Origin of the sequence: Ancylobacter polymorphus (assembly GCF_030813495.1) — a bacterium.
Classification (GTDB): Bacteria; Pseudomonadota; Alphaproteobacteria; order Rhizobiales; family Xanthobacteraceae; genus Ancylobacter; species Ancylobacter polymorphus.
Map to the genome: position 1 here is coordinate 719,611 of NZ_JAUSUI010000001.1, position 57,127 is coordinate 776,737.

Below are 57,127 nucleotides of genomic sequence, written 5' to 3' on the forward strand. Positions count from 1 at the left end.
CAGCTTTCCCGCGCAAGCGATTCCGCCGACTCCGTTATTCCGCCTGACCGGCGACCTCACTCCCGCGTCCGCACCGGGACGGCACACGGCGCGGAGCCCGGGGCGGAATCGGAATGTGAACGTTGCCCGGCAAACCGCTTATCCGACTCTGCTTTTAGGCCGGCGGACCGACTCACGCCGCGCTTTTCGGCGCCACCGTGAGCGTGAGCCCGAGCGCACGCACGACACCGAGCAGCGTGGAGAGGCGCGGATCACCGTCCGCGCTCAGCGCCTTGTACAGCGCCTCGCGCGTCACACCGGCATCCCGGGCGATCTTCGTCATGCCCTTGGAGCGAGCGATCGCGCCAAGCATCGTGGCGATCACCGCCGGATCGCCATCCTCGAACGCCGCCTCCAGATAGGCGGCGACATCTTCGGCCGTCTCGATATGGTCAGCTGGATCCCACGTGGTCGTCTCCAACGCCATGTTCACTCCTCCCATTCGGCCGCGAGGCGGGTGGCGAGAGCTATGTCGCGGGTCTGCGTGCGCTTGTCGCCTCCTGCGAGCAGGATCACCAGCTCCGTCCCACGCCAGGTGAAATAGAGCCGGTAGCCCGGCCCGTAGTCGATCCGCAGTTCGCTGATGCTCCCGACACGCTTGGCATCGCCGACATTGCCGCCGGCAAGACGGGCGATGCGCGTATCGATCCGCGCCCGAGCCTGCCTATCCCTGAGGCCACGGAACCAGGCAACAAACTCAGCCGTCTGCCGCACCTCGATCATGAATGTGAACTATAGTTCACAGAACGCGGGCTGTAAACGCGCGTTCACGCCTACTCGCTCAGGAACGCCAGCACCGCTTCCTTGAACACCTTGTCGCCCACCGCGCGCATGTGGTCGCGGTCGGGAATGTCGACCGCGCGCGCGCCTGATATCAGCGCCGCGAGCGGGGCGGCGGCGCCGGAGACCTCGTCGCGGGTACCGACGCAGATCAGCGTCGGCACGGCGATCCGCATCACCTCCTCGCGGCTCAGCGTGCGGCGGGAGCCGACGATGCAGGCGGCCAGCGCCTCCCGGTCGCTCTTGGTCTGGTCGGCGAAGGCGCGGAACATGCGGCCCATCGGGTCGGTCACGTCGTCGAGACTGGGAGCGCGCAGCGCATCGGCGATGGTGATGGGCAGACCAGCGCCGGCAATGAGGTGAATGCCGATTCCGCCCAGCACCAGCGCGCGCACCCGCTCCGGCGCGGTCAGCGCGGCGCAGGCGCTGATCCGCCCGCCCATGGAGTAGCCCATCAGGTCGACACGGCCGAGGCCGAGATGGTCGATCAGTGCCAGCACGTCGCGCGCCATCAGCCAGGGATCGTACAATTCGGGCTGATAGAGCTTGGCGGAAGCGCCATGGCCGCGATTGTCGAGCGCGATCACCCGCCGCCCCGCCCCGGTGAGGGTCGAGACCCAGCCCGGCCCGACCCAGTTGATCTCCTTGGTCGAGCCGAAGCCATGCACCAGCACGATCGGTTCGCCCTCCCCCTCGTCGAGATAGGCGAATTCGATACCGTCATGGGAGAAGGTCGGCATGGCGCGCTCCGTTCAGGGAGCGGGCACGCTAATGAGCCCGCCCCGCCCTGCCAAGCGCTGGCGCGACGGCGTCACGTCTCCAGCGCGGCCAGCAGGTCCTCATAGACCCGGAGGTCGGCGTCGGTGAAGCAGCAGAAGATGACCTCCCCCGGCACGCCCGGCTGGTCGCGGAAGCCCGCCGCCGTCGCCACCGCGATGCCCGCGGCCCGCTCGATGGGATAGCCGTAGCGCCCGGTGCTGATGCCGGGAAAGGCGATGCTGCCGAGGCCATGCGTGCGCGCGAGCTCAATGCTGCCGCCATAGCATTGCGCCAGCAGCGCATCTTCGCCATGCCCGCCCCCACGCCAGACCGGGCCGACCGTGTGCAGGACAAAGCGCGCCGGCAGATTGTAGCCGCGCGTCATCTTGACCTCGCCGGTCCGGCAACCGCCGAGAAGCCGGCATTCGTGCAGCATCGCCGGTCCCGCCGCGCGGTGGATCGCGCCGTCGACTCCGCCACCGCCAAGCAGCGACGAATTGGCCGCATTGACGATGGCATCGACGGCAAGTGTGGTGATGTTGGCCTTGATGGCACGCAGGGCGATCATCGGAAGCTCTAGCCCGGCTTCTTCAGCGCCTTATCGTTGCGGCAGCGCGACAGAGGCAGGATCGTGCCGGAATAGATGCGGGTAATGTTCATCGAAGCCTTGTCGGTGTCGACGCTGAGGCAGGCGCAGCCATAGCCATAGCCGTTCGGCTGCAATTTCACATATTGCTTGGCGTCGAATTCCGGGGCGTTGTCGAAGCCTTCCGCCTCCAGCCCGCCCTGCGAGCGCATCCACCAGTCGCCGTCGCGATCGGTGAGATACCAGTTGCCCGGCGTCGGGTTCACATACCAGCCGCAGCGGTTTTCCGCCGCGCCGGCTCGAAGGGTGACGAGCGCGAGCGCGGCGAGCGCGCACAGCATCGGCAGGAAACGGCGCATCTGAACCTCCTCGGCGAGCCTCACGCCGGCAGGGGCAGCGGCCGGCGTCGCTTTTTCTTCCACATCGGACGCAGCATCGCCACCACCATCGCATTGAACGAGGCGATGAGGCCGAGCACGTTCAGCGCGGCGGCGATGATCCAGTAGGCGAGCTTGGCCATCGCCTCGGTGAGGAACAGCGCCCCGCGCCCCAGCGTCTTCACCACCGCCAGCGTCTTGCCGCCCTTGGCCTGCGCCAGCGCGCTCAGCCGCGCCGCACCGGCGGCATCGTCGACATGGCGCAGCCCGGCGAAGGTGGCGCGCGTGCCGGCTTTCGAGCCCGCCGTGCCGAGATCGCCCACCAAGGCGGCAAGTTGCGCCTTCGAGCCGCCGCGCACCGCCGCCGCGATATTCCCCGCGAAGCGCCCGCCGACGACGCCGGCGCGCCGCGCGCCCTTCAGCACCGAGAGCCCGGCGCGGAAGGTCAGCGGCGCGCCGAAGGCGGCATAGGTCGCCCCGGTCGCCACGATGCCGATGCCGGCGAGATTGACCATGAAATGGTCCACCGGCTCGCCGCGCGCCCAGTTCGCCGCCTCGCGACCGAGATCGCGCACATCGCCCCAGACGGTGAGGTCGCCCGCCGCAGCACCCGCGAGCCCGGCCATATCCTCGCCCTGCCCGGTGAGGAAACCATGGCCGAAGCTCCCCGCCCCGCGGGCGAAGCTCGCGCCCGGCGCGTTGGCGAGGGCGACACGGCTCCGGCGCTCGGCCGTCACCGGCACGCCGCGCTCCTGCGCCAGTTCGACAAAGCTCGCTGCCAGTTCGGCATCGTTCTCCGCCAGCGCCGCGTCGATCTCCTGCGCCACCCGCGCCTCGGTCAGCACGCCGGCGAGCTGCAGATCCGCGAGCCGCGCCGCATCGTCCTGCGCGCTCACCAAAGCAAAAGCCTGCCGTCCCGCCGGCACCACCCAATGGGCGGCACCCGCGAAGGCGAGCAGAAAGCCGAGAGCGGCGAAAAAGCGGTACATGGGCGGGATATGGGGCGTGCGGCGCGCGATTTCATGTGTCTGCCCGGCCATTATGGCGAAGCGATGGGGGCGGCGTGCACAGGCGCGGCATCCGGCCCCTTGGACCCAGGCCCGCCAGCGGCTATGGTCGCGCCGATTTCAACGCGAGCGCGGACAGGCGGACATCATGGCGGGCCACGTCGTTCCCCATTTCCACAATTCGGCCGGCGTGGCGAAGATCGCCATCGGCGCCAAGGAATTCATGTGCGTGGGCGCGCTGCCGCCCTATGACCACCCGCATGTGTTCCTCGACATGGGGTCGGACAGCGAGATCATCTGCCCCTATTGCTCGACCCTCTACACCTTCGATTCCCACCTGCACGGCACCGAATCGAACCCGCCGGGCGCGCTGTTCGAGATTCCGGCCGCTGCCTGAGCGCGGCCCTTGCCCGCCCGCTCCCTCGCCATCGCCGGTGCCGGCATTGGCGGCCTCACCGCCGCCCTTGCGCTGGCGCAGGCCGGCTTTGCCGTCACGCTCGTTGAGCGGGCGGAGGTTCTAGAGGAAGCCGGTGCCGGCGTGCAGCTCGCCGCCAATGCCACGCGCTGCCTGAAGGCGCTCGGAGTCTATGAGCGCGTCGCCGCTGAAGCCGTGCTCCCCACCGCCTTCGCCGTGATGGACGGTCGGTCCGGCACGCGCCTCGCCGGCGGGCCGATGGGCACGCAGGCCGAGGCCCGGTTCGGCGGGCCTTTCCTCGTCATTCACCGCGCCGATTTGCAGGGCGCCCTGCTCGCCGCCGTGCGCGAGGTGCCCGCCATCACGTTGAAGCTCGGCCATGCGCTGGAGAGCTTCGCGCCCGAAGCCTCCGGCGTCAGGTTGAACCTGCGCCATGCCGGCGGCACGGAGACCCTGCGCGCCGACGCGCTGATCGGCGCGGACGGGCTACGCTCAGCCGTCCGGCGTGTACTCCTGCCGCAGGCGGCGCCCTCCTTCCGCCACCGCGCCGCCTGGCGCGCCACCGTGCCGGCGGAAGCACTGCCCGCCGCCCTCACCGATCCCGTGACCCGGCTGTGGATCGGCCCCGGCGCCCATCTCGTCACCTACCCCGTCAAGGCCGGCCGGGCGATCAATCTGGTCGCCGTCATGCCCGACGAGCGCGAGGTGCATGGCTGGAGCGAGGCCGCCGCCCGCGACGAGCTTCTGGCGCATTATCGCGGCTGGTGCGCGCCGGCCCGCGCCTTGCTCGACGCGCCGGAACGCTGGCTGCGCTGGGCGCTGTTCGATCTCGACCCGCTCACCAACTGGGGCGACGGGCCGGTGACGCTGCTGGGCGACGCCGCCCACGCCATGCCGCCCTTCCTCGCCCAGGGCGCGGCGCAGGCGATCGAGGACGCGGTGGTGCTGGCGCGTGAACTGGCCGGCGCGGACGACATCCCCGCCGCGCTGCGCCGCTACGAGGCCGCGCGCCAGCCACGCACCGCCCGCGTGCAGCGCGCCGCGCGCGGCATGGACCGCATCTATCATCTCAAGGGCCCGGCCCGCCTCGCCCGCGACCTCGTCATGCGCGTTCAGCCGGAAAGCGCGGTGCTGGAACGCTACCGCTGGATCTATGACTGGCGGGCGTGACGCCGGGCCCGCGCTCTGATCTTCTTTTCTCATGCCCCCCATGAGAACATCTCGTTTTCCGATCCAAGCCGCGCCGCCTAACGTCTCCGCGATCCATGTGGAGACGACGCATGCCCACCGCATCGAAGGCGAACCCGTCCGGCGCCGTCCCGGCCGCACCGGCGACCTTTCTGCCGCTGCCGCTGCTGGTGGCGCTGTTCTGCGTGCTGTGGTCTTCGGCCTTTGCCGGGGCCAAGCTGTCGCTGGCCGATTGCCCGCCGCTGATCCTGCTCGCGGTGCGGCTGCTGCTGGCGGGCTCGCTGATGCTGGCACTCGCGCCGCTGTGGGACAGCGGGGCGCGCCGAAAGGGCCTGCCGCCGATCCGGCGGCGGGACATCGTCGCCCTCATCGGCATCGGCGTACTCAACAATGCGGTCTATCTCGGCCTCAACTGGACGGCGCTGACCTTCACCTCCTCGGCCTACACCGCCGTGTTGACGAGTTGCCTGCCGCTGCTGGTGGCGCTCGGCGCCGGGCCGCTGCTGGGCGAGAGGATGAGCCCGGCGAAATGGGCGGGCATCGCGCTGGGGCTGATCGGCGTCGTCATCGTGCTGCGCTCGCGCCTTGCCGGCGCGCATGAAACGCTGGCCGGCACGCTGCTCATCGCCGGCGGGGTCAGCGCGCTCGCCGCCGGCACGCTGGCGTTCAAATATCTCGCGCCGCGCGGCGGCATCTGGAGCGGCAATGCCGTGCAATGTCTGGCCGGCGGGCTGGCGCTGATCCCGGTCGCGCTGGCCACCGAGAGCACCGGCGACATCCGCCTCACCGCCAACCTCATCGGCGGCCTCGCCTTTCTGGTGATCGGCGTCTCCATCGGCGGCTATGGGCTGTGGTTCTATCTGCTCACCCGCGCCTCGGCGACGGCGGCCTCCAGTCTGCACTTCCTTATGCCGCCGCTCGGCCTGTTCTTCGGCTGGCTGCTGCTGGGCGAGGCCGTGCCGCCGCTCGATTTCCTCGGAATCGTCCCCATCGCGCTCGGCATCTGGCTGGTGACGCGGCCGGCGCGCGGGCCGGCATAGCCGTTTCGCACGTCATCTCGACCGCAGCGTAGAGCCGCGATCGTCAGCCAGCAGCGGCCCGCCATCCCGGATCGGCCTCAGGTCGTCCGGGATGACGCTGTTTCAGGGGTGCCGCTTCAGGCCACCGCCGATACCGCCTGCAGCGCCTTCACCAGCGTGTAGGAGCGCTTCTTCGCCGCCATGTCCGGAATGGCGGTGGTGATCATCAGTTCGTCCGCCTGCGTGGTGTCGAGGAACCGCTCCAGCCCCTCCGCCACCTTTTCCGGCCCACCGACCAGCACCTTGTCGCGGTTGCGACGGATAAAGACACGATCCGCTTCGCTATAGGGATAGGCGGCCGCCTCCTCGGCGGTGGGAATGGGCCCGTAATGCCCGCGCGCGCGGCGCAGATGGGCGAGATCGACGCTGCCGGCGAGATATTCCGCCTCCTCGTCGGTCGGCGCACACACGACAGCCAGTGCGAGGATGGCATGCGGCGCCGCCAATCGCTCCGAGGGCTGGAAGCCGGCGCGGTAGCTCAGCATCGCGTCCAGCACATCATGCTGGGCGAAATGATGGGCATAGGCATAGCCCACCCCGATCTGCGCCGAGAGCCGGGCGCTGTAGCCCGACGAGCCGAGCAGCCATATCGGCGGCAGCTTCACATCCACCGGCATCACCTGGATGTTGCGATAGGGATGGTCCGCCGGCCACTGTCCGGTGTCCCACAGCATCAGCTCTTTCAGCCGGTCGAGGAAATCGTCGCCGGGATCGACATCTTGCCGGCGCCGCAGCGCGTGCGAGGTGAGATGGTCCGTGCCCGGCGCCCGGCCGAGGCCGAGGTCGACCCGGCCAGGATAAAGCGCTTCCAGCACCTTGAAGCGCTCCGCCACCATCAGCGGGGCGTGATTGGGCAGCATCACCCCGCCGGAACCGACGCGGATGCGCTCGGTCGCCGCCAGGATTTGCCCCGCCATCACATCGGGCGCGCCAGAGGCGACGGAGGCGAGGTTGTGATGCTCGGCGACCCAGAAGCGGGTGAAGCCGAGACCATCGACATGGCGCGCCAGTTCCAGCGTGCCGCGCAGCGCCTCCGGCCCGCTTGAGTCGGAAGCGACGAAGGAGAGGTCGAGGACGGAAAGGGGGGTGTGGGTAAGACGGGTCATGGCGATGAGGTGGGGATCGGTCGCCTGCCTGCCAAGGAGTATCCTCGATGTGACCGGGACGGAACGCCGCGCGGTTCGACATGTTCCGTTCGTGGCAAGGAGCGACGCCTCTGTCGCCCGGCCCGTCAGCTTTTGAGTTGCACCTTTTTGCGCCTTTGGTTACACCTCATCATCTTACCGGATAGATTTGGGGAACCCTCATGTCCACCACAACGATCGGCGTCAAGATCGATGAGGACCTGCGTGCCCGGCTGAGGGCCGCTGCCGAGCGGGAGGGTTGCACCCCGCACGCTCTGGTCAAGGGCGCGCTCACCGCCGCCATCGAGCGCACGGAGCGCGGGCTGGAAGCGGTTCCGCAGGTCGATACCGTGCCGGAGCCCGCCCCGACCCTCAGTGGCGTGTCGGGGGACAGCCCCTTCCTCCCCTTCGCCCGCGGCATCCGGCCCCAGAGCGTGCTGCGCGCCCGCGTCACCTCCGCCTATCGCGTGCCGGAGACCGAGGCGATGCCGGTTCTCATCGGACCGGCCACCCTGCCGGCGCCGAAAGCCGAGGCCGCCCGCGCCCGCGCACGGCAATTGGTCGAAGCGCTGCGGGCCAAGGGTCAGAAGGGTCCGGTCGAAGGGCTGATCCACGAATATTCGCTCTCCAGCCAGGAAGGCGTGGCGCTGATGTGCCTCGCCGAGGCGCTGCTGCGCATTCCCGACCGCGCCACACGCGACGCGCTGATCCGCGACAAGATCGGCCATGGCGACTGGCAGTCGCATCTCGGCCACAGCCCCTCGCTGTTCGTCAACGCCGCGACCTGGGGTCTGGTGCTCACCGGCAAGCTGACCTCCACGACCAGTGAGGCTGGTCTCACTGGCGCTCTCACCAGACTCATCGGTCGCGGCGGCGAGCCGCTGATCCGGCGCGGCGTCGATGTCGCCATGCGCATGATGGGCGAGCAGTTCGTCACCGGCCAGACCATCTCCGAGGCGCTGGCCAATTCCCGCCGCATGGAGGCGAAGGGATTCCGCTATTCCTTTGATATGCTTGGCGAAGCCGCCACCACGGAAGCGGATGCCCAGCGCTATTACACCGATTACGAACAGGCGATCCATGCCATCGGCAAGGCCTCGGCCGGGCGTGGCATCTATGAGGGGCCGGGCATCTCGATCAAGCTGTCCGCGCTGCACCCGCGCTACAGCCGCGCTCAATATTCGCGCGTTATCAATGAGTTACTACCCCGCGTCGCCGCGCTCGCCAAGCTGGCGCGCCATTACGACATCGGGCTCAACATCGACGCCGAGGAAGCCGACCGGCTGGAAATCTCGCTCGACCTGCTTGAATCGCTTTGTTTCGATGAGGCACTAAGCGGCTGGAATGGCATCGGTTTTGTCATTCAGGCCTATCAGAAGCGCTGCCCTTATGTGGTCGATTACCTGATCGACCTCGCCCGCCGCTCCGGCCATCGGCTGATGATCCGGCTGGTGAAGGGGGCCTATTGGGACAGCGAGATCAAGCGCGCCCAGGTGGACGGTCTGGAAGGTTTTCCGGTCTATACGCGCAAGATCCACACCGATGTGGCCTATCTCGCCTGCGCCCGGAAGCTGCTGGCGGCACCCGACGCGGTGTTCCCGCAATTCGCCACCCACAACGCCCAGACGCTCGCCACCGTCATGGAGATGGCGGGGGCTAACTACTATGCCGGGCAATATGAATTTCAGTGCCTGCACGGCATGGGCGAACCGCTCTATGAGGAGGTGGTCGGCCGCGAGAAGCTGGGTCGCCCCTGCCGGATCTACGCACCCGTCGGCACCCATGAGACGCTGCTGGCCTATCTCGTCCGCCGCCTGCTGGAGAACGGGGCCAACACGTCCTTCGTCAACCGCATCGCCGATCCCGATGTGCCGGTCGACGAATTGATCGAAAGCCCGGTCGAAGCCGCCCAGCGCATCGAGCCGATGGGCGCCCCCCATCCCGGCATCGCCGCGCCGGCCGATCTGTTCGGCGCGGAACGGCGCAATTCGGCCGGACTGGACCTTTCCAACGAACAGCGCCTCGCCTCCCTCGCCGCCGCCCTGCTCGCGGGCAGCGCGGCGCCGGTGGCGGCAAAGCCTTTGCTGGCGGGGCCTCTCACCATGGACGGGCCGACCCGCCTGGTGCTGAACCCCGCCGATCATCGCGACACGGTCGGCACGGTGGAGGAGACCGCGCCGGAAATGGTCAGCCGCGCGATGGCCTATGCCAATGCGGCGGCGCCGATCTGGCAGTCCACCCCCCCGGACGAGCGCGCCGCCTGCCTGTTCCGCGCCGCCGAGCTGATGGAGGCGCGCCTGCCCGCCCTCATCGGCCTCATCGTCCGCGAGGCCGGAAAGTCCTACCCGAACGCCGTGGGCGAAGTGCGTGAAGCCGTTGATTTCCTTCGCTATTACGGCACTCAGGTACGTCATGGCTATTCCGGCGACACCCATCGGCCGCTGGGACCGGTAGTGTGCATCAGCCCGTGGAACTTCCCGCTCGCCATCTTCACCGGCCAGATCAGCGCGGCGCTCGCGGCCGGCAATGTGGTGGTGGCCAAGCCGGCCGAGGAGACCCCGCTCATCGCCTTCACGGCGGTCGAGATCCTGCGCGAGGCAGGCGTGCCTGATGGCGCGCTGCAGCTTGTCCCTGGCGATGGCAAGGTCGGCGCGGCGCTGGTCGCCGACAGCCGCACGCGCGGGGTGATGTTCACCGGCTCCACCGAGGTCGCGCGTCTGATCCAGCGCCAGCTCGCCACCCGGCTCAGCCCGGATGGCAGCGTCATTCCGCTGGTCGCCGAAACCGGCGGACAGAACGCGATGATCGTCGATTCCTCGGCGCTGGCGGAGCAGGTGGTGGCCGATGTGCTGTCCTCCGCCTTTGACTCCGCCGGCCAGCGCTGTTCGGCGCTGCGCGTGCTCTGCCTGCAGGAGGATGTCGCCGACCGCATGCTCGCCATGCTGCGCGGCGCGTTGAAGGAGCTCAGCGTCGGCAATCCGGTGAATCTGTCGACCGATATAGGTCCGGTCATCTCGGCCGAAGCCAAGGCCGGGATCGAGGCCCATATCGAACGTCTGCGCAAGGCCGGTTGCCGGGTGGAGCAGTTTCAGCTCGGCGAGGAAGCGGCGCACGGTACCTTCGTCCCGCCGACGCTGATCGAGATCGGCGAGATCGGAGACCTCACCCGGGAAGTGTTCGGCCCGGTCCTGCATGTGGTGCGCTATGCCCGTGACGGCCTGGACCGGCTGATCGACGCCATTAACGCCACCGGCTACGGCCTCACCTTCGGCCTGCACACCCGCATTGATGAGACCATCGCCCATGTCGGCGCGCGGGTCGAAGTCGGCAATGTCTATGTGAACCGCAACATCATCGGCGCCGTCGTCGGCGTGCAGCCCTTTGGCGGGCACGGGCTTTCCGGCACCGGGCCGAAGGCGGGCGGGCCGCTCTATCTCGGGCGCCTGCTCTCGCGCCGCCCGGCCGCTCTGCTGCCGGCACGCGAGGCCCCGTCCCCCGCACGGCTCTGGGTGGATTTCCAGTGGGATACCGGCATTCGCACCATGTGCGGGGCGGTGCTGGACAGCTCGCCCTTCGGCCACATCGCGGAACTGCCCGGCCCGGTGGGCGAACGCAATGTCTATGCGCTCTCGCCACGCGGCACCGTGCTGTGTCTGGCGGCCACCGAACGGGGGCTCGCCGTGCAGATCGCCTCCGCCCTTGCCACGGGCAACCGCGTGTTGCTGGAAGGCTCGCAAATGCCGGCGCTTCCCAGCGGCCTGGAAGATTGGGTGCAGATCACCGACAGCTATGACGGGGCGGTGTTCGATGCCGTCCTGTTCGAGGGCGATGGCGATGCGCTGCGCCGCCTGAACGAAGCCATCGCCGCCCGCGAGGGGCCGATCGTGCTGGTCCATGGCCTGGCGCCGGACGACATCGCACGCGGCGAGGTTTATCCGCTCGACCTGCTGATGCTGGAACGTTCCACCAGCACCAACACGGCCGCCGCCGGCGGCAATGCCAGCCTGATGACGCTGGGCTGACGCGGCACGAGGGCCCGGGCGCCATCGCCCGGGCGCCATGGCGCGCCCGGGCGTTGCGTTCAGTTGTGGTTGAACCCTGCCGCCTCGTCATCGGTCAGCGGGTGCGTGACCGGATGCTTGGCGAAGAAGTCGAGCGTCCGGCGGAAATCGTCGAGCAGTAGGCTGGCGAGATCGCGGCTCACCCCGTGGCGCACCAGAATGCGCTGGATGACGAGGTCCTGCCGGTTCGCCGGCATGGAATAGGCCGGGACCTGCCAACCGCGCGAGCGCAGCCGGTCCGCTAGGTCGTAAAGGGTGTAACCGCCGAAACCCTTGTCGTCCTTCAGCTTCCAGCACAGCGCCGGAATGCCGGTGTGCCGGTTGCCGTCGTAGAGAATCTCGAAGGGCCCGAGCGCAGCGATCTCGCGCGCGAGATATTCGGCGGTGTCGTAGCAGGCGTTCTGGATTTTGGCGTAGCCCTCGCGGCCCAGCCGGACGAAGTTGTAATATTGGGCGACGACCTGTCCGCCGGGACGGGAAAAGTTGAGCGCGAAAGTGGGCATGTCGCCGCCGAGATAGTTCACGTCGAAGACGAGTTCCGGCGGCAGGTCGGTCGCCTCGCGCCAGATCACCCAGCCCACGCCGAGCGGGGCGAGCCCGAATTTATGGCCCGACGTGTTGATCGACTTCACCCGCGGCAGGCGGAAATCCCAGGGGAGCTCCGGTGCGCAGAAGGGCGCCAGGAACCCACCCGAGGCACCGTCGACATGAATCGGGATATCGAGGCCCGTCTCGGCCTGCAACCGGTCCAGCGCGTCGCTCACCGCCTTCACCGGCTCATATTGGCAGGTGAACGTCACGCCCAGCGTCGGCACCACGCCGATCGTGTTCTCGTCGACCCGCGCAATCACCTCCTCCGGCGTCATGATCAGCCGATCGCCTTCGAGCGGAATCTCGCGAAGCTCGACATCGAAATAGCGGGCGAATTTGTGCCAGCAGATTTGCACCGGCCCGCAGATCAGGTTGGGTCGGTCGGTGGACTTTCCCTCCTTGGCGCGGCGCTTGCGCCACTGCCACTTGAGCGCGAGCCCGCCCAGCATCGCCGCTTCCGACGAGCCAACGGTGGAACAGCCAAGCGTGGTGAGAGGATCCGGCGCGTTCCAGAGGTCGGCCAGCATGCGCACGCAGCGCGCCTCGATTTCCGCCGTCTGCGGGTACTCGTCCTTGTCGATCATGTTCTTGTCGATCGACAATTCCATGAGATCGCGGATCTCGTCATCGACCCAGGTCTGGCAGAAGGTGGCGAGGTTCTGGCGCGAATTGCCGTCCAGCATCAGCTCGTCGCGCACCGCCGCGAACACGTGGCGAGGCTCCCTCTGGACGACCGGGAAACCGGATTTCGGCAGCATTCCCAGCAGGTCGGGCGAGGAATAGATGTCGTCGAGGAGATCGTCGCGCAGATCGGTGCTGGGCTTTTCGGGCGTCAAGGCTGGCGTCCTTTCAGGCTGGTGGAGCCGCTGGAGTAAGCGACATGGGGGCGGCGAACGCAAGCAAGCCCTGCCAAGGGCTGTGCCAGCCTCACCGGGCGTCCAGTGCCGCCGGCACGTCGCGCGAGGTCATCGCGCCGAGCACGAAGGCGAGATTAGCGGCCGCGACCAATGAGGCCGCATGGGCGTCGGACTGCGCGATCCGGGCGGTCAGAAGCCCGCTTTCGGCGGTGGTGGCGGCGGTGATATCGCCGACGCCGCTCTCATAGGCGCCGAGCGCCGCATCATACGTTACCGCCGCAGCTTCTGCGAGCGCCGTTGCCGCACGGTAGGAGGCGAGCGCCGAGCGCAGCGTATCGGCGGCGACGACAATCTCGCGGGCGGCCGCGTCGCGGGTCGCCTCGAACGTCGCCTCGCTGGTGGAGGCCAATGACTCCGCCTTCTTCAGTTGCGCTGCCCGCAGCCCGCCATCATAGAGCGGCATCGTCACCCCCAGCAGCACGCCCGTGGTCGAGGCCTGCTGGCCGATGGTCGGCAGGCCGGTGGCGCTGAAGCTCGCCCCTCCCCCTGCAGCGACCGCGCCAAGGAACACTTTGGGCATGAACTCCGCCTCCGCGGCACCGACGGCGGAGCGGGTCGCCTTCATGGCGGAGAAAGACGCCAGCACATCCGGACGGCGGGCGAGCGCGGCCTTGATCATCTCTTCCGTCGGCGTTCCCACCGAGGCTGGCAGCGCCCGCCGGCCGGGTTCGCGGACGCTGATGCGGGTCAGCGGGGACACGCCCATCGCCGCCATCAGCAGCTGGTAGGAATCGCGCTCGGCGCCTTGCGCCTGCACGAGGCCGAACTGCGCCTGCGCCACCAGCTGCCGCCCTTGCGCCACCTCCACCGTCGTGCCGCGCCCCTGATCGTTCCGCGCCTGTGCCGCCGCCGAGATCTTTCGCGCATTGCTGGCATTCTGCTCGGCGATCCGCACCCGGCTGCGCGCCGCGCCATAGAGGAAATAGGCGCGCGTCACATCGTGGATGATCTTCTGATGCGTGCCGTTGAACAGGATATTGGCGGCGGTCGCGTTGTGGCGAGCGGCCTTATGCAACGCGTCGCGCTGGCCGAAATCGAAGACAAGCCATTGCAATGCGACCTGCGGCGACACGCCCTCAACCCGGCTCGACACCTGGTTCACGCTGCCCAAAGTGACCGGCAGCGTCGACGACACGTCCTGCCAGCCGCCGATGACATTGGCGGAGATGAAAGGCAGATAGGTCGCCTCCACCATGCCGGTGGTCAGGGCCGCCTGCCGCGCCTGCTGCCAGGCGATGCGGGTCTGCGGATTCTGCATCTGGGCGATGTCGATGAGTTCCGGCAGCCCATAGGCGCGGCGGGGGTCGATGCCCGGGGTCGGCTGCATCTGGGCAACGTCCGGATCAGCCGGGACGCTGAACAGCTTGGCCGACGCTTCCGCCGCACCGCTCGCGCCAGTGGACGCTGCGGCGCCCTCCGGCGTCCAGGGCTGCGCGGAGTCCTGAGGCGCCGTTTTCAGGGCGCTGGTCGCGCAGCCGGCCAGAAAAAGACCCGCCACAACAACGGCTAAGGGTACAAATGTACAGGGGCGAAGGCGAAACGCGGCCATACTCTACCCCGCCGCCAGTGTGGCGATGCGTTCGGCCCGACGGGCGAGCGCATCCGAAGCATCGGCGGGCTCTGTCACGGGCTCCCCCTGCCCGGTCTCGTTACAGGCAAGCCGCTCCGCCGCCGCGGCAAAGCGCTGCGCGGTGTCGGTCGGCACATCAGGGGCGAAGATCAGCGCCGGCAGCACCGCGCCGGCCTCCTCCACCAGCCGGCGAAGACGCCGCTCGGTGGTCCCGGACGGGCGCAGGCGTGCCGGCTCGAAGGGCAAAAGTGCCAGTACGTCCCGTGACTTGGCGAGTTCGGTCTCCACGGTCGCCGCCTCCGCCATCGCCTGGCGGCGGGCGACGGGATCGAGCGTCGCCAGCCGCGCCAGTGCGGCCAGAGCCCGCGACAGCCTCTCGCGCACATCGACCACCGCGCTTTTCGGCCATATCTGCGTGAAGATGAGATAAACCACGAGATTGCCTAGCAAAATTCCGACGACGCGGTCGCGGGCGGCGTCCATGTCGGTGCTGGGGCCGAATCCGTTGAGGATGGTGAGGAGGAAGGCGAGGCCGATCTGCACGCCGCCATAGGAGATGCGCTCGCTGCCCGACGACACCCAGGCGGCGACCAGAACGCCGGCGAACACCAGCGCCATCAACCCGCCAACCGATTGAAGATGCGGGATAATATACAGGATCGACGCGAGCCCGAGCGCCGCGCCGACGAGGCAGCCGGCGATGCGGAGCGCCAGCTTGTGCACCGTCTCGCCGGTCGTGCCGAGTGCGGCGACGTAGCAGGTGACCATGGCGGTGTGGATGCCCTGCCAGTCGATCAGCGAATAGATGAGATAGCAGGCGATCGCCGCTGCCGTGGTCTTCAGCGCGTAGCGCTGGTGGTCGCTATTGGTGAAGGCATCGGGCGCGAGAAAGGGCGGCTTCGAGGCGATTAACCCATTGCCGTCCTTATATTTTCCAAGATCGTCCAGCGCCTGCGCGATGGCGGCATGGGCGCCCGCGCCCTCGCTGGCGGCGGCTTCCGGGGTGGGCCGGCGACCGGCGCGGAGGGCCTCGGCCGCCGCGCGGCAGCGCTGCGCCAGCCCGCTCTCCACACGGCCGGGAGGCAGCGCCGCCACGGCCAGAAGAAGTCGATAAGTCGTTGCCGCAGAAGAAGAAAGCCGGTCGATGGCGCGCGTCGGCGCGGTGTGGAACAGGCGCGCCAGCATGATCTGCTTGGCGTCGGCCTCCAGCCCCTCGGCCAGCGCCGCGTTGAGCGCCCGCCGCCCGCGGCCGGCGAGCGCCAGCGCCGCGGCATCGAGCCTTTCCACCAGCGTCTGGCGCAGCAGGCGGTGCGGCGACGTACCGAGCACCATGGAGAAAAGCGCCAGCAAAACCATGGGCATAACCGCCATCTGCCAGGCATAGAGCAGGCCGCGGGTGACGATTTCCCCGGCTGGCACCTGGTCGACCAGGGTCAGCACGAAGGCGATGACGAGGGCGATGATGGCGCCGATCTCGCCCAGTTGGGATGCCGAACTGAGGTAGAGAAAGGCGAAGGAGGTGGCGGCGATGACCACGATCCGCAGCAGCGGCAGCTCCGCCGTCCACTGGATGATCGGTGCGATGAGGAGGATGATGAGGCTTACGAGGACGATGAGACCGAGCGCCTGCCCGACATTTTCCGCCCCGTTCGGCCGGGTCAGGAAAATGATGAGGTAGCAGCTGATCGCCGCCTCCGGCACTTTGTAGAGCATCGCCGTGCCGCAGACGAGCGCGCAGAGCAGGGCGATCCGCCAGGTCATGGCGAAGCGGCCGGGTGCCGGCTGGAGGTCGGCCCAGATCTCGCGCAGCAGACCGCCGCCGGGCGTTTCAGCACTCCGTGTCATGGTGCACGGTCGCGGTGGCGGAGGCGCCGATGCGCATCAGCTCGGCGGCAGGGTCGAGCAGACGGATGCGCACGGGGAAACGCTGCGCCACCCGCACCCAGTCGAGGCTCTTGGGCACGATCGGCATTTTGCGCGGCAGGGTGATCTGCTCGGTCGACTGCACACCCCAGCCGATACCCTCCACCCGGCCGCGCATCTTCACCGCGCGGTTGGCGAGGGTGTAGACCGTGGCGCAATTGCCGACGCGGATGCCGGCAAGCTCGGTTTCGACGAAGGCGGCGGAGGCGTACCAGGCGCCGGTGTCGATCAGCACGAAGACCGACTGGCCCGGCAGCACATATTCGCCCGCCGCCGTCTCCAGCCCCACCACCTTGCCGTCGAACGGGGCGACGACCTTCGTGTCGGCTAGCGCGCGTTCGGCGATGGCGAGGGCCGCGCGCCGGGCTTCCACCAGCGCCACCGCCGCCGCCGTGTCGCTGACCAGAGCGAGGGCGGCCGCTTCCTGTTGCAGCGCCTGTTTAAGGCTCACCTCGGCGTCGCGCTTGGCGGTGGCGGCGTCGTCCACCTGCTGGGCGCTGACATAGCCCTTGGGCCGCAACGCCTCCAGCCGGGCGAGGGTCTGGGTGGCGAGGGCCAGATTCTGCCGCGCCCGCGTCACCTGTTCCTGCGCGATCACGGCATTGGCGCGCTCGGCGGTCACCGTGCGCTGCTTGTCGGCCAGCCCCGCCTCGGCGAGGGCGAGGTCGGCCCGCGCCTGCGCCACCTGCAACTCATAAGTGGCAGGGTCGAGCGCGAACAGCAGCTCGCCCTTCGCCACCGCCTGGTTCTCGCGCACCGCGATGGTGGCGATGCGGCCGGGCACGGAGGCGGCGATGGCGGTGACATCCGCCGTCAGCTCCGCGTCCTGGGAGAGCGGGTTCAGTTCGGCATCGCGCAGATAGTGCCAGCCCAGCAGAACCGCCCCGGCAAGGGCGATAAGGCTCACCAGCACGCCGAGGCTGCGGCGGGGCGGGGTGTGCGTGTGCTCCTCCACCTTCTAGCGCCCGAAGCCGAGAAGCGAGACAGCAAAGCCGATGGCGGCGGCGATGCAGATATAGACCGGCAGGCGGATTGGCAGCGCGTCGTCGATACCGGCGCGGATGAAGATCAGTCGCACCACCACAGCGCCGAGAATGCCGATGAAGGCGCAGAGCAGCCAGGAAGGGAAATAGGCGCCGAACAGCGGGATGGCCGGCGCCCCGGCCGAAAGGCAGCCCGCGAGAGGCAGCGCGGCAAAGATCACGGCCCCGGCGCGCAGCAGCGCACCAGCCTGGCGGCGGGGCAAAAATCGGCCCGCAGCCGCTGTGACGGAACACCAAAAGGCCAACGTCGCTCTCCGGCAGAGCCCCCGAGTCGGAGACGTCGGGTAAAGGGGTAGCAAGCCCTTGCCGCCAGGGCAAATTTCGGTTGTCGCGACGCGGCGGGCGCCGCGCGGGCTTTCGCCACCGGCTGAATCATGCCACCAACCGGGGGCGGCTGAATACCCGCCGCGCCGCCACAGACCCGCCGTCCGTCGGCGGCGCGACAGGAGAGACGCGGCGGGGCGCCGGCCCTCGCCCGAACCGGAGGACGCACCTCATGTGCACATCGCTCGGCTATCGCGACGCGGACGGCAGGGCCTATTTCGGCCGCACGCTCGAACTCACGCTCGATCTGCCCTACCAGATGGCGTATTTCCCCGCCGGCTTCGCCACGCGCTCGCAGGTGGACGGTCACGCGCCGGTGGAGTACCGAGCGCGCCACGCCATGCTGGCGGTCACCATGCCCGCCCGCGTTCCCACCGCCGAGGCGCCCGTCGGCCTTGCCGATCTCAAAGTGCTGGAAGGGCTGAACGATCAGGGGCTGACCTTCAGCCTGCTGTCCTACCCCACCGCCGGCGGCAAGCAGCGCGGCGTGGAGATGACGCAGGCCGTGCTCTCCGCTTCCGATCTCGGCAGCTGGTGCCTCGGCCAGTTCGCGACGGTGGCGGAAGTGAAGGAAGCGGTGGCGGCGCAGCCGATCCTGCTGGTGCCGCTGGCGATACTGGGCGGGGTGGAATCGCCCTTCCATTATGTGGTGCACGACGCGACCGGCGCGGCTTTGGTGATCGAGTTCGATCGCGGGGAGATGAAGGTTTACGACAACCCCGTGGGGGTGATGACCAACGGGCCGAGTTTCGACTGGCACCTCACCAATCTCAACAATTACAGCTTCCTCTCCAATGTCGATAAGTCGGCGGGGCGCTTTGGCGCGTATAAGGCGGTCCAGCCGGATTCCGGCATCGCCACGGCGGGCCTTCCCTCCTCCAACACCTCGGTAGGCCGCTTCGTCCGCGCCGCCTATTATGCCGAGTTCACCGAAAAGGCGGCGACGCCGGACCTCGCCGTGCGCGCGCTCGCCCATATCCTCAACACTTTCGACCGGCCGCGCGGGGCGAGCATCGATTATCCCGGCCAGGGCGGCGGGCATATGGAGGTGGCGGGGCTCGACCAGCCGCAGGGCCAGAGCTACGCCACCGAATATACCTGCTGGACCAGCCTGTCCGACCTCGACCGCAAGCTGTTCTTCCTGCGCGACTACCGCAGCCTCAACTTCACCCGTTTCGACCTCGGCGCGCTCACCGACCTCACCGCGCCGCGCGTGCTGCCGCTGGAACGGCTGGCGGAGGCGGCCGACGCCACCGCCGCGCTGAAGGCGGCGCTGGCGGCGTGAGCGGACATCGCCGCGCACAGGAGGAGCCGGGCCGATGAAGGGCGTGCATGTTCACCCCTCCGGCCTGCGCATCCGCGTCGGCGGGCCGTGGCCCTTCATCACACGGCGCAGCTATGCGCTGGCCGGACGGCGCATCGTCTGGCAGGCGCGCCAGCACCGCAAGGGACTGGCGCGGGCGGCGCGGGCGCTGGAGAACGCGCCGGTCCCGTTCTGGCAGACGCAGGGCTACAATTGGTGGACCGGCGCGCTGTTCGCGCTCGGCTCGCTGCTGTTCCTCACCGGCAGCCTGCTCAGCCTGCTCCCCGAGGGCATCGCGCCGGCAGCGACGCCGATCAACATCGTGTTCTTCATGGGCTCGATCCCGTTCACGCTGGCGGGCTATCTCCAGCACTTCCAGGCCGCCAATCAGAGCGCCTTCACGCTCGACCCGAACGACAACGCCGCGCCGCGCCATATCGCGTTGATCGGCTGGCACCCGCACAGCGCGGGATGGCTGAGCACCTTCTGCCAGTTCGTCGGCACGGTGGCGTTCAATTTCAATACTTTCGACCCGCTGGTGGCGGGCGCCGGCTGGGCGACGCAAGACCTCGCCGTGTGGCTGCCGGGCATGATCGGCTCGGTGCTGTTCCTCGTCTCGGGCTATCTCGCCTTTGTCGAAACCGCGCACCGCTACTGGAGCTGGCGCCCACGCCAGCTCGACTGGCAGATCGTGTTCATCAATCTTCTCGGCTGTGTCGCCTTCATGGCCGCCTCGACGCTGGCCTATGTGCCGCGCGGCGGCGAGGCGGCGTGGATAGAAGACCTCGCCAATCTCCTGCTCGGCCTCGGCGCGCTCGGCTTCTTTGTCGGCGCGGCGCTGATGATGCGCGAGAGCGCGGCGGCAGCCAAGGGTTGAACCTCAGGGCTTGCGCCGCATGATGGCGACGAAATGCGCGAAGAGGCCCGCCTGCGAGTTGATGTTGAGCTTGCGGTAGATGTTGCGGCGGTGAACCTTGGCCGTGCCGGCGGAGATCGACAGCAGCCGGGCGATGGAATCGGCCGAATGGCCCTGCAGGATGAGATCGACCACCTCGCCCTCGCGCTCGGTGAGCGACAGGTCCTGCCAGATCTTGCCGCGGTCCAGTTCGCGCGGCGCCCTGCCCTCGCCGCGCCCGCTGCGGCCGCCGGCCTCCTCGCCGATCACCTCCGCGCCCCAGCGCAGCCGGCACAGGCTGAGCACCACCGGCGCCAGTTCGCGCAGCAGCCGCACCTGCGCCGCGCCGAACACGCCGGAAGCGGCCTTGCGCATCAGCGACACCACCACGCTCGCGCCATTGGCCAGCGGCACGAAGAAGCCGACCTCCTCCGCCAGCACGGTCTGGCTGTAATAGGAGCGGTAATATTCACTGGCATAGAAGCGGTCCGGCGCCAGTTCGCGCATGCGGCGGAACCCCTCGATCCGGTCGATGGCGGCGTGGTAAAAGGGATCGAGCAGATAGGGGCCGACCTGGTAGAGCGTCACATAGACATGGCTCTCCTGCCGGTTGAAGGTTTCGAACAGCAGCGGCGGGCGCGTCGTGCCGCGATAGCCGAAGGTCACGCAATGGTCGAAGGGCACATGCGTCCGCAGCCAGGCGATGAGCGCGTGGCCGAACGGGTCGTCGCCCGGCCCGGTGCGGACATTGGCGCTGCGCTCATGCGCGGCCGCGATGGCCTCGGCCAGAAGCCGTGCCGCCAGAGCGCGCTCGCTTTCCTCCTGCCGCCCCTCGCCGCCCTCGGTGGCGGCGGAGGTCACGGCGACCTTGCCCCTGCCCACCATCTATACCCCCTTTGACTGATAATTAGGCCCGTTCTACCACTCCAAAGGTATATCCCCTGAAACGCGCCGGTATTAGCATTTTAGCGAATACGGATCCGGCCGCCACTCTGTAAAGCGACCGGAAGCTGCGGAGAACACCGGTGGCTTCTGAGACCCTCGACATCGAGTTTCGCGGCGTCAGCAAGCGCTATGGCGATGTCACCGCCGTCCACCCGACCGATTTCGCCGTGCCGAAGGGCGCGTTCATCGCCCTGCTCGGCCCTTCCGGCTGCGGCAAGACCACCTGCCTGCGGATGATCGGCGGCTTCGAGCAGCCCACCACCGGCCAGGTGCTGATCGGCGGCGCCGACATGGCGGAAGTGCCGCCCTATCGCCGGCCGGTCAACATGGTGTTCCAGCATTATGCGCTGTTCCCGCATTTCGATGTCAGCGCCAATGTCGCCTATGGGCTGCGGCAGGTGCGCCCGCGCCTGACCTCCTCGGAAATCGCCCGGCGCACCGCCGATGCGCTCGCCATGGTGCAGCTCGCCGGCTTCGGCAAGCGCAAGGTGCACGAGCTCTCCGGCGGCCAGCAGCAGCGCGTGGCGCTGGCGCGGGCGCTGGTGAACCGCCCCTCCGTGCTGCTGCTCGACGAGCCGCTCGCCGCGCTCGACAAGAAGCTGCGCACCGACATGCAGATCGAGTTGCAGAATCTGCAGCGCGAACTCGGCATCACCTTCGTCCTCGTCACCCACGACCAGGAAGAGGCGCTGTCCATGAGCGACGTGGTGTGCGTGATGAATGGCGGGCGCATCGTCCAGCTCGGCGCGCCGGATGAAATCTACGACCGCCCGGCCGACCGCTTCGTCGCCGCCTTTGTCGGCAAGACCAATTTTCTCGACGGCACGGTGGTGGAGAATGGCGGCAACGCCGCCCGCATCCGCCTCGCCAACGGCATGGAGATCGGCGCCCGGCTCACCGGCGGTGGCGCCCCCGGTGCGGCGGTGTCGGTGAGCCTGCGCCCCGAGGCGCTGCGCCTCGGCGCCGCGACGGGCGAGACCGGGCTCGGCGGCATCATCCGCAACCGCATCTTCCTCGGCTCCACCGCCGAATACGCCATCGAGGTGCCGGGCCTCGGCACGCTGCTCGCCACCGCCGACCATGACGCGGCCCGCAGCGACCTGCTGAGGCCGGGCGATGAGGTCGCCATCAGCTTCAACCCCGGCGCGCCACTGGCGTTTCCGGTGGCCGACAACAAGACCACCCAGAGGGAAACCAGCCATGTCGAAGTCCTATCGTGACGGCCTGCCGCTCTCGGCGCGGGAATTTATCGATCAGCTGCTGCGCTTCCGCCGCGGCTCCATCAGCCGCCGGCACTTTCTCGGCGTGACCGGCCTCGGCGCCGCCACGGCGGTGCTCGCCGGCGAATTCGGCCTCAAGCCGATGCCGGCCTTCGCGGCCGGTGAACTCGGCGACCGCATGTCGATCGCCACCTGGCCGAACTACCACGACCCGCAGACCTTCGTCGATTTCACCACCAAGACCGGCGTCGCCATCGAGGTGAACGTGTTCGGCTCCAATGAGGAAATGCTGGCCAAGCTGCAGGCGGGCGGCTCGGGCTGGTCGCTGTTCGTGCCGACCAACTACACGATCTCGACCTATCGCCAGCTCGACCTCATCGACCCGCTCGACCTCGCCAAGCTGCCGAATTACGACGCCGCCGCGCAGAACAAGCGCTTCACCGCCGAGGGCGAGGTGGCCGGGGTGCTCTGCGCCGTGCCGAAGAACTGGGGCACCACCGGCTTCGCCGTGAACACGAAGAAGCTCACGGCGCCGATGGACAGCTGGAAGAGCTTCTTCGATGTCGCCATGACCACCGGCAGCGGCCGGTCGATGGTGCATGACTATCAGCTCACCACCATCGGCAACGCGCTGAAATATTACGGCTATTCCTTCAACTCGCTGAAGCCGGACGAACTGGCCAAGGCCGAGGAGCTCCTCCTCAAGGTCAAGCCGCATCTCTTCGCCATCTCCAGCGACTACCAGCCCGCCATGCGCAGCGGCGACGCCTGGCTGACCATGTGCTGGACCAATGACGGCGCCCAGCTGCACCGCGACATCCCCGAGATCAACTATGTGCTCGGCAAGGAAGGCGGCGAGATCTGGACCGATTTCTACGCCATCCCCAAGGACGCGCCGAACAAGCCGGCGGCCTATGCGCTGCTGAACCACCTGATGGACCCGAAGGTGGCGGTGAAGGAGCACATCGCCAATGGCGCGCCCTCCACGGATGCGCGCGTCAACGCCCTCCTGCCCAAGGACCTGCTCGACAACCCGATCCTCTACCCCGCCGCTGATCTGCTCGCCCCGCTGGAATTCGGCGCGGCGGCGACGCTGACCGACCCGAACCGTGCCGAGCTGATGGCGCGTTTCAAATCCGCCTGAGCCGGCGCCGGCCGGGGGCGCTCGCTCCCGGCCCCGCTTCGGGAGCGCGGCCCGCGCTCCCGCCCTCCTCCCCGTGAAGTGGACAGCCATGTCGAGCGCCGCCCGCAAGCGATTGGTCACGGCCCTGCTGCTCGCCCCGGCGGCGGTGTGGCTGTTCCTGTTCCTGGTGCTGCCCTTCGCCGCCATCGTCGTGTTCAGCCTCGGCGAGCGGGCGCCGGCGGGGGGCTACGCCCCGGCTTTGACGCTGGCGCAATATGCCAATCTGCCGGCGCGGGCGACGGCGTTCTGGAACACGCTGGTGCTGGCCCCGGCCGGCGCGCTGGCCTGCCTGCTCATCGCCTATCCCGTCGCCTATTATCTCGCGCTGAAGGTGCTGCCGCAGCGCCGGCTGCTGCTGGTGGCGCTGATCGTCATCCCGTTCTGGACCAGCCTGCTGATCCGCACCTATGCCTGGATGTATATTCTCGGCGCGCGCGGCATCCCCGCCTTTCTGGAACTGGTCGGCCTGCCGGAGATGCGCTTCATCAACACGCCCGGCGCGGTGCTGCTCGGCATCGTCTATGGCTATCTGCCGCTGATGATCCTGCCGATCTATATCAGCCTGGAGCGGCTCGACCGCCGGCTGCTGGAAGCCTCGGCCGATCTCGGCGCGACGCCGTTCTCCACCTTCTTCAGCGTGACCCTGCGGCTCTCTCTGCCCGGCATGATGACCGGCTTCTCGCTGGTGCTGATCCTGCTGCTGGGCGAATATCTCATCCCAACCCTGCTCGGCGGCGGCAAGGTGTTCTTCATCGGCAATGCGCTGGTGGATCTGTTCCTGCAATCGCGCAACTGGCCGTTCGGCTCGGCCATCGCCGTGGCGCTGGTGGCGATCACCGTGGTGCTGCTGCTGGCCGCCAACCGCCTCACCGCCCGGCTCTCCGGCGCCCGACAGGTCGATCTCCTATGATGCGCGCCTTCGTCACCGCCGTTTACGGCTTCCTTTATCTGCCCATCGCGCTGGTGGTGCTGTTCTCCTTCAATGCGGGGCGGCACGCGAGCGAGTTCACCGGCTTTTCCTTCCAGTGGTACGGGCGGGCGCTCTCCAACACCTTCCTGATGGAAGCGCTGACCAACAGCCTGATCGTGGCGACGACCAGCGCCGGCCTTGCCTCGCTGTGCGGCACCGCCGCCGCCATCGGGCTCGGCCGCGCCGGGCCGCGCACCCGTGCCGTGTTCGACGCGCTGTTCGGCGCCGCCATCGTGGTGCCGGGTGTGGTGATCGGCATCGCCACGCTGGTGGCGCTGGTGCAGCTGTTCGGCATCGTCAATCCCGCGCTCGCGGCGCTGTGGCCGGGCGATACGCCGCCGCGCCTCGCCCTCGGCTATGGCTCGATCATCGCCGCGCATGGGCTGTTCTCCACCGCGCTCGTCACCATGATCGTGCGGGCCCGGCTCGGCGCGCTGGGGCGCGACATGGTGGAAGCCTCCAGCGACCTCTATGCCGGGCCCTTCACCACCTTCCGTTGCATCGTGCTGCCGCAGATCCTGCCCGCCATCCTCGCCGGCTTCCTGCTGGCCTTCACCTTCTCCTTCGACGATTTCATCGTCGCCTTCTTCGTCGCGGGATCGCAGACCACGCTGCCGATCTATGTCTTCGCCTCCATCCGGCGCGGCGTCACGCCGGAGATCAACGCCATCGGCGCGCTGGTGCTGGCGGCGTCCATCGTCCTCGTCATCGCGGCGCAGCTTCTGCTGCGCCGGCGCACGCCGGCTTCCTCGTAGGTACATCATGATTCTCAAGGACAAGATCGCCATCGTCACCGGCGCCGGCTCAGGGATCGGCCGCGCCGGAGCGCTCGCCATGGCGCGCGAGGGCGCGCATGTCATCGTCGCCGACCGCGACGGGGCTTCAGGTGAGGCGGCGGTCGAGGCCATCCGCGCGGCGGGCGGGCGCGCCGAGGCGGTGCGGACCGATGTCGATGTCGACGCCGACATCGAGGCGCTGGTGGGCGGCACGCTGGCGCGTCACGGACGGCTCGACATTCTGCACAGCCATGCCGGCGTGCAGGTGGGTGGGCCGCTGACCGAGGTGGCGCCGGACGGCATGGACCGTTCCTGGCGGATCAATGTCCGCGCCTCCTATCTCGCCGCCCGCCTCGCCATGCCGGCGATGATCGCGCAGGGCGGCGGGGTGATCCTGGTCACCGCCTCCAATTCCGGCGTGTTCTACGACCGCGAGATGATCGCCTACACCACCTCCAAACACGCCGTCATCGCCATGGCGCGGCAGATGGCGATCGACTATGCCCGGCACAATGTGCGGGTGAACGCGCTCTGCCCGGGCTGGGTCGATACCCCGTTCAACGAGCCCTTCATCGCCCAGATGGGCGGGCGCGCGGCCATCGAGGCCTATGTGCGCGAGAAAATCCCCATGGGCCGCTGGGCCAGCGCGGAGGAGATCGCGCAGGCCATCCTGTTCCTCGTCTCCGACCGCTCCTCCTTCATGACCGGCCAGGCGCTGGTGGTGGATGGCGGCGAGAGCATCGGGTAAGAGATTAGCCGGCTTATTGTGGGCGCCCGGCGGGCTTAAAGCGCCGCCCGGCGCGTGTGGGGGCGGCCGCAAGCGATCCATCCAAAAATCGGCTTTGACGGTGTGGCCGCGCGATTGGTAGCCGGGTAGACGGAGCCAAGGGGTTCCCTAGCGGTATCGACAGCCAAGGACGCCCATCATGACACGTCTATCCCTGCTGGCGGGCCTCGCCGGCGCGCTGCTGCTGAGCGGCGCGGCGCAGGCGCGCGAGAGCTTCAGCATCATCCAGGACAAGCCGGAACTCACCCATATCGACCTTGGCAAGGAAGGTGCCTCGCATGGCGACATGCTGGCGTTCGAAGCCGCCTTCACCACCCCGGACGGCAAGAAGGGCACGATGAGCGGGCTCATCACCACGGTGGACGTGCCCGACGGGGCCGGCGACAAATTCTTCGACCGCCTCGCCGACATCGTGCTCGACTTCGGCAATGCCGATACGCTCGTCATCGCCGGCCGCTCCGTCTATGCGGTGGGCGCCGGCGAGATGGTGGTGGACGCGCCGCAGGTGCGCGCCATTGTCGGCGGCACCGGCCGGTTTATCGGCAAGCGCGGTCAGATGACCACCACCCGCCGCGATGCCGGCCATTACGAGCACAAGATCGAGCTGGTGGACTAGGTCATTTCACTGTTTCATGGGAACGGTGAAATGATCTAATTCTTTGTTTTGTCGCGTTTTTTCACGCGAACCGGAATCCACTTCGCTCGACAACGCTCTGAGCTTGCGCCCGACGCGCCGGCTGGCGGATCAGCCGGCGCGTCGGGCGGCCAGAAACGCGAACAGCGCCATCCGGCCGCTGCGCACCAGCGCATAGCGCGACCCCGACGGCCCGATGACGGCATCGCCGAGCGCATCGGTGAAACCGACGCTGCCGGTGAAGGCGGCCCCTTGCGGCAGGATCGACCAGTCGCGCAGCAGGAGCAGATCGGTTCCATAGGCATTGAGCCCGGCATCGTCGTCGAACACCGCGATCCTGGAAAAGCCATAGGGCCCGGCAAAGGCGGTCGCGGCCGGGACGATGGAGAAATAGCTGCCGCTGGCGATCGGCGCCTGATTTGCCAGCGCATAACCATTGCCCCGGAACGCGGCGACCAGGGCCGCGCTGGCGGCGGTTTTCTTGAGATCCGCGGCGCTCGTCTTCGACAGCTGAAACAGGAAGACGCCCGAAGTGGCGTCGAAGACGAGAAATGAGGTGGGGGCCGCCTCGACCCGATAGAGGCGCGGCGCAGTGGGGTCGGAGACCGCCGCATTGTCGATCTGCCAGACATCGACGGTCGACACCCGCGCCTGTGCCCCGAACGGATAGCCCGCCGCGGCGAAGAGGGGCGCCGCGCCCGAAAGGTCTCCCGCCGCCAGCTTCGGCTTCTGGTCGCCCGGCAGGATGAGGATCGGCACCCCCTTTCCCGTCGCCACCAGCGCACGGTAGAACTGCGCCGACAGCAGTGTCGCCTGCGCGAAATTCACCCCCAGCACCGCCGCGCCGGCAAAGCGCGTCATGCCGTTGCCGGCGCCGGCCGCGACCAGCACGCCGGACATCTTCACCTGGCACAGAACCGCATTGCTGAAGTCGGCGCCCGACAGGAACGCCTGGGTGAAATCGGTGCCGACGAAAAACCCGTTCGCCAGAGCGGCATTTTCGAGATCGGCATGGTCCAGCGTGGCGCCGTCGCCATACCAGCGCGCGAAGCTCAGATCGGCGCCCGACAGCCCCGCTCCGCTGGCCCGGGCCCCGAAGGCCAGCACCCCCGCGAGGCAGGCGGGCGGCAGCGCGGTCTCACGGAACACCTCGATCTTCCCGGCCAGCAGCGTGAGCAGGAACGGCCCGTTCTGCTCGTCGTCGATGCGCCATTTGAGACCGGCCGCCAGCACCAGCACGGGCGCGCCGCCATTCAGGGTAACGCCCGCCGCCTGGAACGCCGCGATCAGCGCCGGCGTCGGGTAGGCCTTGTGGTCGAGATCGTCGGCAAAGCTCGCCGCGAGGGCGAAAAGATAAGAGCGCGTGCCGAAGGCCGCCTTCGCCAGATCGGCACCCGACAGGTCGGCGCCGGTGAAATTGGTGCCATGCGCCCGCGTGCCGCGCAGGCTGGCCTTGTTCAGCCGGCACCGGGTCATCGTCGCCCGGTCGAGCGTGGCCTGATCGAGCACGGTCCTTTGCAGCGAGGCCTCGCTCAGAAAGGCGTCGGCCAGCGTGCCGCCGGAAAGGTCGATCCCGTCCAGCGTGGCCCCGGTCAGGTCCGCCCCGGTGAGGTTGGCACCGCGCATGTCGAGCGCGCAGGAAGACGGTCCGAGCACCGCGCCGCCGGCGGCGGCCTGAGCCAGAACCAGATTGCGGGCGGATTTCGGACGCCCCCAGGCGGCGGCGCGCAGATCCGCACCCGTCATGTCGGCGCCGTCGAACACGGCGTCGTCCGCCGTCGCCGACCCCAGCCGCAGCCCCGCCATCCGCGCAGCCGAGAAATCGGCGCCCCGCGCCACGGCGCCGTCCAGCACCGCGCGCGACAGGTCGGCGCCGGTGAAGTCGATGGCGCTCAGGTCCTCGCCCGAGAAATCGACGCCACCAAGGTTGGCATTGCGCGCGCCGACGCGCCGCAATTCGGCGAGCGAGGGGGTGATGGTTGCGGCGAGGAAATCGTGCCCGCTGGTTTCCGAGGGGTTGAGCGTCAGCAGCGGAGCCGTGAGATTGGTGGAATAGTAGACCGGCCGCCACGCCGCGCCGTCGAAAAGGCTCCAGCTCTCGATCCCGGCGCCGCTGGCGGTGCGGCGAAACGGCGACGCCTGGGCGCGGGCGTCGACGAAGACAATCCAGTTGAGTTCATTCGTGGTGTCGAGGCTCAGCCACCGCCCGTTCGCCAGCTGGATGAGGACATCGCCGTCCGCCCCGGTCTGGTAGAGGGTGGCGAGCGCCGTCGCGCCCGGGCTGGCGAGGCCCATGCAGGGCAGCTCGATCGTCTTGGAGCCGGAGATGCGCACGCGCTGCGGTGCGAGATAGACCGCAGCGGCGACGCCCGACGAGGCAAAGGTGAACTTGCCGGCAAAGACCCCCGCCAAGAGCGTCTACTCCGCCGCGATGGCGTAGACGCGCATCTCGCCAGTCTCCTCATCCCGCCGGTTGACCAGGGTGTGGACGACGCCGCGCAAGGCCACCGGCAACTGGGACGGCTTGAACTCCAGCTGGGACGAGATCGAGATATAGCCGTCCTGGATGCTCAGCGTCGATTGGGTCAGCAGGAACGAGAAGCCCTGGGCGATCGGGATCGCCACGCCGCGCTGCCCCATGCCCTGCATGGCCGTGGCATAGGCACTCTCGCCCGCCACCGGCCAGAGAATCGTGCCGAAATTCTGCTTCGAGAAGCGGGGGATGGTGGTCGACTGGAACGTCACCGCATTGTTCGCATTGGCGAAGCTGAACATCATCGACTGGGCGTTGGTACTGGTCGTGCCCAGCGACAGATCGGTCATGACATCGGTGCGCTGGAGATCGAAAATCAGGTTCGGACGCGGCGTGGCGCCGTTTTCGACGTAGATTTCGAACTGCATCGACTGCGTCGTCACCTTGCCCTTCTGGCTGACCGCGCTCTCGATGGTCGCAAAGTACTGGTTGGAAATGCCGGTATCCGTCATGTCGGATTCGAGCTTCGACTGGCTGGCATAGGCGTTGCCCGAAAACGCCATGAGCTGTTGATAGACGGACGCCGGCAGCTGCGACTGCAGGAGGTTCATGGCGTCGGTGGTGAACAGCCAGACCTGCTGGAAGGCCGTCACAGGTGGGCCGAGCGGGGTGATCTGCGCGGTAAGCGCGACATTTCCGTACTGCGCGAACGCCGGCTCATAGGCGGCATAGGTCGCGGCTTTGAGAGCCGACGGATTGGGCAGATCCGACGGTGTGACCGTCAGGTTGAGCAGGCCGGCGTTGAAATACGCCCAGGACAGGCCGTTGATCGCCCAGTCCGAGACATAGATGTTCATGAACTGATCGTCGCTGTCCGCCGGCACCGCCGGGATCGGCAGGACGGGCGGAGTACCGCCGGTATAGGCCTGGCCATTATAGGAGGCGACGCCGGTGGTGCCGACCGTCACGCCATCGGCGTTCGGAAAGCCAAGGCCGTCCGGCCCGAGCGCATAGTTGAACTTGATGCCGTTGCCCAGGTCCGTATTGCCGTCGATGGACTTCAGCACGCCCGAGAGGATTTGGCTGATCGGCGTCTTGAAGTCGATACTGGAGATCGCCGCCGCGGTGGCATCGCTCACCTTGGTCGAGAAGCAGCCGGCGCTGGTCTGTCCGTTGACCGCGCTCTTGCCGGGAATGTTCGCCGTCGCGCCGCTTGCCACGCCGGTCGCCGCCGTCACGTTGAAGCTGTAGGTGTTGGTGGCCGCGTTATAGACGAACTCGGTCGGCACCGTGACGGTCATCCCGCCGAAACCCGGATTGTAGCTGAACGTATCATCCGGATAACTCGTGTTGCACGAGGGAAACGAACCGGGCGTACTGAAGCAGGTATAGTCCTCATAGGTCTCGCGCCAGTCATAGGTCGCCGAAAAGGCGCCGGCGCTCAGGACCAGCTGGAACTGGTTTCCCGCCGGCGTGCCGCCGCTGCCTTGCGTGACCGACGAATAGGACGGGTTGAACCCGTTCAGCCGGCCATTGGACAGCTGGATCTTGAACTGGGAATAAGAGCTGAAATAGCCAAAACCCGCCTGGGTGAAGTCCGGTATGTCGATCGTGTTCGGCGGCGGGGTCAGGTTCTGCAGTTTCTTGACGGCCGCGCCGCTGAGCAGGGATTGGGAGAAGAACTCGATGCCCTTCTTGCCGATGGCCAAGGTAACGCCCTGAACGCTCATCTCTCATCCTCCTCAAGCCGGAACCGTGTAGACTTGGATCGTCTGGCCGGTGCGATAGATGTGGTAGACCGCCAGCCCGTCCTTGATCGCCCAGGCGCCTTCGCGGTCGATCACCTCGATCGAGGCGCTCGCCGTGAGCGGACGGCCCTTGGCCTTGAACGCGGCCGCGACAACCGTGATGTTGCGCTCGTTCAGCGCCTTCTGCAGCGCGATATCGAGATCGAACAGCGGCGGGGTGGGCATCCAGTGGCTCACCTGCGGCTCGGGGCGACCGCCGGCGCCGCGCAGCGTGCCGAAGCCGAGGCCGAAGACATTGCGCCAGACATCGACCGCGATCTTCGCCATCACGGGATATTGCAGGTCCTGGACCACCGAAGGGTCGGGACTGCGTGACAGATGGGTGCCGTCCGGGGCGTAGATGTCCAGCATGTAGTTCTGCGGCTGGCTGCCGTCGCCGTAATAGCTGAGAACATACATGTGGCCCTGCGCCTCGACGCCGAGATCGAGATAGGTCGGCGTGGAGGCGGCAGGCGCGAGCGGGAAGAAGGAGAGGCTCCGCTTGATCAGCGACATGCCGGCATCCGCGCTCGACGGAGAAATCTCCCACGCCTGCCCGAGCAGGGGTGCCGTGATCGCCCACGCCTTTGCCGGATCGACCACCTCGATCGCGACGCGGCCCGGAAGGCCGAAGACGCTGATCGCCTCGTCCACCATCTCCAATTGCCAGACGAGCCCGCGCGGATCGACGATGCGCCACGCCTGCCCCGCGCGGATGACGCGGAGCTGCGCGCTGACATCGGGATTGTCCATCTGCGCGGGATCGAAGCTCGGCGTGATGCCGGTATTGGACAGGGCGGAGATCAACGGGCCGTCCGGCGTATAGTGTCCGGTGTCGAGTTCGGCCGCGACATCGGCATCGATGATGCCGAGCAGCGTCTGGCCGGCGGCGACGAGCGCGGTGTTGAAGACCTCCGGAATCCGGCCGGCATTCAGCTCCTCGGCGATCGCGGCCGTCGGCAGCTCGAACAGCGTGCCGGCCCAGGTGAAACAAGGCACCGGGTTGCCCTTGGTGTCGAAGGCCTGCACGCGCCTGTTGATGGATTCGAGCAGCAGCAGGCGACCGTCGGGCGCCACCGCCATGGCCTTCGGCCCCCGGATCAGGCCCTCGCGAATGCCCTCGCCCGAGACGTAGAAGGCCTCCGGCGCCTTGTCATCTTCGGTCGGGACCTCCGGCAGGGGCGCCAGCAGGATCTTCTGCTTCTGGAACGAGGCACCGACGACCAAGTTCGAGGGATGAACCGCCAGCGCGTCGAGCTGGTTGATCGGGAAGCGCGCCCATGATTTCAGGTCGCTGCCGGTCAGGCCGAAATCGTCGGAACCGTCATCAAGCACCACCTGCCGCAGATTGTTGCCGCCGTCGCGGGGATCGAGGATGAAATTCTGCTGGTTGATGCTTTGCCCGTCGCCCACCGCCGGCGCATAAGCGATCTGCGGCGACTGGGTGAAACCGATCTTGGAGAATTTCAGCCGCGAGGACGGGTGCGCCAGCACGGAAAGGTTCTGCACCGCGTAGAGCTGCTCATTGCTCGGCGGCGCCGAGAGCCTGTCCGGCGGGAGCGACATACCGGAGGCGCGCCAGATATAGCCGACCTGGAACGCCGTGTTGTTGACCGTGATGGAAACGGGCTGGCACAGCGTGCCGCCGCTGCCGCAGTCCAGCGCGGAGAGGGTGGCCACCGGCGGGGCGCCCTCCTTCCAGACATAGGCGCCGTTTTCGAAGGCGATCTGTTCCTTGAAGCGATACTGGGTGTCCGCCGACAGCGGCACCAGCGTCTCCTTGATGTTGGCATCCGGCAGGGCCAGCGTTGTGCCCTCATTGGGCACCGCCTTGAGATTGCCGCTCTCCCACGACCCGGCCAGCCATCCATTGCTCGAATAGATGCCGAAGATGATCTTGAACGCGCCGCCCGCCGGCACGTCCTCGAACCTCAGCGCGATCGGCGTGTCCGAGGTGGTGGCGGGCATGGGGCCCTTGAGTTCGAAATTGGTGCCGTCCTTGTACTGCAGCAGCGCGTAATAGCGCGTTCCCACCGCCGGCCAGACCGCCGTGGAGGGATGGCCGGCCTCGCCATGGGCGGGGTCGGGGTGCATGGTCAGCGTCACGTCGATGGCGCGCTTGGCCTTGATCCGCACCGTGGCGGGCGAGGACAGCACCTCGATGGTGGTCTCGGCGATGGCCACGAACCCGACCGCCACCGCCGCTGCCTTGAGGATGAGGCCCACCGGCCCGAAGGCGCTGGAAAGCTCGCCGGCCGCAACCTGCTTGACGACCCATGCGCCCAGCTTTTCCAGGCCCTTCTTCAGGATGAGGCCCAGCGCCGTGTTCGCCAGCGCGAACACCACCTTCTTGACATTGGTGAGCGCCGCCGCCGTGGCCGACCCGCCGCCAACCACCGGGATGCCGATGGCGATGGCCGCCGCCGTGAGATCGCGGTCGCTGACGATGGCGTTGAAGGTCTGGGTCGAGGTGATGATCTTGCCCGCCACCATGAAGATGCCGGGAATGCCGTACTGCCACAGGCCGGTGAGCAGTGCGCCGGGGGTCGAGACCTCCTCGACCCAATCGGACGTGCCCAGGCTGCCGAACAGCAGTTCCACCGCCGCCGCGCCCTCCAGGTCGAAATCGAGCGCGGTCGGGTCGGTCGGCATGGGAATGCCAAGGACGGCATTGGTGGCGGAGATGGACCAGAGCTTCCTGACCCCGCTGATCGGCGTCCCGGCCTCATCCAGCAGGCGATAGCCGACATAGAGCGTCCGCATGAACACGTTGCTGGCGTTGATCGAGAAACGGTCCTGCGCATTGACCTTGATCGACGCGGCATCGGCCCGCACGCCGAAGCTGGTGCCGGTATGGTCGAGCGTCCATTTGTAGGAGGCCGTGTCCGCCGCCGCGGCGCGCCGGGCGGCGGAACGGACGGGGTCGACGCCGTCGCGGCGCGTCGCCGTCTGCCCCGAGGTCGGGGTCCAGGTCTTTCCCTGCAGCCTTGTGTCGTTGGAGGCGGTGAGATTGGCCCGCGCGATGGGCGCCCCCATGGCATCCTCGACGCCGGGCACGACGGTGTAGGTGTAGAGCGGCTGGCCGGTCCTGAAGCCGCCCTGCTCCGGGTCGAGATCATATTCGGCCGTGAGCGGATTGCCCTCATGGTCGGTGCAGGCGACAACGGGGGCCCAGTCCGCACCGGCGGCGTCGATCGCGGCGCTGAGGATCTGGATGTTGTTGAACTGGTCGGGATCGGTGCGCGGATCGCCCAATATGTGGTCGTACATCAGCACGGACTGGGTATAGGGCTGGACGCTGGCGAGATCGGGATGGTGGCCGACCAAGCTGCCGGCGGTGGAAGTGAGGTTGACCACCGCATTGCTGGCGACGAGGAGGCGCACCGCCTCCTCCGTGTTCTTCGGCAGTTCCTTGACGCCGAGCTGGTCGAGGATCGCCGAGAAACTGCCGGGCCGCACGAAGGACCCGCGCACGCCGAAGGCTGTATGCTCGACGGCCGGGCGCCGATAATAGGCGATCTGCATCCGGAAGAATTCACGCAGCGCCTCTTCGGGAATGTGGTGGGTCATGCGCACCATCTGCCGGAGATGAACCTCCGGGCGCTCGGGCATGACCAGCCGCACAAGGGTCACGCCGCGCGGCGCGATATCCTCCGGCGGGACCCTGATGTAATGGGTGAATGTCGACCGGGCGGTGTCGGAATAGGCGAACAGGCGGTTTGAATCGACGGCGGCGTTCAATGTCCGGTCGTCATGCTCGCGAATGTCGAAATGCCGCGCGCCGATGGCAAGCTGAAGGTCTCCGGAAATATCGAGATCGCTGAGATCGACGTGAAACGTCTTCATGGTGCCGGCCCCCAAACCCGCTGTGACGTACATTCAGAGATGATCTTCCGCCGATACTCGACCTTTCGAGAGAATGACGGGTGCCGCTCGGCAACCGCTCAGGAAACTGGCGCGCCCTTATCATCCCGGACCGGCTTTCGCCCGTCCGGGATGGCCCGCAGACCCGACAGGGATCACGGCCGTTCAGGCGCACTCCTCCGCTCCCCCGCCTTCCGGCGGCGGCCGGAGGGCGGAATCCCGCAGACATCTTGCAACAGGCTAGGAAAGGCCGGGCGACGCGTATCGAATGGAGATATCTACCCCACGTTGCATCCGACATCAGGTTCGGCGGGCGAGCGCCGCGTGTCAAGCACGATCTTAGGTTGTTACTATCGCTTGTGCACTTTTAGGAATTTCGGTCGCGAAGGCCGGCCGGCCTGACCGGGCAACGGCACGCGACAGCGCTGCATCCTTTGGACGGATGGGCGCGCACGGCCCGGATGCCGGCGCCAGGGTGAATGGTGCGGGCGGCCGGGCTCGAACCGGCACTCTCAGAGAGAAACGGATTTTAAGTCCGTTGCGTCTACCTGTTTCGCCACGCCCGCAAGGCTCTCGGCGGTGGCGATCCGCCGCTTTCGGAGGTGTCTTCAGAACACCCCGCCGATGAAGCCGGTCTCGTCGACGAAGATGTCTTCCGCCGCCGGGCGCGAGGGCAGGCCGGGCATGGTCATCACGTCGCCGCACAGCGCCACCACGAAGCCCGCGCCGGCGGAGAGCCGCACGTCGCGCACCGGCAGCACGAAGCCTTCCGGCGCGCCGCGCTTGGCCGGGTCGGCGGAGAAGCTGTACTGCGTCTTGGCCATGCAGATCGGCAGATCGCCATAGCCCTGCGCCTCGAACTCGGCAAGCTTGCGCAAAGCGGCGGGCTCGATCGCCACCGAACCCGCGCGGTAGATGCGGGTGGCGATGGTCTCGATCTTCTGCACCAGCGGCAGGCCGCTGTCATAGAGCGGACGGAAGGCGGAAGGGGCCTCGGCGAGTGCCGCCACCTCCTCGGCGAGACCGAGCGCCCCGGCCGAGCCCTCGGCCCAGTGCGAGCACAGATGCACGCGCGCGCCCACCGCCGCGCAGGCGGCCTTGATGGCGTCGATCTCGGCCGGCGTGTCGCTGGTGAAGCGGTTGATCGCCACCACCGCCGGCAGGCCGAACGCCTTCATGTTCTCGATATGCCGCACGAGATTGGAGGTGCCGGCGGAAACCGCCGCGACATTTTCCGGCCCGAGGTCCTTCTGCGCCACGCCGCCATGCATCTTCAGCGCCCGCACCGTGGCGACGATGACGACGACCGAGGGCGCCAGCCCCGCCTGGCGGCACTTGATGTCGAGGAACTTCTCCGCGCCGAGATCGGCGCCGAAGCCGGCTTCCGTCACCACATAATCGGCAAGGCCGAGCGCGGTGCGCGTCGCCATCACCGAATTGCAGCCATGGGCGATATTGGCGAAGGGGCCGCCATGCACCACGGCGGGCGTCGCTTCCAGCGTCTGCACGAGGTTCGGCTGGAAGGCGTCGCGCAGCAGCGCGGTCATCGCGCCGGTTACGTTCAGTTGGCCGGCGGTGATCGGCTGGCGGGCGCGGGTCTGCGCCACCACCATGCGGCCGAGCCGCTCTTCCAGGTCTTCCAGCGAGCGGGCGAGGCAGAAGATCGCCATCACCTCGCTGGCCACCGTGATGTCGAAGCCGTCCTCGCGCGAGAAGCCATTGCCCGGCCCGCCGAGCCCGACGACGACGCTGCGCAGCGCGCGGTCATTGAGGTCGACGACGCGCCGCCAGTTGATACGGCGGGTGTCGATGTCGAGCGCGTTGCCCCAGTAGATGTGGTTGTCGATGGCCGCGGCGAGCAGGTTGTGCGCGGCGCTGATAGCGTGGAAATCGCCGGTGAAATGCAGGTTGATGTCCTGCATCGGCACGATCTGCGCATGGCCGCCGCCGGTCGCTCCGCCCTTGGAGCCGAACACCGGGCCGAGGCTCGGCTCGCGCAGCGCGATGGCGACGTTCCGGCCGGCGCGGGCCAGCGCGTCGCCCAGGCCGATCGTGGTCGTGGTCTTGCCCTCCCCCGCCGGGGTCGGGTTGATGGCGGTGACGAGGATCAGCTTGCCGTCGGCCTTCGCCTCGGCGGCGCGGGCGAAGCCGAGCGCGATCTTCGCCTTGTCATGGCCGTAGCGGTAGAGATCGGCGGCGGGCACGCCGAGCCGGGCGCCGATCTCCTCGATGGGACGCGGCGTCACGGAGGCGGCGATCGCCGCGTCGCTGGTAGGGTCGATGGTGCGCGCCGCGGTATTCATGAAGGCTCCCGTTACACTTTGCGCCGGTCACGTGTCGCCGGTCGCCTTTCGTCGTCAGGCCGCGCGCATGCGCTCGGCCAGAATGGCCACCAGCAGCATGCCGCCGAGCACCGAGAGATGCTCGACCGCGACATAGAATTCGAACTGCGCCATCGGTCCCTCCATGCGCCAGAAATGGTGCGCGATGGGGATGGTGAGCAGGGTGAAGATGCCAAGCGCGCCGGCCCCGAGCCAGGTGGCCCGGTTGAGCAGGATCAGCACGCCGCCGATGAGCTGGGTGAGGATGGTGCCCACCGCAAACAGCCACGGCGGGTTGAGCCCGAAATGGGCCATCTCGGCCTCGGCGCCGGCGAAATCGGTGATCTTGGAGATGGCGCTGCCGAGGAACATGAAGACAAGCAGGAGACGCGCGACAAAAGCCGTGATCGGCGAAAGCAGGATGCCGGAGACGAGCGAGGGTGTCATCGGTAGGGACCCTTAAGCGGCACATTTTGCCGCACCCCGGCATAGCGCAAGGGAAGCCGGAAAGGGAAGCCGAAAGGCGAGGCGCACCCTCGCGCCCCGCCGCCCGGCAGGCTCTCAGGACGGACGGCCCGCCTTGTCGTCCGCGCCCTCGTCGTCCTCCTCGCCTTCCGCCTCGTCCTCCTCCGCCCCTTCCGCTTCCTGCGCGGCCTTGGCTTCGGCGATGAATTCGGCGGCGTATTTCTTGGCGTCACGCACGCTGTCGCCCAGCTCGCGGGCGTAGCGGTCGAGATCGAGCCGCAGCCCGCCGACCGAGGGCTTCTCGGTTTCGGAGGCATAGGCGACCATGCGCAGCGACAGGCCGATATCGGAGGCCAGCACCGCCATGAAGCTGTCGCTCAGATCGTGCTCGTCGGCATATTCCATCAGCATGTCGTACAGCGCCGCGCGGTGCTGGTCGAAGGCGGCGTCATAGCCGTCATCGCTGTCGTTCTCGGGCTCGTTGTAGCTGTCGGCCATGTCTTGTCCTCACGCCACCCCGTCGCGGATCGGCGGCTGGAAGCTCAGCCCCATATCCCACGGGAAATAGATCCACGTATCCTGGCTCACCTCGGTGATGAAGGTGTCGATCAGCGGGCGCCCCAGCGGCTTGGCATAGACGGTGGCGAAATGCGCTGATGGCAGCATCTCGCGCACCACCCGCGCCGTCTTGCCGGTATCGACGAGATCGTCGATCACCAGGAGCCCCCGGCCGCCCTCGCCCGCCGCCGCCGTCACCACATCGGCGATCGGCTTCAGCACCTGCATCTCGCCCTGCTTGGTGTAGTCGTGATAGCTGGCGATGCACACGGTCTCGATCAGCCGCACGCCGAGTTCGCGCGCCACGATCGCCGCCGGCACCAGCCCGCCTCGGGTGATGCAGACAATGCCCTCGAACGGCCCCGCGCCGGCCAGCCGCCAGGCGAGCGCACGCGCGTCGCGGTGGAACTGATCCCAGGACACCGGAAAGGCCTTGTTCTGGCGGTCGTCGGTCATCAGGAAGGGTCCCGGCAGGTCGGATCGATAAGGCTCACAGGCGTCAGCGGCGATCATTAGCGGCAGTGCCGCCCCTTCTCCAGTGCCGGAAGGTGGAAATTCCAGCCTTCGCACGGGAAAATCGGACCGGAAGGTTCACGCCCGGCGCGGCAGCGCCGCGACCATGGCCTCCACCTGCGCCACCGCCGCCGCCAGCTTCGCCGCATCGCGGCTGCGCAACACCAGATTGGTGTTCGGGCGGCCATCCTCGCCCATGAACGGATAGCTGCCGATGCTCACCTCGGGGTTGGCCTTGGCGATCTCGCCCAGCGGCCCGCCGACATCACCCTCGCGCGCATCCGCCCGCACCGTCTGCGAGAGCATGCGCACCCCGGTCTTTAGCTTCGGCGCCACCTGGTCGAGCATGGCCTGCATGATGGTGGGCACGCCGGCCATGACGATGACATTGCCGATCCAGAAACCGGGCGCCTTGGAGACGGGATTTTCCACCAGCTCGGCACCGTGCGGGATGCGCGCCATGCGCAGCCGGGCCTCGTTGAGGTCTTCCGGCTTGATATATTCCAGCAGCATGGCGCGGGCGCGCGGATCGATATCGATGCCGACGCCGAACGCCTTGGCGACACTGTCGGCGGTGATGTCGTCATGCGTCGGCCCGATGCCGCCGGTGGTGAACACATAGCTGTAACGCGCGCGCAGCGCGTTCAGGGCGGCGACGATCTCCTCCTCGACATCGGGCACCACCCGCACCTCGCGCACATCGACGCCGATGGCGGTGAGATATTCAGCGATGTAGCCGATGTTGCGGTCCTTGGTGCGGCCCGAAAGGATCTCGTCGCCAATGACGAGAACCGCCGCCGTCACCTGCTCTGCCGAAGCCGTCATCCGATTCCCCTCCCTCACCGACGCCGCCGAAGCTGCCATCTGCCGCCCGCCGCCGCAATTCACCGCAGTTTTCGCCGCAACCGGCGGCACACTGCCTTCCGATTGGGCAATCGGTGCGCAAACTCGCATTTATCGCCGAGAGGCGCGCGCCTCCCCTTCCGCTGGCACGAGCTTTGTAGCTAACTTGGCGGAGTTGGGGAGTACATTTGCACCAATGAGCGTGGCCTTCGACGAAATGACCAACGCGGACGGTTCGATCCGGGCCGCCTACACCGCCCTCTCGCGCTGGTTGAGCGATGTCCCGCCCGATGTGCTGGACATGCGCCGCAAGGAGGCGGAGTTCATATTCCGCCGCATCGGCATCACCTTCGCCGTCTATGGCGACAGCGATGCGCAGGAGCGGCTGATCCCCTTCGACATCATCCCGCGCATCCTCACCGGCACCGAATGGCGCCGGCTCTCGCGCGGGCTGGAACAGCGCGTCAAGGCGCTGAACCTCTACCTCAAGGACATCTATTCCCGCCGCGAGATTCTGAAAGCCGGCGTGGTGCCGGAAGACCTCGTCTACCAGAACCCCGCCTTCCGCCCGGAGATGAACGGCCAGAAGGTGCCGCACGATCTCTATGTCCACATTGCCGGCATCGACGTGGTGCGGGTGGACGCGGAAACCTTCTACGTACTGGAAGACAATGCCCGCACGCCTTCCGGCGTCTCCTACATGCTGGAGAACCGCGAGATCATGATGCGGCTGTTCCCGGAGCTGTTCGCGGACAACCGCGTGGCGCCGGTGGAGAACTACACCGACGAATTGCTGGCGACGCTGAAATCGCTGGCGCCGGCAAGTTCCAGCAGCGACCCCGCCGTGGTGGTGCTCACCCCCGGCATCTACAATTCCGCCTATTACGAGCACTCCTTCCTCGCCGACAAGCTGGGCGTGGAGCTGGTGGAGGGCCGCGACCTCTTCGTGCGCAACGACATCGTCTATATGCGCACCACCGAAGGCCCGCGCCGGGTGGATGTGATCTACCGTCGGCTCGACGACGATTTCCTCGACCCCCTCGCCTTCCGGCCGGACAGTGCACTCGGCGTGCCGGGGCTGATGAGCGCCTATAATGCCGGCAACGTCACGCTGACCAATGCGGTCGGCACCGGCGTCGCCGACGACAAGGCGGTCTACAGCTACATGCCGGACATCATCCGCTTCTATCTCGGCGAGGAACCGCTGCTGAAGAACGTGCCGACCTGGCGCTGCCGCGAAGCGGACCATCTGAAATATGTGCTCGATCATCTGAGCGAGCTGGTGGTGAAGGAAGTCCACGGCTCGGGCGGCTACGGCATGCTGATCGGCCCGCGCGCCGACAAGGCGCAGATCGAGCTGTTCCGCGCCAAGCTGAAGCAGGACCCGACCAATTTCATCGCCCAGCCGACGCTCGCCCTGTCGACCTGCCCGACCTTCGTCGAGGAAGGCATCGCGCCGCGCCATGTCGATCTGCGCCCCTTCGTGCTGACCGGCGCCGACAAGGTGCGCATCGTGCCGGGCGGGCTGACCCGCGTGGCGCTGGAGGCGGGCTCGCTGGTGGTCAATTCCAGCCAGGGCGGCGGGACCAAGGACACCTGGGTTTTGGAGGAAAGCTGAGCGGGCTGCGATCTGACCGTCATCCCGGACGGCCGAAGGCCGATCCGGGATCGTCCGTGGACTAGGTGAGCGATCCCGGCTCTTCGCTGCGCTGCGGCCGGGATGACGCTGGGTGGGAGCGTGTAACAGATGCCGATTGAAACATGGCTGGCCTTCGTCGCCGCCTCGGCGGTCCTGCTGGTGATACCCGGACCGACCATCCTGCTTGTCGTCTCCTATGCGCTCGGCCAGGGGCGGAAGGTCGCCTTTCCCGTGGCGCTCGGCGTGGCGCTGGGCGATTTCACCGCCATGACGCTGTCCATGCTCGGCCTCGGCGCGCTGCTCGCCACCTCGGCGACGCTGTTCACCGTGCTGAAATGGATCGGCGCCGGCTATCTCATCTGGCTCGGCATCAAGCTCTGGCGGGCCGGTGGACAGACGAGCTTCGGTGAAGCGCGCCCGGCGGGCTCCGCCGTCGGCATGATGGCGCATGCCTGGGTGGTGACGGCGCTGAACCCCAAGAGCATCACCTTCTTCGTGGCCTTCCTGCCGCAATTCCTCGATCCGGGCCGGGATTTCCTGACCCAGCTGGCGATCTTCGAGGCGACTTTCCTCACCCTCGCTGCCGCCAATGCCTTCGGCTATGCGCTGCTCGCCGGCCGCCTGCGCGGCGCGGTGCAGAACACGCGCCTGGTCGCCCTCTTCAACCGGGTCGGCGGTTCGCTGCTGATCGCGGCGGGCGTCGCCACGCTCGCCTGGCGCAACGCCAAATAGAACGCGGGTCCCATGCTTTCTCGTACTGCCGACAATCTCTACTGGCTGGCCCGCTACATGGAGCGGGCGGACTGCCTCGCCCGCATCCTCGACGTGACCCAGCGCCTCGCCCAGCTGCCGGCGGCCTATGGCGGCTCCACCAATGAGTGGCGCTCCGCCTTGCTCACCGCCGGCTGCGCCGAGCAGTACAAGGCGGTGCATGGCGACGAGGTGACGGAACAGAACGTCATCAACTTCCTCGCCTTCGCGCCGGAAAACCCGTCCTCGATCCGCAATTGTTTCGAGATCGCCCGCACCAATGCGCGCTCGGTACGTACCGCGCTGACCATGGAGATGTGGGAGACGATCAACTCCTCCTGGCTGGAGCTGAAGCGCTACTCGACCAAGAACATGACGCGCGAGGAGCTGGCGCGCTTCATGTCCTTCGTCAAGGAAACCTCGCTGCGCTTCGACGGCGCCGCCTACCGCACCATGCTGCGCAACGATGCGTTCTGGTTCTCGCGGGTGGGTATGTATGTGGAGCGCGCGGACAACACGGCCCGCATTCTCGACGTGAAATATCACGTGCTGCTGCCGGATTCCGAGCACATTGGCGGCCCGCTCGACTATTTCCAGTGGGCCTCGATCCTGCGCTCGGTGTCGGCGCTGACCTCGTTCCACTGGGTGTATCGCGAGAGCGTCAAGCCCTGGCTGGTGGCGGACCTTCTGATCCTCAACGCGCAGATGCCGCGCTCGCTCACCAGTTGCTACCAGAACATCACCCGCTATCTCGACGATATCGCCAATTACTACGGGCGGCAGGGCAGCTCGCAGCGGCTGGCGCGCTCCACCCTGACACGGCTCGGCAACAGCCGCATGGAGGATATCTTCCAGACCGGACTGCACGAATACATCGACAGCTTCGTGACCGAGAACAACCGCCTCGGCTCCCTCGTCAACGAGCAGTACCTGCTCTGATCCGGCCTGCGTCATGCGTATCCACGTCAACCACGCGACCACCTATTCCTATGATCCGCCGGCCAATGGCGCGATCCAGACCCTGCGCCTGACGCCGCGCAACCATGACGGCCAATATGTCGTCGCCTGGCGCATCGACGTGTCCGAAGGCTGCCAGCTGCGCGCCCATCAGGACGCCTTCGGCAACCTCACCCACACTTTCGCGCTCGACGGCCCGATCAGCGAGCTGCGCGTGCTGGTGGAGGGGGAAGTCGAGACGCAGGACACGGCCGGCGTCATCCGCGGCATCAGCGAGCGCTTTCCGCCCTCGCTGTTCCTGCGCAGCACCGACCTCACTCTGCCCGACACGGAGCTGGCCGCCTTCGCCGAGAGCGCCGGCAAGGGCGAGGGCGACCGCATCGCCCGGCTGCACGCGCTGATGGAGGCGATCGGCGAGGCGATGGAATTCGACGCCGATCCGACCCATGCCTCCACCACCGCCGCCGCCGCCTTCAAGCAGAAGCGCGGCGTGTGCCAGGATTTCGCCCATGTCTTCACCGCCTGCGCGCGCCATATCGGCGTGCCGGCGCGCTATGTCACCGGCTATCTCGTCGGCGATGGCGCCGTGGCCGAGCAGCGCGCCGGTCATCAGGCCGGGCATGCCTGGTCGGAAGCCTATGTGGACGGGCTCGGCTGGGTCGGGTTCGACCCGGTGCTGAGCCAGTGCCCGACCGACGCCTATGTGCGCCTCGCGGTGGGGCTGGATTATCTCGGCGCCGCGCCCGTGCGCGGCAACCGCTATGGCGGCGGCGACGAGCATCTCACCGTCGCCCTCAAAGTGGACCAGTCCAGCCGGCAGGTTCAGGGCTAGTTCGGCCGAGAGCCGTGGGAACATCGCCGCCGAGGTTGCCCGGCGGGAAAGCGGCCCGGTATAAGGGCCCGGGGCAGCGCCGCTTCAGCGCCGGCGCGGATGGGGGAAGTGCCTTTCATGACCTATTGTTGCGGCATTCTGGTGCGTGACGGCCTCGTCATGATCGCCGATACGAGGACCAATGCCGGCCTCGACAATGTCTCGACCTTCCGCAAGCTCCACGTGTTCGAGGAGCCCGGGCGGCATGTGCTGGCGCTGTCGACCGCCGGCAATCTCTCGATCTCGCAGGCGGTGATCAGCACGCTGCAGGAGGGGCTGGAGAACCCGGAGACGGGGGCGAAGGAAACGCTTTCCACCTGCACCAGCATGTTCCGCGCGACGCAGCTGGTGGGCCGGGCGGTGCGTCATGTCTATGACCTCTACGGCGCGGCGCTGAAGGAAGCGGATCTGCGCTTCGACGTGTCCTTCCTGTTCGGCGGGCAGGTGAATGGCGGGCGGATGCGGCTGTTCATGATCTATGCCGCCGGCAATTTCATCGAATGCACCAGCGACACGCCCTTCCTGCAGATCGGCGAGCACAAATATGGCAAGCCGGTGCTGGACCGCTCCATCACCTTCGACACCGATTTGTACGACGCGCTCAAATCCGGCCTGATCTCGATGGATTCGACCATGCGGTCGAATCTCGGCGTCGGCATGCCGATCGACATTCTGGTGGCGCGCCGCGATGGCGGACAGGCCGAACTCAATTACCGCATCGAGCCGGGCGAGCCCTATTTCCACGATCTGCGCGAGCGCTGGTCGGCGGCGCTGCGGGCGGCCCATACCTCGATTCCCCGCCCGCCTTACGGCCGATAGGCCCGTGCATAGAAAATGGGCCGCCCGTCACAGTAGACAGGCCGCCCATTTCACACGGCAGCGCCCATGATCGCGGGCGGCTCCTCCTCACCGTCAGGTGAGAAGCCAGATCAGCAGAATGATCGGAATCGGAATACCAATAAGCCACAAAAGAATCGGCATGATGTCGACCTCCGGTTTGCAAGATGTGATGCTCGCCTTGACAACGCCGGAACTGCTGTAGGGTTCCTAAACTCTCATCACGCCGGTCCATCAATGGGGAGGACACCATGAACGCCAACCGCATCGCCCTCGTCACCGGCGCCGGAACCGGCATCGGCAAGGCCGCCGCGCTCGCCCTCGGCGAGGCCGGCTTCACCGTGGTGCTCGCCGGCCGCCGCGCCGCGCCGCTGGAGGCGGTGGCGGACGCGATGGAGGGCAAGGGCCACCCCATCACCGCCGATGTCTCCGACCCCACCTCGGTGGCGGCGCTGTTCGAGGCGGTGGCGGCGCGCTTCGGCCGGCTCGACGTGCTGTTCAACAATGCCGGCGGCTGGTCGCCTGCCACGCCCATCGAGGACGTGCCGCTATCCGACTGGCAGCATGTGGTGAATGTGAACCTCACCGGCGTGTTCCTGTGCATCCAGCACGCCATGCGGCTGATGAAGGCGCAGGACCCCAAGGGGGGGCGCATCATCAATAACGGCTCGATCTCGGCTCACGCCCCGCGCCCGCTGACCGGCCCCTATACCGCCACCAAGCACGCGGTCACCGGCCTGACCAAGCAGGTGGCGCTGGAAGGGCGCGCCCACAACATCGCCTGCGGCCAGATCGACATCGGCAATGCCGACACCGACATGGCGGTGAAGATGAAGACCGGCATCCTGCAGCCCAATGGCCAGATCATGGTCGAGCCGACCTTCGACCCCGTCCATGCCGGCCGCGCCGTGGCGCACATGGCCAGCCTGCCGCTCGACGCCAATATCCTCATCATGACCCTCATGGCGAGCGGCGCGCCTTTCGTCGGGCGGGGGTGAGGCGGGCGTTCAGAACGCCAGCCGGAAGCCGGCCGAGACGGTGGTCGCCTGGAAATCCATGCCGGAACCATCCTTGAACACATCCAGCAGTTCGCCGGTCACATTGTCATACATGCTCGCATCGCCGGTGCCGCGGAAATAGGTGTCCAGTTCCACCCCGAGATAGAACCCGGCGCTGGCGCTCAGCGCATAATCCGCCCGCGCGCCGATGGTGAGGAAGGGCAAGCTGCCGATATCGTCCTCGAAGCGCAGCTGGCGGAAGTAATGGTGATCGGTGTCGTTGGCGGAGAAGGTCACGCCGCCCTTCACCAGCGCGGTCAGCGTCCACGCCTCGTGGCGGAACTCGGTCTCGGCACCGACGAAGAGGCCCGCATAGCGCTGCTGGTAGTCAATGGCCGGCAGGGAGGTGTAGTCGAGCTTGGCGGTGTCACGGAAGCCGTTGCGGCTGTACAGATAGGGGCCGTCATGCGCGGTCCATTTGATATCGGTGTAGCGGAAGCCCCCCTGCAGGGTGAGATGCCGGCCTTCGCCCAGGGTGAACCGCCGGCCCAGCGCCGCGTCAATGTCGACATAATGGTCGAGCGAAGTGGAGGGATGGGTGGAATAATGGGTCCAGTCCTGCGCGGCGTAGCTGCGCACATAGGGGCCGACCCAGTCGAAATCGCGCATGTGGCTGCTGCCGGAGAGGCCGACCTTGCCATTGGCGGAGAACACCACGTTCTCCCACAATTCCACCTTCAGAGCGGCGGTGACGACCGGCGCCTGACTCTCCCAGATCAGCCGGCTGATCCGGTTGCCGTCCTCGTAGACATATTCATTGGCGGTGATCCAGCTATAGCCGAAGCCCGCGCGCAAAGTGACTTCCTGGCCGGGCGTCGCCAGCAGAAGCTGGTCGGGAATCCCGGACACCGGCAGATCGGCGGCAACCGCCGGCCAGGCCCCGGCGAGCCACAGGCCCGCCCCCGCCAGCAAGCACAATCCACGTCGCACCATGAGTCATCCCCCGCCCCTTTACGTTGAGGAATAGGGGCTGAGAACGACGCCTGTCCAGCGCCCACTAAGGTGTTGCCACGTCTTCTTTTTCCGACGGTTTCAGAACACCGCCAGCGCACCCTGGAACAGCAGCCAGCTGAGCAGGCCCATCACGCCGAAGCTGACCAGCGTCGCCACCACGCCGGCGAGAATGAACACGCCGTCGCGCTCCACGAGGCCGAGGCCGAGAATCACCACGGCGATGCCGGGCGGCAGGTTGCCGAAGATGGGGATCGGCAGCAGCAGCAGCAAGCCGAGCACCACCACCAGCCCGCCGAGCACGAAGCGCGCCGAAGGCGAGGAGAAATAGGGCAGCCGCGGGCGCGAATAGCTCTCGAAGCGGCGGATCAGCTTCAGCGAGCCATTGACGATCTTCTCCAGCAGCGCGCGGGAAAGGGTGCGGTTGGCCAGCCAGCGCGGCAGCCACAGCTCGTCGCGACCCAGCAGCATCTGCCCGCCGACAAGGCAGAGGAGAATGCCGCACAGCACCGGCAGGCCGGGCGGCATGGGCAGGCAGTTCGGCAGGCCGAGCAGCAGGATGGACAGGCCGAAGGCGCGGTTGCGCAGCGCATGCACGATCTCGCCCACGCCGATGCGCTCCGCCGAATGGGCGGTGACGATCGCCGAGAGCAATTCCGACGTGCGGGGAGAACGATGATCCACCAGCGTGACCAGCTGCCTGACTTTCCTCGGGCGCCGGACCGGCCCCCTCTTCCGCGCTCAATAGCACGTCGCGCGCGGCAAGAAGAGGGCGGGCACGCTCAAAAGAAAGGCAGGCTGCGCGGCCTCAGTTCAGCCGGAACTCGCTGTCCACCCGCCGCAGTTCCGCCGGGCCGATGAGCCGCGCATGCGCCACCCGCACGGAATGCAGCGGGCCTTCCAGCTCGCGTGCCCAGAAGTCGAGGAAGCGCTTCAGTTCGGGGAAATGCGGGCAGAGGTCGTAATGCTGCCAGAGGAAGCTCTGCAGAATGCCGGGATGGTCGGGCATGCGGTAGAGGATATGGGCGGTGGTGAGCCCGTAGCCTTCCAGCTGACGGCGGAAATCCGCCGAGACGCGCCCCCCTGCCCCTTCCGTCGCGGCCGGCGACGCAACACCACGCGACGAACCTTCATGATCGGTCATGCGGAACCTCCTTTCGTGACGAGAAGGAAGTGTGCCGCCGGCACGAGCGCGCGGCAAGGTTAAAAATCGTGATAGACGTTTAAAATCAATGCATTAGCAGCATATGCGACGGAGTGCTGACAGCAACTCTCCCGTCGTGTTGGCACTCTCTTTCCGAGACTGCCAATTTTTTGCCGCCCGCACCTTGCGCCCCCTTTCCCCGGCGCCTAGATGTCGCACGGCACCGCGCGATACCCCATGCCGTCCGGGCTGGCGGGCGCGGTGGCAGGATCAAACGATCGTTCACGATTGGAGAGAGCCGATGAAGTTCCGTCCCCTGCATGACCGTGTGGTGGTCAAGCGTATCGAAGCGGAAGAGAAGACCGCGGGCGGCATCATCATTCCCGATACGGCCAAGGAAAAGCCTTCGCAGGGCGAAGTCGTCGCCGCCGGCCCCGGCGCCCGCGACGAGGCCGGCAAGCTGGTCCCCCTCGATGTGAAGGCGGGCGACCGCGTGCTGTTCGGCAAGTGGTCGGGCACCGAGGTCAAGATCGACGGCGTCGACTACCTCATCATGAAGGAGTCCGACATCCTTGGCGTGCTCGAAGGCGTCGCCGCTTCCAAGAAGGCCGCCTGAGCCAGCCTCTTCCCGCTGCTCGCAACGCATCACCGGAGTAAAGATTCATGTCCGCCAAAGAAGTTAAGTTCGCTGGCGACGCGCGCGAGAAGATGCTGCGCGGCGTCGACATCCTCGCCAACGCCGTCAAGGTCACGCTCGGTCCCAAGGGCCGCAATGTCGTGATCGAGAAGAGCTTCGGCGCTCCCCGCATCACCAAGGACGGCGTCACCGTCGCCAAGGAGATCGAGCTCGAGGACAAGTTCGAGAACATGGGCGCGCAGATGGTGCGCGAAGTGGCCTCGAAGTCCAACGACCTCGCCGGCGACGGCACCACCACCGCCACCGTGCTGGCCCAGGCCATCGTGAAGGAAGGCGCCAAGTCGGTCGCCGCCGGCATGAACCCGATGGACCTCAAGCGCGGCATCGACCTCGCGGTCGAGGCGATCGTCGCCGACCTCAAGAAGAACGCCCGCAAGGTGACCTCGAACGCCGAGATCGCCCAGGTCGGCACCATCTCCGCCAATGGCGACTCCGAGATCGGCAAGTACCTCGCCGAGGCGATGGAAAAGGTCGGCAATGAGGGCGTGATCACCGTCGAGGAAGCCAAGACCGCCGAGACCGAGCTCGATGTGGTCGAAGGCATGCAGTTCGACCGTGGCTATCTCTCCCCCTATTTCATCACCAATGCCGAGAAGATGCGGGTCGAGTTCGAGGACCCCTACATTCTCATCCACGAGAAGAAGCTCTCGGGCCTGCAGGAACTTCTGCCGGTGCTCGAAGCCGTGGTGCAGACCTCCAAGCCGCTGCTGATCATCGCCGAGGACATCGAGGGCGAGGCGCTCGCCACGCTCGTCGTCAACAAGCTGCGCGGCGGCCTGAAGGTCGCGGCGGTGAAGGCTCCGGGCTTCGGTGATCGCCGCAAGGCCATGCTGCAGGATATCGCCATCCTCACCGGCGGCACCGCCATCTCCGACGATCTCGGCATCAAGCTCGACACCGTGACGCTCGCCATGCTCGGCCGCGCCAAGAAGGTCGTGCTCGAGAAGGAGAACACCACGATCGTCGACGGCAATGGTGCCAAGAAGGACATCGAGGACCGCGTCGCGCAGATCAAGGCGCAGATCGAGGAGACCACCTCGGACTATGACCGCGAGAAGCTGCAGGAGCGCCTCGCCAAGCTCGCCGGCGGCGTCGCGGTGATCCGCGTCGGCGGCGCGACCGAAGTCGAAGTGAAGGAAAAGAAGGACCGCGTTGACGACGCGCTGCACGCGACCCGCGCGGCCGTGGAAGAAGGCGTGCTGCCGGGCGGCGGCGTGGCCCTCCTGCGCGCCATGAAGGCGCTGGACGGTGTCGTCACCGCCAATGCCGACCAGAAGACCGGCGTCGACATCGTCCGCAAGGCGGTGCAGTACCCGGCGCGCCAGATCGCCAGCAATGCCGGCGAAGACGGCTCGCTGATCGTCGGCCGCATCCTGGAGAAGAACGACTACGCCTTCGGCTTCAACGCCCAGACCGGCGAATATGTCGACATGTACAAGGCCGGCGTCATCGACCCGGCCAAGGTGCTGCGCTCGGCGATCCAGAACGCGGCCTCGGTGGCCTCGCTGCTGATCACCACCGAAGCGATGATCGCCGACATTCCGAAGAAGGGCGGCGCGGCCCCCGCCATGCCCGGCGGTGGCATGGGCGGCATGGGCGGCATGGACTTCTGAGGAAGTCCATTCGCCCCCGCTTTTCGCTGAGTGCCTGAGCCGGGCAAGCCCGGCTCAGGTGGCGGCAGGGACTTCCTCGGGAGTCCATTCGCCCCCGCTTTTCGCTGAGTGCCTGAGCCGGGCAAGCCCGGCTCAGGTGGCGGCCGGGACTTCCTCGGGGGTCCATTCTCCCTCGACTTACGAAAGGGCGCGGCGCAAGCCGCGCCCTTTTTCGTCGGCGAGGACGCGAGGCCATTGGACCGTAACCTTACACCGGCGGGGCGGGCGACATGCCTTTCACCGGCAGCAGAACGGTATAAAACAACCAGAAGTGTCGTATTTCCGACACACCACCCGGAACAACGCGCGGGGTATCCACCCACGGCCGAACCTGTTGCCGGCAATGTCATTATCCCGGCAGTCCGTTCACCCTTGGAGAACCCCATGAACCGTTCGCTGCTTCTCGGCGCAGCCGCCCTGCTGGCCACCGGCACCGCCAGCTTCGCCGCCGACCTGCCCTACCCCGTCAAGGCCGAGCCCGTGCAGGTGTTCGTGCCGGCCTTCTCCTGGACCGGCTTCTATCTCGGCGGCAATGCCGGCTATGCCTGGGGTGAATCCAAGGCGACCGACGTCTTGTTCTTCGACAGCATCGGCGGCGTCTATACGCCGGGCGGCCTCTATGCCGGCAGCGACGTGAACTATGGCAACATGGACGGCTGGGTCGCCGGCGGCCAGATCGGCTATAATTACCAGTTCACCAACAATGTGGTGGTCGGCATCGAGGCCGATTTCCAGTGGACCGGCGCCGAGGACAGCCACTCCTTCTACGCCACGGTGGACGGCCCCTACTACCAGACCAGCGCCGAGCTGGAATGGTTCGGCACCGTGCGCGCCCGCCTCGGCTATGCCTTCGACCGCCTGCTGGTCTACGGCACCGGCGGCTTCGCCTATGGCAAGGTCAGCAGCTCGACCACGGTGATGGGGCTCGACGGCGCCGGCGCGCCGGACTTCACCACCGCCGCCACCGGCTCGCATGACAATGTGAACACCGGCTGGACGCTGGGCGCCGGTCTCGAATACGCCATCACCGACAACTGGATCCTGCGCGGCGAATATCTCTATGTCGACCTCGGGGACACCAACGTGACCAGCTATCTCGCCGGCGCCCCGGGCAGCTATGTCAGCGCCAAGGCGGACCTGACCAGCAACATCGTCCGCGCCGCGATCAGCTACAAGTTCTGATCCATCCAACCGCGTTCCGACACGCACGAAAAAGCCCGGCGCGAGCCGGGCTTTTTTGCATCTGGGGCGAGGGCTGGAGCTGGCGCCACGCGGCGCCGCGCCGCCTCAGAACCGGCTGGAAGCCCAGCGCACCAGTTCGACGAACACCTGGTCGGAGGCCTGATCGAGCGCCGCCGTCGCGTCCGGCCCGCTGGTGGAGGCTGCCGGGGCACGGGCGGTGAACACCTGCGCGGCGACGATGCGGCCGGAACTGGCGCCGACGATCTTCACCGACACCTCGACCACCGCCACCGGCCCGCCATCATAGGTGCGGATGCCGAAGGCGCGCAGATCCGAAAGCAGCGTGTAGTCGGCGTTCAGACCGTCGCCGGCCCGGCCGACGGAACGGGCGCGGTTGCCGTTCTCGAAGGATTCGATCAGCCGCGCCTGGAACAGCGCCGGCAGCCGGTCGCTCCACTGCGCCTGGTCGAGATAGGTGATCTGCCCGGGCTGCGGCTCGACCACGATCCGCTCGGTATCGAGCACTGCCAGCGCGGTGGGCGGGCCGACCACCAGCAGGCCGGAGCCACGACGCGGGGCGTTGAAATCGGCGGGGGCGCTGAGATCGAAGGTCGGCACCGCCTTGTCGCCGCCGGACAGCAGCGTGCCGCAGCCGCCGAGCGACAGTGTCAGCATCAGCAGGCCGACCGTGCCGGCAACCCGGCCCGGCCGCATCCTGCGCCCGGCGGAGCGGGCGCCCATCTCGTCACAACTCACGCGAACGCCCCTGCCCCCGTCGCCGGCTTCCCGAATTCCCATCATATGGCGCCCCATCGCCTAGCGCCCATTGTAGCTGGGTACGTTCGACCCGCCAAAGATGAACTGGCGCGGATTGCGCTCGAAATTCCGAAAAACGCGCTCGATCTCGCCCAGCGTCCGCCGTCCGTCCACCGCCAGCGCCTCGTATTGCCGCAGGCCGGGACCGGTGAACTTGTTGAGATTGGCGGAAAGCTCGGCGGTGCGGGTATCGAGATTGGCGGCGAGCTTGCGCACTTCGGCGGCCGCGCCGGAGATCTCGTCGAACATGCCCTTGCCTTCCTCGCTCGTGGTCATCGCGTTCACATTGTCGAGGATCACGTTGACCTTGTCGGCCATGGTGCCGAGCTGGGCGGTGAAGGCGCTGATATCGTTCACCGTATTACCGAGCTTCTCCGGGTCGACGGAAACCACCAGCTTGTCGAGATTGTCAGCCAGCGAGGAGATGCGCTTCGCCGCGCCGCCCATTTCCTTGAGGAAGGTGTCGATGTTGCCGGAGTTCTCGCCGAGGGCGGCGGTGAACTTGTCGACATTGTCGATCACCGAGGAAATCTTGGCATCGTTGGCCTTGACGAGGTCGTCGACGCGGATGGCGATGTCGTTGACGCGGCCGAGCACCTCGCGGGCCGTGCGCATCAGGTCCTGTACCGCCGAGGTGTCGGCGTCGATCCGCGGCAACTGCCCTTCTGCCGGCGCGGGCAGCGGCGTCGCCTGGGTGGAGCCGCCGACGAGGCCGACCGAGGCAAGGCCGGTGAGCAATTGCGAATCCAGCGTGGCGCGGGTGTCGGACTTGATCGGCGTGTCCGGCTGCACCGCGATGCGGGCGATCACCTTGCGCGGATCCTGCGCGTCGAGGCGCAGCGCCGTCACTTCACCGACGGGAATGCCGTTGAAGGTGACGGCCGAGCCGGTCTGCAGCCCGCTCACCACACCGCTGAACACCACATCATAGGAGGTGCGCGGCCCGCGGCTGGCCGAGCCGGTGAACCACCAGACGAAGGCGAACCCCGCCGCGACGACGGCCAGGGTGAACAACCCGATGATCGTGTAATTGGCGCGTGTCTCCATGGTCTCCTCAGCGCGCCCCCTCAGAACCGAAGCCGGCGGCGCGCGCCCGCTTTCCGTGGAAATAAGCCGAAACCCAGGGGTGCTTCGACGCCAGCATGGTGTCGATCGGCCCCACCGCCACGACCTTGCCGTCGGCGAGGGCTGCGATGCGGTCGCAGACCGTGTGCAGGCTGTCGAGATCGTGGGTTACCATGAATACGGTCAGCCCCAAAGTCTGCTGCAACGTGGCGATCAGTTCGTCGAACTCGCCGGCGCCGATCGGGTCGAGGCCCGAGGTCGGCTCGTCGAGGAACAGGATTTCCGGGTCGAGCGCCAGCGCCCGCGCCAGCGCCGCGCGCTTGATCATGCCGCCGGAAAGCTCGGAAGGCGCCTTTTCCGCCGCATCGGCGGTCAGGCCGACCATTTCCAGCTTGGCGATGGTGAGCTCGTCCATCAGCCCCTGCGACAGATCGAGATATTCGCGCATCGGGAACTGGATGTTCTGGCGCACGCTCAGCGAGGAGAACAGCGCCCCCTGCTGGAACAGCACGCCCCAGCGCTGCTCCAGCGCGCGGCGGCCCTCGAAGGTCAGCCCGTCGAGATCCTGCCCGAACACCGCCACCGTGCCGGCGCGCTTGGGCACCAGCCCCAGAATGGTGCGGGTGAGCACCGACTTGCCGCCGCCGGACGCACCGACGAAGCCGAGAATCTCGCCGCGCATCACGTCGAGCGACAGCCCCTTGAGAATGGTGCGCTCGCCAAAGCCGACCACGAGGTCGCGCACATGGATGATCGGCTCGCCCGGCGCCACCTCGGGAACCGCGCCATTGGAAGCCTGGGTTGCGCTGTCCACCTGCATCGCCGCCCTCACATGTCGATCGCGGCGAAGAACATGGCGAACAGCCCGTCCACCACGATCACCAGGAAGATGGCCTTCACGACGGAGGCGGTGGTGTGGGCGCCGAGCGATTCGGCGCTGCCGCCCACCCGCATGCCCTCCATGCAGGCAATGAGGCCGATGATCGCCGCCATGAACGGCGCCTTGATCATGCCGACCTCGAACGTGTTCAGCGCGATGGCCTCCTGCAGCCGGGTGATGAAGATTTCCGGCGAGATGCCGCCATAGAGCCAGACCACCAGCCCGCCGCCGAACAACGCGCACATATTGCCGATGAAGGTGAGCAGCGGCACGGCGATGATGAGCGCGATCAGACGCGGCAGCACCAGCACCTCATTGGGATCGAACCCCATCACCCGCAGCGCGTCGACCTCCTCGCGCATGCGCATGGAGCCGAGTTCGGCGGTGAAGGCGCTGCCCGAGCGTCCGGCGACCATGATCGAGACGATCAGCACGCCGAGTTCGCGCAGGGTGAGAATGCCCACCATGTCGACGACATAGGTGGTGGCGCCGAATTTGCGGAAATGGAAGATGCCCTGCTGGGCGATGATGCAGCCGATGAGGAAGGTGATCAGCGCCACGATCGGCACCGCGCGCAGCCCCGTCCGCTCCAGATGATAGATCATCGAGGTGAAACGGAAGCTGAGCGGGCGCACCAGCACCCGCAGCAGCGCCGCCACCACCGCGCCGATGAAGGACAGCAGCGCCAGCCCGTCCTCGGCCGTCGACGCCATCGTCTTGCCGATGAGCTGAATGCCGCCGAGAATCGGATTCACCCGCCGCCGGCGCGGCGGATGGGCGTGGCTGCCCTTGATGATGTCGTCGAGCAGCGGGCGGAAGCGGCGTTCCAGCCCGACGATCTGGAAGCGGATGTTCGCCTTGTCGAGCGCCTGCAGCAGCCGGTCGAGCACCACGGCGCCGAGCGTGTCGAGGCTGCGCACGCCGGAAAGGTCGATGCGCGCGGTCTCGCTCGCACCGGAAGCGACCTCGGCGAGGGCGGCATCCACGGAGCCTTCCAGCGCACGGCCCTGCCCGGCCACCCAGCGGCCATTGCCCACGAACACGAGTTCGCGGCCATTGCGGGCGGTGGCCAGAAGCGGCGCTTCAGCAGCTCCCAAGATGACCCTCCCTGCGGACACGACCACGCCACGGGCGCGACGCCGACACCAGAACTCGCTCCGCGTTTCTAGCGGGGGGTGTCGCAGCCGTCGAGAGAGCCCGCGGCGATTCGGGATTAGGGACGGCGGCGAAGTGACTTAATCCCCACAGGTGTGCTTTCGCGGCGACGCCCGGCGGGGCGCGCGGGGCCTTATCATGGGCGGTGCGATTCTCCCTCCGGACGGCTTCCGCCATGACCGAGCTTCTCATCATCGCCGAGCGTTTTCCCATACGCGGCACCTTCACCATCGCCCGCGGCTCCAAGACCGAGGCCGCCGTCGTCACCGTCGAGCTGCGCGACGGGGGCCATATCGGGCGGGGCGAATGCGTGCCCTATGCCCGCTATGGCGAGAGCGTGGAGGGCGTCGTCGCCCAGCTCGCCGCGCTGGAAACGCTGGTCGCGGAGGGGCTGCGGCGCGAGGATCTGATGAGCGTGCTGCCACCCGGCGCGGCGCGCAACGCCATCGACTGCGCCATGTGGGACCTCGATGCCAAGCGGGGACGGATGCGCGCTTATGAGATGGCCGGCCTGCCGGCGCCGCAGCCCGTCGTCACCGCCTATACGCTGAGCCTCGACACGCCGGAAGCGATGGCGCAGGCGGCGCGCGCGGCGATTGAGGAAGCGGGGCACGAACTGCTCAAGCTCAAGCTCGGCGGCGAGGGCGATGTCGCCCGCCTCACCGCCATCCGCGCGGCGGTGCCGCAGGCGCGGCTGATCGTCGATGCCAATGAGGGCTGGACCGGGGACAGCCTGGAGGCCCATCTCGCCGCCTGCGCCGAAGTCGGGGTGGAACTGGTGGAACAGCCGCTGCCCGCCGCCGACGACGCCCGCCTCGCCGCCATCGCCCGCCCGGTGCCGGTCTGCGCCGATGAGAGCGCGCACGGGCTGGAGAGCCTCGACACGCTCGCTGGACGCTATGACGCGCTCAACATCAAGCTGGACAAGACCGGCGGGCTGACCGAGGCGCTGCTGCTCGCCCGCGCCGCGCAGGCCGCCGGGCTCGACATCATGGTCGGCTGCATGGTCGGCACCTCGCTTGCCATGGCGCCGGCGCTGCTGCTGGCGCCGCTGGCGCGCTTCGTCGATCTCGACGGCCCGTTGCTGCTCGCCGCCGACCGCACTCCGGCGCTGCGCTATGAGGGCAGCCTGGTCTACCCGCCCGAACCCGCGCTCTGGGGCTGACGCAGCCGCCCGGCGATCAACGCCAGACCCGTTCCCGCCAGCGCCAGCCCGCTTGAGGCGAAGAACGCGGCGGGGCCGAAAGCCTGCCAGAGCGGGCCGGCGGCGAGCGTCGCCCCGGCCATGGCGATCGCCGTTGCCCAGGCCGCGAGCGCCTGCACGCTCGCCCCGCGCCCGGGCGGGGCATGGCGGGCAACGAGTTCCACCGCGCCGAGATAGGTGCAGCCGAAGGTGAAGGCATGCAGCGGCTGCAACAGGAGGAGGAGCAGCAACGGCGGGTCCAGCGCCATGACGGCAAAGCGCAGCACCCCGGCCAGCCCGCCGATCAGCAGCAGCTTTTCCGGCCCCAGCCGGCGCGTCACCCGCGTGCCGTAATGGAACAGCACCACCTCCGCCAGCACGCCGAGCGACCAGAGCAGGCCGATGAGCGTGCTGGACAGCCCCTTGCCCTGCCACATCAGCGAGGCGAAGGCGTACAGCACGGCGTGCGAGCCCTGCACCAGCGCCGCCGCCGCCATGCCGACGAACAGCACCGGCGCGAGACCGGCGAGGACGACGCCGCTCTGCCGCGCCGTCTCGTGCGGCGCCGGGCGCACCTCGCGCAGGGTTGCCGCCGCTAGTGCCGCCGCAATGCTCGCCCCGGCGATGAGCCAGATTACCGTATCGGCTGGGACCGCGACGAGGAACACCCCGCCGAGCAGGCCGCCGGCCAGAAGATTGCCGCCGATGAACGCCGCCGAGCCCCACAATCGCACCCGGCCATAATCGATCAGCCCCTCGCGCCGGCGCGCCACCGCATAGGCGTCAAGCACCGGCAGGCTCGGCTGCCAGAACACGGCGGCGAGTCCGAGCCCGATGAGGATGAAGGTCGCGCTGGGGGCGAAAGCGATGCCGGCGAAGCACAGGGCGGTGGCGGCGGCATAGACGATAAGCGTGGCGCGCGGGCGCCCGCTGCGGTCGGCCAGCAGGCCGCCGAGCGGCATGGTGACGA

At 67.6% G+C, this 57,127-nt stretch carries 51 protein-coding genes and 1 tRNA gene (1 of these 52 cut by a window edge); 22 read left to right on the plus strand and 30 right to left on the minus strand.

Translation table 11 applies throughout. The annotated features are described in order from the left end of the window. Positions 1-172: 172 nt before the first annotated feature. The 6 genes from J2S75_RS03745 to J2S75_RS03770 form a co-directional block, all read right to left on the minus strand. Positions 173-466: an addiction module antidote protein gene (locus tag J2S75_RS03745; protein ID WP_307018302.1), complete on the minus strand. Its 294-nt coding sequence runs from the start codon at positions 464-466 to the stop codon at positions 173-175. Between the two features lie 2 nt (positions 467-468). Beyond that, positions 469-762: a type II toxin-antitoxin system RelE/ParE family toxin gene (locus J2S75_RS03750; protein WP_307018304.1), complete on the minus strand. Its 294-nt coding sequence runs from the start codon at positions 760-762 to the stop codon at positions 469-471. Positions 763-812: 50 nt separating this feature from the next. Continuing rightward, entirely contained in the window at positions 813-1,559 is a 747-nt protein-coding gene (locus J2S75_RS03755; RefSeq protein WP_307018306.1) for an alpha/beta fold hydrolase, read from the minus strand. A gap of 71 nt (positions 1,560-1,630) precedes the next feature. Further along, the gene (locus J2S75_RS03760) at positions 1,631-2,146 is read right to left on the minus strand and encodes an O-acetyl-ADP-ribose deacetylase (protein ID WP_307018308.1); all 516 of its coding nucleotides are present in this window, start codon (positions 2,144-2,146) and stop codon (positions 1,631-1,633) included. An 8-nt stretch (positions 2,147-2,154) separates the two neighbouring features. Beyond that, positions 2,155-2,523, minus strand: a complete 369-nt coding sequence (locus J2S75_RS03765) for a DUF4087 domain-containing protein (RefSeq protein WP_307018309.1) — start codon at positions 2,521-2,523, stop codon at positions 2,155-2,157. Between the two features lie 20 nt (positions 2,524-2,543). Next, on the minus strand, positions 2,544-3,530 hold the full coding sequence (locus J2S75_RS03770; RefSeq protein WP_307018311.1) for a hypothetical protein: 987 nt from the start codon (positions 3,528-3,530) through the stop codon (positions 2,544-2,546). Positions 3,531-3,696: 166 nt separating this feature from the next. On the opposite strand from J2S75_RS03770, the gene J2S75_RS03775 reads away from it, so the two are divergent. From J2S75_RS03775 to J2S75_RS03785, 3 genes are all read left to right on the plus strand, one after another. Beyond that, positions 3,697-3,945 carry a zinc-finger domain-containing protein gene (locus J2S75_RS03775; protein ID WP_307018313.1) on the plus strand — a complete coding sequence of 83 codons (249 nt, stop codon included), beginning with the start codon at positions 3,697-3,699 and terminating at the stop codon, positions 3,943-3,945. Between the two features lie 9 nt (positions 3,946-3,954). After that, positions 3,955-5,133, plus strand: coding sequence for an FAD-dependent monooxygenase (locus tag J2S75_RS03780; protein ID WP_307018315.1), 1,179 nt, complete (start codon positions 3,955-3,957; stop codon positions 5,131-5,133). 110 nt (positions 5,134-5,243) lie between these two features. Continuing rightward, positions 5,244-6,191: a DMT family transporter gene (locus J2S75_RS03785; RefSeq protein ID WP_307018317.1), complete on the plus strand. Its 948-nt coding sequence runs from the start codon at positions 5,244-5,246 to the stop codon at positions 6,189-6,191. Between the two features lie 116 nt (positions 6,192-6,307). Here J2S75_RS03785 and J2S75_RS03790 read toward each other — a convergent pair whose 3' ends face one another. After that, positions 6,308-7,336 (minus strand): LLM class flavin-dependent oxidoreductase, encoded by a 1,029-nt coding sequence (locus J2S75_RS03790; RefSeq protein ID WP_307018319.1) that lies wholly within the window; start codon positions 7,334-7,336, stop codon positions 6,308-6,310. A gap of 200 nt (positions 7,337-7,536) precedes the next feature. Here J2S75_RS03790 and putA point away from each other — a divergent pair, with 200 nt between their 5' ends. Beyond that, a complete protein-coding gene (putA, locus tag J2S75_RS03795; protein WP_307018321.1) occupies positions 7,537-11,376 on the plus strand; it encodes a trifunctional transcriptional regulator/proline dehydrogenase/L-glutamate gamma-semialdehyde dehydrogenase in 3,840 nt (1,279 codons plus the stop codon). A 59-nt stretch (positions 11,377-11,435) separates the two neighbouring features. Here putA and gad read toward each other — a convergent pair whose 3' ends face one another. The 5 genes from gad to J2S75_RS03820 form a co-directional block, all read right to left on the minus strand. Further along, on the minus strand, positions 11,436-12,764 hold the full coding sequence (gene gad, locus J2S75_RS03800; RefSeq protein ID WP_307018502.1) for a glutamate decarboxylase: 1,329 nt from the start codon (positions 12,762-12,764) through the stop codon (positions 11,436-11,438). Between the two features lie 169 nt (positions 12,765-12,933). After that, on the minus strand, positions 12,934-14,250 hold the full coding sequence (locus tag J2S75_RS03805; protein WP_307018324.1) for a TolC family protein: 1,317 nt from the start codon (positions 14,248-14,250) through the stop codon (positions 12,934-12,936). A gap of 225 nt (positions 14,251-14,475) precedes the next feature. Further along, entirely contained in the window at positions 14,476-16,338 is a 1,863-nt protein-coding gene (locus J2S75_RS03810) for an FUSC family protein (protein ID WP_307018327.1), read from the minus strand. After that, positions 16,322-17,371 carry a multidrug transporter subunit MdtN gene (gene mdtN / locus J2S75_RS03815; protein ID WP_307018328.1) on the minus strand — a complete coding sequence of 350 codons (1,050 nt, stop codon included), beginning with the start codon at positions 17,369-17,371 and terminating at the stop codon, positions 16,322-16,324. Before mdtN ends, J2S75_RS03810 begins: the two co-directional genes overlap by 17 nt. 3 nt (positions 17,372-17,374) lie before the next feature. Next, positions 17,375-17,662: a YtcA family lipoprotein gene (locus J2S75_RS03820; RefSeq protein WP_307018329.1), complete on the minus strand. Its 288-nt coding sequence runs from the start codon at positions 17,660-17,662 to the stop codon at positions 17,375-17,377. 293 nt (positions 17,663-17,955) lie between these two features. Between J2S75_RS03820 and J2S75_RS03825 the strand changes: the two genes are divergently transcribed. Beyond that, positions 17,956-19,068, plus strand: a complete 1,113-nt coding sequence (locus tag J2S75_RS03825) for a linear amide C-N hydrolase (RefSeq protein ID WP_307018330.1) — start codon at positions 17,956-17,958, stop codon at positions 19,066-19,068. Between the two features lie 34 nt (positions 19,069-19,102). Then, positions 19,103-19,963, plus strand: a complete 861-nt coding sequence (locus J2S75_RS03830) for a hypothetical protein (protein WP_307018331.1) — start codon at positions 19,103-19,105, stop codon at positions 19,961-19,963. Between the two features lie 3 nt (positions 19,964-19,966). Here J2S75_RS03830 and J2S75_RS03835 read toward each other — a convergent pair whose 3' ends face one another. Next, a complete protein-coding gene (locus tag J2S75_RS03835) occupies positions 19,967-20,866 on the minus strand; it encodes a helix-turn-helix transcriptional regulator (RefSeq protein ID WP_307018332.1) in 900 nt (299 codons plus the stop codon). Positions 20,867-21,006: 140 nt separating this feature from the next. On the opposite strand from J2S75_RS03835, the gene J2S75_RS03840 reads away from it, so the two are divergent. From J2S75_RS03840 to J2S75_RS03865, 6 genes are all read left to right on the plus strand, one after another. Next, complete coding sequence (locus J2S75_RS03840) at positions 21,007-22,146, plus strand: ABC transporter ATP-binding protein (protein ID WP_307018333.1); 1,140 nt, start codon at positions 21,007-21,009, stop codon at positions 22,144-22,146. Further along, positions 22,127-23,290: an ABC transporter substrate-binding protein gene (locus tag J2S75_RS03845; protein WP_307018334.1), complete on the plus strand. Its 1,164-nt coding sequence runs from the start codon at positions 22,127-22,129 to the stop codon at positions 23,288-23,290. Before J2S75_RS03840 ends, J2S75_RS03845 begins: the two co-directional genes overlap by 20 nt. 88 nt (positions 23,291-23,378) lie before the next feature. Then, complete coding sequence (locus J2S75_RS03850; RefSeq protein WP_307018335.1) at positions 23,379-24,239, plus strand: ABC transporter permease; 861 nt, start codon at positions 23,379-23,381, stop codon at positions 24,237-24,239. Beyond that, on the plus strand, positions 24,239-25,054 hold the full coding sequence (locus J2S75_RS03855) for an ABC transporter permease (protein ID WP_307018503.1): 816 nt from the start codon (positions 24,239-24,241) through the stop codon (positions 25,052-25,054). Before J2S75_RS03850 ends, J2S75_RS03855 begins: the two co-directional genes overlap by 1 nt. Before the next feature lie 7 nt (positions 25,055-25,061). Beyond that, positions 25,062-25,823 carry an SDR family NAD(P)-dependent oxidoreductase gene (locus J2S75_RS03860; RefSeq protein ID WP_307018336.1) on the plus strand — a complete coding sequence of 254 codons (762 nt, stop codon included), beginning with the start codon at positions 25,062-25,064 and terminating at the stop codon, positions 25,821-25,823. A gap of 178 nt (positions 25,824-26,001) precedes the next feature. After that, complete coding sequence (locus J2S75_RS03865; protein WP_307018337.1) at positions 26,002-26,478, plus strand: hypothetical protein; 477 nt, start codon at positions 26,002-26,004, stop codon at positions 26,476-26,478. A gap of 129 nt (positions 26,479-26,607) precedes the next feature. Here the strand turns inward: J2S75_RS03865 and J2S75_RS03870 are convergent, their stop codons facing one another. The 9 genes from J2S75_RS03870 to J2S75_RS03910 form a co-directional block, all read right to left on the minus strand. Beyond that, positions 26,608-28,908, minus strand: coding sequence for a pentapeptide repeat-containing protein (locus tag J2S75_RS03870; RefSeq protein ID WP_307018338.1), 2,301 nt, complete (start codon positions 28,906-28,908; stop codon positions 26,608-26,610). A 6-nt stretch (positions 28,909-28,914) separates the two neighbouring features. After that, the gene (locus J2S75_RS03875; protein ID WP_307018339.1) at positions 28,915-30,699 is read right to left on the minus strand and encodes an LBP/BPI/CETP family protein; all 1,785 of its coding nucleotides are present in this window, start codon (positions 30,697-30,699) and stop codon (positions 28,915-28,917) included. 12 nt (positions 30,700-30,711) lie between these two features. Next, positions 30,712-34,602, minus strand: coding sequence for an NHL repeat-containing protein (locus tag J2S75_RS03880; RefSeq protein ID WP_307018340.1), 3,891 nt, complete (start codon positions 34,600-34,602; stop codon positions 30,712-30,714). 498 nt (positions 34,603-35,100) lie between these two features. Further along, positions 35,101-35,186: transfer RNA gene (locus tag J2S75_RS03885), tRNA-Leu, on the minus strand. A gap of 42 nt (positions 35,187-35,228) precedes the next feature. Further along, a complete protein-coding gene (locus J2S75_RS03890; protein ID WP_307018341.1) occupies positions 35,229-36,923 on the minus strand; it encodes a formate--tetrahydrofolate ligase in 1,695 nt (564 codons plus the stop codon). A gap of 54 nt (positions 36,924-36,977) precedes the next feature. Next, positions 36,978-37,388, minus strand: a complete 411-nt coding sequence (locus J2S75_RS03895) for a DoxX family protein (RefSeq protein ID WP_307018342.1) — start codon at positions 37,386-37,388, stop codon at positions 36,978-36,980. A gap of 114 nt (positions 37,389-37,502) precedes the next feature. Beyond that, positions 37,503-37,904: a hypothetical protein gene (locus J2S75_RS03900; RefSeq protein WP_307018343.1), complete on the minus strand. Its 402-nt coding sequence runs from the start codon at positions 37,902-37,904 to the stop codon at positions 37,503-37,505. A gap of 9 nt (positions 37,905-37,913) precedes the next feature. Beyond that, entirely contained in the window at positions 37,914-38,420 is a 507-nt protein-coding gene (gpt, locus tag J2S75_RS03905; protein ID WP_307018344.1) for a xanthine phosphoribosyltransferase, read from the minus strand. 135 nt (positions 38,421-38,555) lie between these two features. Further along, positions 38,556-39,302, minus strand: coding sequence for a competence/damage-inducible protein A (locus J2S75_RS03910; protein ID WP_307018345.1), 747 nt, complete (start codon positions 39,300-39,302; stop codon positions 38,556-38,558). A gap of 214 nt (positions 39,303-39,516) precedes the next feature. Here J2S75_RS03910 and J2S75_RS03915 point away from each other — a divergent pair, with 214 nt between their 5' ends. The 6 genes from J2S75_RS03915 (at position 39,517) to J2S75_RS03940 (ending at position 45,372) form a co-directional block, all read left to right on the plus strand. Beyond that, positions 39,517-40,938 (plus strand): circularly permuted type 2 ATP-grasp protein, encoded by a 1,422-nt coding sequence (locus tag J2S75_RS03915; RefSeq protein WP_307018346.1) that lies wholly within the window; start codon positions 39,517-39,519, stop codon positions 40,936-40,938. Between the two features lie 129 nt (positions 40,939-41,067). Beyond that, a complete protein-coding gene (locus tag J2S75_RS03920) occupies positions 41,068-41,691 on the plus strand; it encodes a LysE family translocator (protein ID WP_307018347.1) in 624 nt (207 codons plus the stop codon). Between the two features lie 12 nt (positions 41,692-41,703). After that, entirely contained in the window at positions 41,704-42,648 is a 945-nt protein-coding gene (locus tag J2S75_RS03925) for an alpha-E domain-containing protein (protein ID WP_244376200.1), read from the plus strand. 13 nt (positions 42,649-42,661) lie between these two features. Next, a complete protein-coding gene (locus J2S75_RS03930) occupies positions 42,662-43,498 on the plus strand; it encodes a transglutaminase family protein (RefSeq protein ID WP_307018348.1) in 837 nt (278 codons plus the stop codon). A gap of 117 nt (positions 43,499-43,615) precedes the next feature. Then, entirely contained in the window at positions 43,616-44,356 is a 741-nt protein-coding gene (locus J2S75_RS03935) for a proteasome-type protease (protein ID WP_307018349.1), read from the plus strand. A 269-nt stretch (positions 44,357-44,625) separates the two neighbouring features. Then, on the plus strand, positions 44,626-45,372 hold the full coding sequence (locus J2S75_RS03940) for an SDR family oxidoreductase (RefSeq protein WP_307018350.1): 747 nt from the start codon (positions 44,626-44,628) through the stop codon (positions 45,370-45,372). A gap of 9 nt (positions 45,373-45,381) precedes the next feature. On the opposite strand, the gene J2S75_RS03945 is transcribed toward J2S75_RS03940, so the two are convergent. From J2S75_RS03945 to J2S75_RS03955, 3 genes are all read right to left on the minus strand, one after another. Then, the gene (locus J2S75_RS03945; protein ID WP_307018351.1) at positions 45,382-46,365 is read right to left on the minus strand and encodes an omptin family outer membrane protease; all 984 of its coding nucleotides are present in this window, start codon (positions 46,363-46,365) and stop codon (positions 45,382-45,384) included. A 99-nt stretch (positions 46,366-46,464) separates the two neighbouring features. Continuing rightward, entirely contained in the window at positions 46,465-47,067 is a 603-nt protein-coding gene (locus J2S75_RS03950) for an exopolysaccharide biosynthesis protein (RefSeq protein ID WP_307018352.1), read from the minus strand. Positions 47,068-47,191: 124 nt separating this feature from the next. Continuing rightward, on the minus strand, positions 47,192-47,527 hold the full coding sequence (locus tag J2S75_RS03955) for an usg protein (protein ID WP_307018353.1): 336 nt from the start codon (positions 47,525-47,527) through the stop codon (positions 47,192-47,194). A gap of 301 nt (positions 47,528-47,828) precedes the next feature. On the opposite strand from J2S75_RS03955, the gene groES reads away from it, so the two are divergent. From groES to J2S75_RS03970, 3 genes are all read left to right on the plus strand, one after another. Then, positions 47,829-48,143 carry a co-chaperone GroES gene (groES, locus tag J2S75_RS03960; protein ID WP_244376186.1) on the plus strand — a complete coding sequence of 105 codons (315 nt, stop codon included), beginning with the start codon at positions 47,829-47,831 and terminating at the stop codon, positions 48,141-48,143. 47 nt (positions 48,144-48,190) lie between these two features. Next, positions 48,191-49,837, plus strand: coding sequence for a chaperonin GroEL (groL, locus tag J2S75_RS03965; RefSeq protein ID WP_307018354.1), 1,647 nt, complete (start codon positions 48,191-48,193; stop codon positions 49,835-49,837). A 423-nt stretch (positions 49,838-50,260) separates the two neighbouring features. After that, positions 50,261-51,058: an outer membrane protein gene (locus J2S75_RS03970; RefSeq protein WP_307018355.1), complete on the plus strand. Its 798-nt coding sequence runs from the start codon at positions 50,261-50,263 to the stop codon at positions 51,056-51,058. A gap of 105 nt (positions 51,059-51,163) precedes the next feature. Here the strand turns inward: J2S75_RS03970 and J2S75_RS03975 are convergent, their stop codons facing one another. Genes J2S75_RS03975 through J2S75_RS03990 form a run of 4 tightly spaced genes read right to left on the minus strand, consistent with a single transcriptional unit; the run spans position 51,164 to position 54,916 of the window. After that, a complete protein-coding gene (locus J2S75_RS03975; protein ID WP_307018356.1) occupies positions 51,164-51,814 on the minus strand; it encodes an ABC-type transport auxiliary lipoprotein family protein in 651 nt (216 codons plus the stop codon). A gap of 60 nt (positions 51,815-51,874) precedes the next feature. Continuing rightward, positions 51,875-52,921 (minus strand): MlaD family protein, encoded by a 1,047-nt coding sequence (locus J2S75_RS03980; protein ID WP_307018357.1) that lies wholly within the window; start codon positions 52,919-52,921, stop codon positions 51,875-51,877. Positions 52,922-52,928: 7 nt separating this feature from the next. Continuing rightward, positions 52,929-53,759, minus strand: coding sequence for an ABC transporter ATP-binding protein (locus tag J2S75_RS03985; protein WP_307018358.1), 831 nt, complete (start codon positions 53,757-53,759; stop codon positions 52,929-52,931). Between the two features lie 8 nt (positions 53,760-53,767). After that, entirely contained in the window at positions 53,768-54,916 is a 1,149-nt protein-coding gene (locus tag J2S75_RS03990) for an ABC transporter permease (protein ID WP_307018359.1), read from the minus strand. 233 nt (positions 54,917-55,149) lie between these two features. On the opposite strand from J2S75_RS03990, the gene dgcA reads away from it, so the two are divergent. After that, positions 55,150-56,139 carry an N-acetyl-D-Glu racemase DgcA gene (dgcA, locus tag J2S75_RS03995; protein WP_307018360.1) on the plus strand — a complete coding sequence of 330 codons (990 nt, stop codon included), beginning with the start codon at positions 55,150-55,152 and terminating at the stop codon, positions 56,137-56,139. Here dgcA and J2S75_RS04000 read toward each other — a convergent pair. Beyond that, positions 56,109-57,127: the 3' portion of an MFS transporter gene (locus tag J2S75_RS04000; protein ID WP_307018361.1), read on the minus strand. Its footprint extends 160 nt past the window's final position; only the last 1,019 of its 1,179 coding nucleotides appear in the window; its start codon lies off the right edge, out of view; it ends in the stop codon at positions 56,109-56,111. The genes dgcA and J2S75_RS04000 overlap by 31 nt on opposite strands.

Coding starts and splice junctions, on each gene's coding strand:
- J2S75_RS03945 (WP_307018351.1), bottom strand. CDS start 46,365: ATGGTGCGACGTGGATTGTGCTTGCTGGCGGGGGCGGGCCTGTGGCTC.
- groES (WP_244376186.1), top strand. CDS start 47,829: ATGAAGTTCCGTCCCCTGCATGACCGTGTGGTGGTCAAGCGTATCGAA.
- J2S75_RS03760 (WP_307018308.1), bottom strand. CDS start 2,146: ATGATCGCCCTGCGTGCCATCAAGGCCAACATCACCACACTTGCCGTC.
- J2S75_RS03865 (WP_307018337.1), top strand. CDS start 26,002: ATGACACGTCTATCCCTGCTGGCGGGCCTCGCCGGCGCGCTGCTGCTG.
- J2S75_RS03750 (WP_307018304.1), bottom strand. CDS start 762: ATGATCGAGGTGCGGCAGACGGCTGAGTTTGTTGCCTGGTTCCGTGGC.
- J2S75_RS03920 (WP_307018347.1), top strand. CDS start 41,068: ATGCCGATTGAAACATGGCTGGCCTTCGTCGCCGCCTCGGCGGTCCTG.
- J2S75_RS03930 (WP_307018348.1), top strand. CDS start 42,662: ATGCGTATCCACGTCAACCACGCGACCACCTATTCCTATGATCCGCCG.
- J2S75_RS03985 (WP_307018358.1), bottom strand. CDS start 53,759: ATGCAGGTGGACAGCGCAACCCAGGCTTCCAATGGCGCGGTTCCCGAG.
- gpt (WP_307018344.1), bottom strand. CDS start 38,420: ATGACCGACGACCGCCAGAACAAGGCCTTTCCGGTGTCCTGGGATCAG.
- J2S75_RS03915 (WP_307018346.1), top strand. CDS start 39,517: ATGAGCGTGGCCTTCGACGAAATGACCAACGCGGACGGTTCGATCCGG.
- J2S75_RS03845 (WP_307018334.1), top strand. CDS start 22,127: ATGTCGAAGTCCTATCGTGACGGCCTGCCGCTCTCGGCGCGGGAATTT.
- J2S75_RS03785 (WP_307018317.1), top strand. CDS start 5,244: ATGCCCACCGCATCGAAGGCGAACCCGTCCGGCGCCGTCCCGGCCGCA.
- J2S75_RS03880 (WP_307018340.1), bottom strand. CDS start 34,602: ATGAAGACGTTTCACGTCGATCTCAGCGATCTCGATATTTCCGGAGAC.
- J2S75_RS03890 (WP_307018341.1), bottom strand. CDS start 36,923: ATGAATACCGCGGCGCGCACCATCGACCCTACCAGCGACGCGGCGATC.
- J2S75_RS03805 (WP_307018324.1), bottom strand. CDS start 14,250: ATGCAGCCGACCCCGGGCATCGACCCCCGCCGCGCCTATGGGCTGCCG.
- J2S75_RS03745 (WP_307018302.1), bottom strand. CDS start 466: ATGGCGTTGGAGACGACCACGTGGGATCCAGCTGACCATATCGAGACG.
- J2S75_RS03980 (WP_307018357.1), bottom strand. CDS start 52,921: ATGGAGACACGCGCCAATTACACGATCATCGGGTTGTTCACCCTGGCC.
- J2S75_RS03830 (WP_307018331.1), top strand. CDS start 19,103: ATGAAGGGCGTGCATGTTCACCCCTCCGGCCTGCGCATCCGCGTCGGC.
- J2S75_RS03860 (WP_307018336.1), top strand. CDS start 25,062: ATGATTCTCAAGGACAAGATCGCCATCGTCACCGGCGCCGGCTCAGGG.
- J2S75_RS03925 (WP_244376200.1), top strand. CDS start 41,704: ATGCTTTCTCGTACTGCCGACAATCTCTACTGGCTGGCCCGCTACATG.
- J2S75_RS03940 (WP_307018350.1), top strand. CDS start 44,626: ATGAACGCCAACCGCATCGCCCTCGTCACCGGCGCCGGAACCGGCATC.
- J2S75_RS03935 (WP_307018349.1), top strand. CDS start 43,616: ATGACCTATTGTTGCGGCATTCTGGTGCGTGACGGCCTCGTCATGATC.
- J2S75_RS03770 (WP_307018311.1), bottom strand. CDS start 3,530: ATGTACCGCTTTTTCGCCGCTCTCGGCTTTCTGCTCGCCTTCGCGGGT.
- groL (WP_307018354.1), top strand. CDS start 48,191: ATGTCCGCCAAAGAAGTTAAGTTCGCTGGCGACGCGCGCGAGAAGATG.
- dgcA (WP_307018360.1), top strand. CDS start 55,150: ATGACCGAGCTTCTCATCATCGCCGAGCGTTTTCCCATACGCGGCACC.
- J2S75_RS03825 (WP_307018330.1), top strand. CDS start 17,956: ATGTGCACATCGCTCGGCTATCGCGACGCGGACGGCAGGGCCTATTTC.
- J2S75_RS03810 (WP_307018327.1), bottom strand. CDS start 16,338: ATGACACGGAGTGCTGAAACGCCCGGCGGCGGTCTGCTGCGCGAGATC.
- J2S75_RS03755 (WP_307018306.1), bottom strand. CDS start 1,559: ATGCCGACCTTCTCCCATGACGGTATCGAATTCGCCTATCTCGACGAG.
- putA (WP_307018321.1), top strand. CDS start 7,537: ATGTCCACCACAACGATCGGCGTCAAGATCGATGAGGACCTGCGTGCC.
- J2S75_RS03765 (WP_307018309.1), bottom strand. CDS start 2,523: ATGCGCCGTTTCCTGCCGATGCTGTGCGCGCTCGCCGCGCTCGCGCTC.
- J2S75_RS03855 (WP_307018503.1), top strand. CDS start 24,239: ATGCGCGCCTTCGTCACCGCCGTTTACGGCTTCCTTTATCTGCCCATC.
- J2S75_RS03955 (WP_307018353.1), bottom strand. CDS start 47,527: ATGACCGATCATGAAGGTTCGTCGCGTGGTGTTGCGTCGCCGGCCGCG.
- J2S75_RS03775 (WP_307018313.1), top strand. CDS start 3,697: ATGGCGGGCCACGTCGTTCCCCATTTCCACAATTCGGCCGGCGTGGCG.
- gad (WP_307018502.1), bottom strand. CDS start 12,764: ATGCTGCCGAAATCCGGTTTCCCGGTCGTCCAGAGGGAGCCTCGCCAC.
- J2S75_RS03850 (WP_307018335.1), top strand. CDS start 23,379: ATGTCGAGCGCCGCCCGCAAGCGATTGGTCACGGCCCTGCTGCTCGCC.
- J2S75_RS03835 (WP_307018332.1), bottom strand. CDS start 20,866: ATGGTGGGCAGGGGCAAGGTCGCCGTGACCTCCGCCGCCACCGAGGGC.
- J2S75_RS03970 (WP_307018355.1), top strand. CDS start 50,261: ATGAACCGTTCGCTGCTTCTCGGCGCAGCCGCCCTGCTGGCCACCGGC.
- J2S75_RS03910 (WP_307018345.1), bottom strand. CDS start 39,302: ATGACGGCTTCGGCAGAGCAGGTGACGGCGGCGGTTCTCGTCATTGGC.
- J2S75_RS03895 (WP_307018342.1), bottom strand. CDS start 37,388: ATGACACCCTCGCTCGTCTCCGGCATCCTGCTTTCGCCGATCACGGCT.
- J2S75_RS03875 (WP_307018339.1), bottom strand. CDS start 30,699: ATGAGCGTTCAGGGCGTTACCTTGGCCATCGGCAAGAAGGGCATCGAG.
- J2S75_RS03790 (WP_307018319.1), bottom strand. CDS start 7,336: ATGACCCGTCTTACCCACACCCCCCTTTCCGTCCTCGACCTCTCCTTC.
- J2S75_RS03900 (WP_307018343.1), bottom strand. CDS start 37,904: ATGGCCGACAGCTACAACGAGCCCGAGAACGACAGCGATGACGGCTAT.